Here is a 56665-nt window from a genome sequence, read left to right on the forward strand (position 1 = left end):
ACAGACGAGAATGATAATGATTATTATTGCCATGCGAGCTCGGAAACGTCTCCTGACAACCGGGTAAGCACGACATTGCTCACATTGCTTCCAGGTATTATTTAGCCAGCTCGGGTGCTGGCTTTTTTTTTGCCTTTACAGCGTGTACCAGGTTGCCGCACCGGGCCCGACCGGCAGATTGAAGACAAACACCCAAAGCACAAACAGCAGCGTCCAGCCAATCATAAACACCACCGAATACGGCAACATCATCGCCACCAGCGTACCGATGCCCATATCGCGTCGATAACGCGCCGCCACCGCCATAATCAGGCCAAAGTAACTCATCATGGGTGTAATCACGTTGGTCACCGAATCGCCGATGCGATATGCCGCCTGAATCACTTCGGGCGTAAAGCCGACCAGCATCAGCATCGGGACAAAGATCGGTGCGGTCACCGCCCATTGCGCCGAGGCGGAGCCGATCATCAGGTTGATAAAGCCGCAGATCATGATGAAGCAGACAAACAGCAGCGGCGCGCCCATATCGATTGATGCCAGCAGATTAGCGCCTTTCACTGCCACCACGGTGCCGAAATTGCTCCAGTTAAAAAACGCCACGAACTGCGCAGCAAAGAACACCAGCACGATATACATGCCCATGCTGCTCATACTGGCGGACATGGCGTTAATGACGTCGCGATCGTTGCGCATATTGCCGATCAGGCGGCCATATACCATGCCGGGAATAGCGAAGAAGACAAAGATAAACACCACGATGCCCTTCAGGAACGGTGAACCCGCCAGCGTGCCGGTTTTCGGGTTGAGTAACACGCCGTAGCCCGGAATCACGGTCAGGATCAGCAGCAGCGTAACGCCAAGAACCGCCCAGCCCGCGCCTTTCAACGCCCGACGTTCTTGCGTCGTCAGCGCGCCCATATCGCCTCGCACCGCATCACCTTCGCTGTCGTGATATTTGCCCAGTTTAGGTTCGACGATGCTGTTGGTGATCCAGGTGCCAAGAATGGCAATCACGAAGGTACTGACAAACATAAAGTACCAGTTCACTTCCGGGCCAACATGGTAGTCAGGATCGATAATCTGCGCGGCGCTTTGGGTAATGCCCGAGAGCAGCGGATCGATGGTGCCAAGCAGTAAGTTGGCGCTGTAGCCGCCAGAAACCCCGGCAAACGCCGCGGCCAGGCCCGCCAGGGGATGACGGCCCAATGAGTGGAAAATCATCGCGGCCAGCGGAATCAGCACCACATAGCCCAGCTCAGAAGCGGTGTTGGAGATAATGCCAGCGAAGACGATGGTGAAGGTGATGAGCTTTTTCGGTGCGTTAAACACCAGCGCGCGCATCGCCGCCGAGAGCAGCCCTGAATGTTCGGCAATCCCCACACCGAGCAGCGCAACCAACACGGTGCCGAGCGGCGCAAAGCCGGTAAAGTTGGTGACCAGATGGCTGACGATGCGTTGCAAACCTTCGGCACTCATCAGGCTAACCACGTGAATCACACCGTCTGGTGCGCGTCCTGCCGCGCCAACTGGGCGGGGATCGATCACGTTGACGCCAAACGCTGCGGCAATGGCAGACGCAACAATGATAAACAGTGAAAACAGGGCAAATAAAGTAATCGGATGCGGTAATAAATTACCCAACCATTCAACGGTATTCAAAAAGCGCTCAATCGGGCGCTTAGCGGGTGGAGTGATGTGTTCTGACATAATTTTTCCTTGTTATTCCTGCTTGCAGGGTCCGTGATGCTCATTGTTATGTAGTGGGTTATCTACAAGACCAATCTCGTTCGCACTTCCTCATCAGTAAATCCTGGGTCGTTTTTTCGTTTTCATTCACTTTTTTTGAACAGAGAGATGAAGTTTTTCAGCTATCAATCAATCCTTCGCAGTACCAAACTGTAAAAAACATTGAGGAGAATTGAACATGATTTATGTACGCAAAGCTGAAGAACGCGGTCACGCTAATCACGGTTGGCTGGATAGCTGGCACACCTTTTCTTTCGCCGATTATCACGATGCCAACTTTATGGGCTTCTCGGCACTGCGCGTGATTAACGAAGATGTTATCGATGGTGGTCAGGGCTTCGGCACCCATCCGCATAAAGACATGGAAATCCTGACCTATGTGCTGTCTGGCACCGTTGAACATCAGGACAGCATGGGCAATAAAGAGCAGATTCCGAGCGGTGAGTTCCAAATCATGAGCGCCGGTACCGGCGTGCGACATTCGGAGTACAACGCCAGCGCCACCGATCCGCTGCACCTGTATCAGATCTGGATCATTCCAGAGCGCAAAGGCATTGAGCCGCGTTACGCGCAACGCCGTTTCGATAATGTTAAAGGCCGCCAGTTTGTGCTGACGCCGGATGAACGTGACGGATCGCTCAAGGTGTTTCAGGACATGACGTTGTCGCGCTGGGTCTTTGCTGAGGGCGAAAGCGATGAAGTGACAGTTGAAGCCGGTCGTCGCGTGTGGATTCAGGTGGTGAAAGGGCTGGTGAGCGTGAATGGCGAACAGGTTGGCAGCAGCGATGCGCTGGCGATTTGGGATGAAAGCGCGCTGAGCATCAAAGCTGACAGCGATGCAGAGATTCTGCTGTTTGATTTGCCACCGGTTTAAAGATCGCGCAATAAATTGCGCCGCTACAATATTTGCACGTATTTGTAGCGGCGCGATTGATCGCGCAGGTTTTCCTCAAAAGCAGTACATGACAAAAAAATGATAAACTCGTCGTATCTCTGATTTCAGGCGCATACGATGAAGAAGAAAAGACCGGTATTACAGGACGTTGCCGATCGTGTCGGCATCACAAAAATGACCGTCAGTCGCTACCTGCGCAATCCCGATCAGGTCTCTGCGGCGCTGCGCGATAAGATCGCCGTGGCGCTGGACGAACTCGGTTACATCCCCAATCGCGCCCCCGATATGCTCTCCAACGCCACCAGCCGCGCTATCGGCGTGCTGCTGCCTTCCTTAACCAACCAGGTTTTCGCCGACGTATTGCGCGGCATTGAGGCCGTCACCGACGAAGCGGGTTACCAAACGCTGGTGGCGCATTTTGGCTACAACGCGCAGAAAGAGGAGTTACAGCTGCGATCGCTGCTCGGCTGGAACATCGACGGCGTGATCCTCACCGAGCGTACCCATACACCGGGCACGCTGCGCATGCTGGAAGTCGCGGGCATTCCAGTGATTGAGATGATGGATTCGGTCACGCCGTGCCTCGATATGGCGGTGGGCTTTGATAACGTCGAAGCCGCGCGGCAGATGACGCATGCTATTCTGAAAAAAGGCCATCGCCATACGGTTTACCTCGGCGCGCGCCTTGATGAACGTACCTTGCAGAAGCAACAGGGCTACGAAAAAGCGATGCGCGAAGCGGGGCTCACGCCACACAGCGTGATGATGGAAGATGCCTCCTCTTTCAGCGCCGGCGCGCAACTACTGTGCGAGGCGCAAAAGCGCTATCCGGAAACTGACAGCCTGTTTTGTACCAACGATGACCTCGCGGTAGGCGCGATGTTTGAGTGCCAGCGTCAGGGATTACGCGTGCCGCAGCAGATGGCGATTGCCGGTTTCCACGGCCACGACATTACGCAAGTGGTGAATCCGCGCCTCGCCACGGTGTTAACGCCGCGCGAGCGTATGGGACGGGAATCGGCAGCGATGCTGCTGGCGCGCATTGGCGGCGATCGCACGCTAACGCAACCGCTGGATGTTGGCTTTGAAATCTCCGAAGGTGACAGCATCTGATTTTGGCGATTATTTGAGTCAGTTCACACTTTCGTGCTTTTCCACCTGAGAAGGGTTGCCAGCCTTTCAGTGGGCTCTGACAATGGCAGCTCGATTTGTTATCGGTAACATTGGGCAGAATTCACTGCCGGAGCGCAAAACAATGACAACGCCATCTCCATCGCACCACGTCTTTATCCTGATGGGCGTTTCCGGCAGCGGAAAATCTGCCGTCGCCAATCAGGTCTCTCATCAGTTAAACACTGCGTTCCTCGATGGGGATTTCCTCCACCCGCGCAGCAACATCATGAAAATGGCGGATGGCCATCCGCTGGACGACAACGATCGCCAGCCGTGGCTGCAGGCGCTGAATGATGCGGCATTTGCCATGCAGCGCACGCAGGAGATCTCCATCATCGTCTGTTCGGCGCTGAAAAAGTCCTATCGCGACATCCTGCGTCAGGGCAACGAGAACCTGAAATTTATCTATCTGCAGGGCGACTTCGAAACCATTGAATCCCGCCTGAAAGCGCGTAAAGGTCACTTCTTCAAACCGCAGATGCTGGTGACGCAGTTCGCCACGCTGCAGGAACCCGGCGCGGATGAGCCCGATGTACTGGTGGTTGATATCAATCATTCACTGGATGAGGTAGTTGCGGCCACGGTTGCGACCATTGAGGGTGCAATCAACAAGGGTTAGTCATGAGTACCGCAACGCTAGTGTTAACCGCAGCAGGCTCTGTCCTGCTGCTGCTGTTTTTGGTGATGAAAGCGCGTATGCACGCCTTTGTTGCCCTGATGTTAGTCTCCGTTGGTGCCGGTCTGTTCTCCGGCATGCCGCTTGATAAAATCGCTGAAACCATGGAAAAAGGCATGGGCGGAACGCTCGGCTTTCTCGCCATTGTGGTGGCGTTGGGCGCGATGTTCGGCAAGATCCTGCATGAAACCGGCGCCGTCGATCAGATCGCCATTCGCATGTTGAAAACCTTTGGGGAAAGCCGCGCGCACTATGCGATGGGCGTCGCTGGCTTGATCTGTGCGTTGCCGCTGTTCTTTGAAGTGGCGGTGGTGTTGCTGATCAGCATTGCGTTCGCCGTGGCGCGTCGCACCCAAGGCAATTTAGTTAAGCTGGTGATCCCGCTGTTTGCCGGTGTTGCGGCGTCCGCCGCGTTTCTGCTGCCGGGACCCGCGCCGATGCTGCTGGCGGCGCAGATGCACGCTGATTTTGGCTGGATGATTCTGCTGGGCCTGTGCGCCGCGATTCCGGGCATGCTGATTGCGGGCCCGCTGTTTGGCAGCTTTATTGCCCGACATGTCAGCTTTAGCGCACCGCCGGAAGATCATCAGCCGGAAGTGGAAGAGGGCAAACTGCCGTCGTTTGGCTTTAGTCTGGCGCTGATTCTGTTCCCGCTGCTGCTGGTTGGCCTGAAAACCATCGGCGCACGCTTCACTACGCCGGGTTCCCATCTGTATGAGTGGCTGGAGTTTATCGGCCATCCGTTCACCGCGATTTTGCTGGCCTGTCTGGTGGCGATTTATGGCCTGGCTTATCGTCAGGGCATGGATAAAGAGAAGGTGATGCAGGTGTGCGGCAGCGCGCTGCAACCGGCGGGCATTATTCTGCTGGTGATTGGTGCGGGCGGCGTGTTTAAGCAGGTACTGGTGGATTCGGGCGTTGGCCCGGTTTTAGGGCATGCGTTGACCGGCGCAGGTATGCCGATTGCGCTGGCGTGCTTCATCCTTTCTGGCGCGATTCGCGTGATTCAGGGTTCGGCCACCGTGGCGTGTTTAACCACCGTCGGTTTAGTGATGCCGGTGATTGAACCGCTGCACTACAGCGGCGCGCAGCTGGCCGCGCTGTCGATCTGTATCGGCGGCGGCTCGATCATTATCAGTCATGTGAATGATGCGGGTTTCTGGCTGTTTGGCCGCTTCACCGGCGCCACCGAAGCCGAAACGCTGAAGACATGGACGCTGATGGAAACCATTTTGGGCACCACCGGCGCGATTGTTGGCATTATTGCGTTCAGTTTGCTGTCGTGATGTAAAACCAGCGCAATACATTGCGCCGCTACGGACCATTACGCGGATTTGTAGCGGCGCGATTTATCGCGCGATTCTGACCTTCTTAATCCTCTTCCCGCTCATCATCCGGCTGATCCAAAACCGTGTACGCCACGGCGCAGAACAGCGAATTTAAACGCTTCAAATCGCCCAGCAAGCCAAGGTGCAACGAGCTTGTCTCAATGCTTTGCACATTCTGCAGATGCAAGCGCTCGACGTGCGCGTGGGAGAAACGGCGAATCAGGATGCGGAAGCGATGCTTGGATCGGCGCAGGCGTTTGGCGCTGGTGACATCGTGCGACAAAAACACCGACAAACTCAGACGCAGGTTATACAGCACCTGTTCCTGCAAGGTTTGCAGCTCCTCCAGCCCTTCGGCAGAGAAGGCGCGGCGCGCGGTCAGTGACTTATCCGCTACGTCGGCGCACATGCGTTCGATAATGTCGCCCGCCTGCTCCAGGTTGAGCGCCATCTCAATGATCTCCGCCCAGCGGCGCGAATCATCCTCCGGCAAATCCTCTTTCGGCATACGCGCCAGATAGAGTTTGATCGCGGTGTAAAGCACATCAACATCATCATCCAGCCGCCGCACCGCGCGCTCTTCGCGCAGGTCGCCGTGCACCACCTTATTGAATGACTCAATCATCTGCTCGACCACATCGCCGATGCGCAGTGTTTCGCGTGAGGCGTTAGCCAGCGCTAACGCTGGCGTATCCAGCGCGCTGCTGTCGAGGTGTTTGGGTTTGAGATGGGCTTCGTTTTCGGGATCATCGGCAATCATACGGCGGCAAAGGCGCGCCATTGGATCGGCAAACGGCACCATGACTAAGCAGCGAATCAGGTTGTAGAAGACGTGGAAGAAGATCACCAGCTCTTCATCATTGACCGGCAGCTTATCCAGCACATCGGCGACAACATTGACGAACGGCAAAATGGCGATGCTGCCAATCAACTTAAACAGCAGGCTGCCGAGCGCGACGCGTTTGCCCGCTGCATTGGAGCCGCTGGCGTTGATCATTGCCAGCAAGCCGCTGCCGAGGTTGGCACCAATCACCAGACAGAGTGCGACCTTGAAGGAGATGACACCGGTAGCGGTCAGCGTGGCGGTAATCAGGACCGCCGCGAGGCTGGAGTAACTGATGATGGCGAACACCGCACCAATCAGTGCATCGAGCATCACATCGCCGGTCAGCGTCGAGAACAGCACCTGAACGCCCGCCGCCTGGGTGATCGGTTTGGCGGCCGCGACAATCAGCTGCAGCGCCAGCAGAATCAGGCCAAGTCCAATACTGGCGCGGCCTAACTGCCCAATGCGCGTTTGCTTGCGGCTGAGAAAGAACACCACGCCAAAGAAGATAAACAGCGGCGACAGCCACGACAGATCGAAGGTCAGGATACGCGCCATGATCGCGGTCCCGACATCCGCGCCCAGCACCACCACCAGCGCTGGCGTCAGACTGACCAGATTCTGTGCAACAAAGGAGGTAACCAGCAGCGTGGTGGCGTTACTGCTCTGCACCAGCGCCGTGACGCCAATGCCGGCAAGAAACGCCATCGGTTTTTTTTCAACGCTGCGACTGAGTACGCGACGCAGATCGGCACCGTAAACGCGCATGATGCCGGTGCGCACAATGTGTGTGCCCCACACCAGCAGCGCAACGGCGGAGAGTAGATTAAGCAGAGTTAACACGTATAGAGGCTCCTCATCCGTCAGGCTCAAACCACACCGATTGCCAGCCTGACGGTGAGCACAACCGGTAAAACCTTCGCCGCGTTGTGTCGCCTTTTTTCGTTTAAATTAAGCAACCTGGCGCAACGTCGACATCTCTAACTGTAGCCCAATCTGCATACCAGCGGGATGCAAATCTGCCACGCTGCGGTTGAGTACATCTATCGAGAGTTCCACGTTTTGCGCGCGCACCCGATAGCGAATCACGTTGCCAAGCAAGCTGTGGCTGAGGATGGTGGCGGGAATGCCCGCCTGCGGCGCACACAGCTGGATCGACTCCGGGCGAATCGCTACCTGGCCGCTAAACGCCTGTCCGGTCAGCTGCGTTGCCTGCTTGGCGCTCAGCAGGTTGTAGTTGCCGATAAACCCGGCGGCAAACAGATCGGCCGGTTGGGTATAGAGCATTTCCGCGTTGCCGTTCTGCACGATCTTTCCCCGATTCATCAGCACGATGCGATCGGACATGGTCAACGCCTCTTCCTGATCGTGGGTGACAAACAAGGTAGTGAGTTTCAGCTCGCGCTGAATATTGCGGATCTGTTCACGCAGATGGCGACGAATGCGCGCATCCAGCGCCGACAGCGGTTCATCCAGCAACAGCAAGCGTGGACGCGTCACCAGCGAACGCGCCAGCGCCACGCGCTGACACTGTCCGCCAGAGAGCTGATGCGGATAACGCCGCGCGAAGTCGGTGAGTTCCACCAGCGCCAGTACCTCCATCACGCGTTTCTGAATCTCGCTGCTCGCCAGTTTCTGCATCTTCAGGCCAAACGCCACGTTCTTCTCAACCGTCATGTTGGGGAACAGCGCGTAGCTCTGGAACACCATGCCGATGGTGCGCTTCTGCGGCGGCAGCGGCACGATATCCTGACCTTGCAGCAATACTTTGCCGCTATCCACTTCGGTTAACCCGGCGATACAGCGCAGCAGCGTCGATTTGCCGCAGCCGCTGGGACCGAGCAGCGTAACAAACTCGCCTTCTTCGGCACTGAAATCGATGTTTTCAAAAATGGTGGTCGGACCGTAGCTTTTGTTCAGCTGGGTGACGCTCAGATAACTCATGGTCAGCCTCGTTCAGGATTGAGGGCATTCGCCAGCCAGGTAACCAGCAGGACGACGGCAAAATAGGAGATCACCAGCGCGCTGGTGAAATGGCCGCTGCCGTTGCGCATGTTAAACAGATAAACCTGCAAGGTTTCATAACGGGTGCCGACCAACATATTGGCGAAGACAAACTCACCAATCAGGAAGGAGAAGGAGAGCAGCACCGCGATAAATACCCCTTTGCGCAGGTTCGGCAACACCACAAACAGCGCCGCCTGCCAGGTGCTGGCACCGAGCAGCTGCGCGGCATCAATCAGCTCTTTCAGGTTGATGGCCTGCATATTGTTGGAGATGGCGCGATAGATAAACGGCAAGGCGATGGTGAAGTAGCAGCCGATCAAAATCCACGGCGTGCCGGTCAGCATCAGCGGCGACGACGAATAGAGTTGCAGCAGCCCGACCGACGACACCACCGGCGGCACGGCGAAGGGCATCAGGATCAGCACGTTCATCACCGCATCCAGTTTCGGATAGTAGTAAGCGATTACAAACATGGCAGGCAGTACCAGCACCAGCGAGAACAGCAGCGCACCGCAGCAAACCAGCAGCGAATGGCCGAGTGCGGTCAGAAAACGCGCATCGCTCCACAGCGCGCTGAGCCACTTCAGCGTAAAGCCCTGCGGCAGGATGGTGTCGCTCCAGCTGGTGGAAATGCCGTACAGTAAAGTAGCCAGCAGCGGCGCGGCTAAAATGGCCAGCAGCAGCCAGACAATCAGGCGATGATAAAATTTTTCCGCGCGCGACACGTGTAGCTCCTCAGGAAGGTTTGGCGTTGAGATAGCTGCGGCGCACCAGATACTGCTGCACCACGGTAATCAGCGCCATAATCAGCACCAGCAACATCGCCAGCGCGCCGCCGGTGTTGGGATCAAGCGAGATATCGCCAGAGACCAGCGCGGCAATGCGTACCGGCACCACGTTAAAGTTGCCGGTAGTGAGCGCGTAAATGGTGGCGTAAGCGCCGAGCGCGTTCGCCAGCAAAATCACGAAAGTACCGAGCAGCGCCGGGAACAGAATCGGCAAACCGATGTGCCACCAATAGCGCCAGCGGCCTGCACCCAGCAGCGCGGCGGACTCTTGCCAATCCTGTCGCAAGCCATCAAACGCCGGATAGAGCAGCAAAATGCCGAGCGGGATTTGGAACCAGGTGTACACCAGCACCATGCCGTCACGCGAGAACAGTTTGAAGCCTTCCAGCACGCCGTAATGGCGCAGCAGCAGCGTCAGACAACCGTTCAGACCGAGCAGAATGACAAAGGCAAACGCCAGCGGTACACCGGCGAAGTTGCTGGTCATGTTGGTAAATGACATCAAAAAGCGTTGAAAGCGGCCGCTGCCGAGCTGATGCAGCGAATATCCGGCAACCAGTGAGATCAGCAGGCCGTAAATGCTCGACCAGATGGAGATGTCGAGCGACAGGCGAAACGCCTGCAAATAGAACGGCGAGGTGAGGATATCGCTGTAGTTGTCGAAGCCCCAACGCTCATTGATGTCGCTCCAGAAGCTGTTGATGGCAATCCACAGCAGCGGCGCGAGCTGGAATGCCACCCAGAACAGCGCAAACGGCAGCAGCAATAGCGCGGCGAGCGTTTTGCCTTTCATTACTGCGGCTCCGCCAGTAACGCGCGACATAGCGGTTTGTCATGTTCGACGCCGAGCAAGGTGCACACGATGCCACACAGTTCGGTCTGCTGCGGCTGGAGATCCGGCTGCAGCGAGAAACCTTTGCCAAACACGAACAGCGGCACCTGCGTCTCCTCTGGCAAAATGCCGCCGTGCGAGCGGTCATCGTTCATGCCGTGATCGGCGGTGACAATCACCTGATAACCAGCCGCCAGCCAGTCCGGCATCCACTGCGACAGATAACCATCGGCCATGCGCGCGCGGTTGCGATACTGCGGCGATGACAGGCTGTGCTTGTGTCCGGCATCGTCAATGTTCATCGGGTGGATCAGCAGGAAGTCGGGATCGTGCCGCAAACGCAGGCTTTCTGCGTCTTCAAACAGGTGGGAATCCGGATAACCGTCGTCCCAGTAAAAATGCCCATACTGAATCGGCAGATCGGGCGCGACCGTGTGGCGGTCGCGCGCCGCGTTGAACGGGGATTGATTGTAGAGCTCACTCACCCAGTGGTAGGCGGCCGCTGCAGTGGTGAGACCGGCGGCACGCGCGTAATGGAAGATGCTGCGCTGATTACTTAAGCGGCTGACGCCGTTATGAATAATGCCGCTGCGCACGGGTGGAATGCCGGTGAGAATGCATTCGTACAGCGGGCGCGACAGCGAAGGCAGTTCGCAAGTCAGCGTATAATATTGGCCGTTGCCCTGCGCGCATTCAGCAAACAGATAGCCCATTGCGTGCTGCGCTACCTGATTACTCAGCCCATCCAACACCACCAGGATCGTTTTCATCCCTCGCTCCTTACTGCTTCATATTAATGATGACGTTCTCTTGCCACAGACGCGGCAGCATTTTCGAGGTTTTATCCCACGCGGCCTGGTCTTTGATTGGACGGGCATTCTTATACTCAGACTGCGGCAGCAGCTTGGCCTGCACGTCGGCGGGCAGAGTTAAATGCTCGGCACGAATCGGGCGCGCATAGCCTTTCGCCAGGTTGATCTGGCCTTCATCAGACAAGATGTATTCACGCGCCAGCTTGGCGGCGTTCGGATGTTTGGCGTATTTATTGATGATGGTGCTGTAGCCAGAAGTGACGGAACCGTCGGAAGGGATCACCACTTCGTAGCGGTTTTTGTCGATCTGATCGCGGTAGTTCAGACCGTTAAAGTCCCACACCACCGCCACCTGAATTTCGCCTTTTTCAATGTTGGCAATCACCGGATCGGTCACGCCAAGACGGCCTTCTTTCGCCAGATCGCCGAAGAAGCTCAACGCCGGTTTCACATTCTTCTCGTCACCGCCTAATGCATAGCTGGCCGCCAACACGCCGTTCGCTGCCTGAGCCGCAGTGCCGACGTCACCGATAGTGACCACATACTTACCTTTCTTCAGATCGGCCCAGCTGTGCGGCACATCTTTGACCTGCTGCTTATCCACCAGGAACGCGATGGTGCCGGTATACGCCAGCATCCAGTTGCCATCCTGATCTTTTGCCCAGCTCGGGATTTGCTCCCAATGCGTTGGCTTATACGGTTGCGCCACGCCTTTAGCGACGGCAATCGGACCGAAAGCAGCGCCCACATCACCGATATCGGCGCTGGCGTTCTCTTTCTCTGCAGCAAATTTTGCCAGTTCCTGCGCCGAGGACATGTCGGTGTCGCTGTGCTTCAGGCCATATTTGCTGTTGAGGTCACTCCAGGTATCTTTCCAGTTGGCCCAGCTATCTGGCATGCCGACGCTGTTGACCTGACCTTCGGCGCGCGCGGCTTTTTCTAACGCGGCGAGGTCATTATCTGCGGCTTGCGCGGCGGGCAGCGCAAGCAGTACGGCACTGGCTACTACAGAGGCGATAAACGCTTTCATCTCGATTGCTCCCGGTATATGTTGTGGGACTTCTTGGTCTAGTCCAGCAAGAACCGAGCCAATGTAGCCCGAATAGATGAAGGTTTTATGACCATGGTGGTGAAACGGGGTGTGGCGCGACGATCCACATGCGGTTACAGCGCGCTAAAGCGTGGGTTGTTCTCTGTCACATTGTAGTCATCGAACTGTCATAGTGCAGATTTGCCCCAAAATGAGGCTGAAAAATGATGTCGAAAACGGCGGATGTGATTGCAGCAGGGCTGCGGGAACGCATTGAAAGCGGTGAATTTGCCGGTGGTCGTTTGCCCGCCGAGCGTAGCTTAAGCGAACACTATTCCACCACGCGCATTACGCTGCGTGAGGCGCTGGGCTTGCTGGAAGCGCAAGGCATTATCTATCGTGAACTGCGTCGTGGCTGGTTTCTCGCACCGCCGCGGCTAGTCTACAACCCCTCTCATCATAGCCATTTTCACGCCATGGCCGCTGAGCAAGGCCGTATTGCCAGCACTGAAGTGCTGGAGGCGCGCGAAGTGCCAGCGCAATTAGCCATCGCGCGTCATCTGCAACTGCTGGAGGGCGATCGGGTTTACCGCATTCGCCGTTTGCGCCGTATTGATGGTCGCGCCGTGTTGTATGTCGAGCATTACCTCAATCCCGCCTTCTTTCCGGGATTGCTGGATGAAGACCTGACGCGTTCACTCACCGATCTGTATGACCAGCGCTATGGCATTCGCTACGGCGGCGCGCGTTTTACCATTTTGCCGGGACCGCTGCCGGTGCGCGCTGCGCCTGCGCTCAACGTGGCGAGCGGCACGCCCGGATTGTTGATTACCCGCATCAATCGCGATCAGCACAAGCGCGTGATTGATTGCGACTGCGAGTTCTGGCGCTATGACGCGCTGTGTGTGGATGTCGAAGTATAAATATTGTGATTTTGATCACACTACAGCATGATAGCGCCAGTGAGTAATTGAGAGCGTGAGGCGCAAAAATGACAATAAAAACAGGGGTTGGGCAGTACATCTCTTTAGCATTGCAGTGGGTGCTGAATATTGGTCTGATCATTCTGGCCATTATTCTGGTGGTGTTCCTCGGTAAAGAAACCATTCATCTGGCCAACGTGCTGTTGAGCACCGGCGAGCAGACGTCTTCCTATCTGCTGATTGAAGGCATCGTTATCTATTTCCTCTACTTCGAATTTATCGCCTTGATTGTGAAGTACTTTCAGTCTGGCTATCACTTCCCGCTGCGCTACTTCATCTATATCGGCATCACGGCGATTATCCGCTTGATCATCGTCGACCATAAAAATCCGTTCGATACGCTCTACTACTCGGCGGCGATTTTGATTCTGGTGGTGACGCTGTGGCTAGCGAACAGTAACCGCCTGAAACGCGAGTAATAATATCGCGTGGCACAACGAGCCGTGCCACGCATTCTCCTCTGCGCTAAACTAGGGCAACTTTTTTCCCGGAGATGTCCTGATGTCGCATGACGCGCTGCGCCAGTTACGCGCACTGCACTGGCTGCCAGCCTCTTCACCGCAGCTTTCTGCCCCGCTACTTGACTGGTTAATGGAAGAAGACTCCATGACGCGTCGCTTCGAGCAGCATTGCCAGCAAGTGACCGTAAAACTGATCCGCGAAGCGTTTATTGGCGCTGAAGAGATCTCGGAGGAAGCGGAATTTTTGCCCGCCGATCCGCGCTTCTGGTTACGTGAAATTGTGCTGTGCGGTGATGGCGAACCCTGGCTGATTGGCCGCACCGTGGTGCCAGAAAGCACGCTGAACGGCCCCGAGCAGATGCTGCAACAGCTCGGTACGCGCCCGCTTGGCCGCTATCTGTTCTCTTCATCTACCCTGAGCCGCGATTTTATCGATCCCGGTCAGGTTGGCGATTTATGGGGACGCCGTTCCCGCCTGCGTTTGTCGGGCAAGCCGCTGCTGTTAACTGAACTATTTTTACCGGCGTCGCCGCTCTATCGCGCGCTGGATCAAGGATAAAACCACTGTGCAAAACACCTTACCCATGACCAAATGGCAGGCTTACTGCCGCCTGATGCGTATCGATAAACCCATCGGCACTGTGTTACTGCTGTGGCCAACTCTGTGGGCACTGTGGCTCTCCGGCATGGCGATTCCACCGCTGCCGGTGCTGCTGGTGTTTGTGCTCGGCGTTATCGTGATGCGTGCTGCCGGCTGCGTGATCAACGATTACGCAGACCGCAAAATCGATGGTCACGTCAAGCGCACGGCGTCACGTCCGCTGGCCAGCGGCGCGGTATCCGGGAAAGAGGCGAAGTTGCTGTTTGCCGGTCTCGGTTTGCTGGCGTTTATGCTGGTGTTGACCATGAACACCATGACTATTTTGCTGTCGTTTGGCGGCCTGGCGCTGGCGTGGGTTTATCCGTTTATGAAGCGCTACACGCATCTGCCGCAGGTGGTGCTCGGCGCAGCGTTTGGCTGGGCGATTCCCATGGGATGGGCGGCAGTTAGTGAGTCCTTACCTTTGGTCTGCTGGCTGGTTTTCCTGGCGAATATCTGCTGGACGGTGGCCTATGACACGCAGTACGCGATGGTCGATCGCGATGACGACTTGAAGATCGGCGTAAAATCAACGGCGATTCTGTTTGGTCGTTACGACAAACTGATTATCGGTTTACTGCAGCTGGCAACGCTCGGTTTAATGGCGCTGGTGGGCATGATGCTTCATCTGAATGGGGCGTTTTACTGGTCGCTGCTGCTGGCTGCGGGCTTGTTCGTGCATCAGCAGAAGTTAATTGCCCAGCGCGAGCGCGATCCCTGCTTCCAGGCGTTTCTGAATAACAACTATGTGGGCATGGTGCTGTTTCTCGGCATTCTGCTCAGCACCGTGCCGTTCGCGGATTTGTTATAAACAAAAAAGGCGCACTGAAGTGCGCCTTTTTATTAGCTTGTCGCCGCGTTAATCGTGGGTGACCGCGCTTTCAATCGTCAGACGCACGTCGCTGGTCACCAGTTCCGCCAGCATCTGCCACATCATATGACTGCGTTCGGCATCGGCATCACCTTTGTCACTGATATATCCTTCATCACGCAGCGTGAGTACCAGCGCAGTAAACACTGCTTTATCAAAGAACTCTGGTGCGTTGATACCGTGCAGCACAGACAGGCGCTGAGCCAGCGTGCGGCTCTCTTTCTCCAGCGTGCCACGGTTGATAGCCGGTTTCGCGCTGAGGATAGCGAAGGTAATCGCGAAGCGCTGCAGCGTCTCACGAATACCCGCCGCCAGCAGTTGCAGCGAACGGTGACGTGCCGGCGTCATTCTTAGTTGACCATCCTGCAAGGTGATCAGGCCCTGACGCGCCATCTCTGCACCGAGTGCGTTAAGTAGCGCAGGCAACTCCGCCTTGTCCCAGCGCAAGAACAACTCGCTCTTTAGCATCGGATATACCAGGCTAACCTGACGCAGCAGCTCTGCTTCGCTGATTTCACGATGTTGCTGGACGATGGCGGCAATCAACGATGGCATCACCAACATGTGATGAATGTTGTTGCGATAGTAAGTCATCAGCACCGCCTGCTCGCGCGGCAGGATGATGATGTCGCCAATGCTGTCTTGCTCGGTCTCGAACTTGTTCATGCCCATGGCGTGATCAAGCAGCGCTTCGGCGCTCATGTCAGGCACCGTAGCTTCCGGCGAGTACGGCACATTGCGCAGCAGTTGGGTGTAGCACTCTAACTGCTCAATCAGCTGTTCGCGGGTCAGTGAACGCTGACGTGACGCCAGCAGTGCGGTGACGCACAGGTTCATGGCATTAGCTGCACCGGCTTCGTTGATGCGCACCATCAGCTTCGCCGCAATGTCATTCACGGCGGGCGTCATCCAGGCAGGGCGTTGCGGTTCGATAGGATCAATCGCATCACGCCATTCGGGCACGTTTTTGTTCAGATAGTTCATCAACGGCAGGGGTTCACCGAAGTTAACGTAGCCCTGTCCCAGATTGCGCAGCTTACGTAAACCGCGCACCATCTGCAGGAAGCTCTCTTTCTCTTTGGCCGCACCCCGCAGCTCTTTGGCGTAGGTGCCCACTTCCATCACATGCTCGTAGCCAATGTAAATCGGCACGAAGGTGATTGGACGACTGCCGCCGCGCAGCATCGCCTGCAGCGTCATCGATAGGGTGCCGGTTTTTGGATCCAGCAAACGACCGGTACGCGAACGTCCGCCCTCCACAAAGTATTCAACGGAGTAACCCCGGCTAAACAGCTCGCCAAGATATTCACGGAACACGGTGGAATAGAGTTTGTTGCCCTTAAAGGTACGACGAATAAAGAAGGCGCCCAGACGACGGAAAATCGGGCCGGCTGGCCAGAAGTTCAGGTTAATACCGGCAGCAATATGCGGCGGCACCAGGCCTTGATGATAAAGCACGTAGGAGAGCAGCAGGTAATCCATGTGGCTGCGGTGGCAGGGCACATAGACAATCTCATGACCATCCTGCGCCAGCTGACGCACGCGCTCACCGCCATGCACGTTGATGCCCTGATACAGGCGGCTCCACAGCCAGCCCATCACGCGGTCAGTGACTTTAATCGCTTCATAAGAAAAGTCCGCCGCCACTTCTTCCATCATTTCGATGGCGTTCTGCTGGGCTTTCTCATGCGAAATCTTTTTGCTGCGCGCTTCATCTTCTACTGCTTTTTCGATCGCTTTGGATTGTAACAGCTTGTTGAAGAGATCCTGACGTGCAGGCAGACGCGGGCCGACCGCGGCCAGACGTTGGCGGGCAAAATGAATGCGCGCCACGCGAGCCAGCTTTTGGGCAATCGACTTATCGGTGCCGTGCTCGGTCGCCATCTGGCGCAACGAAACGGTTTGCGAGAAGCGAACAAAGCTGTCGCGGCCGTGCCACAAAATGGCGAAGAACTTCTGCACGCCATTGAGCACGCGCAGATGCGGCGTGGATTCACCGGAGGTTTCACGTCCCGGCGCACGACCAAACATCACCGCGACCGGCAGCATTTGCACATCGAGTTGCGGGTTGCTGCGGTGCAAATCCAGATAATCGTGGAACAGCTTTACCGATTCGGGATTGGCCACGAAATAGGGAATTACGCGTGGGCCATCGTGAATAAACACGTGGCGCGGCAGCAGGGTGCCATCGATCTCCAGCGGAGCCAGCGGATCGGGCAGATCATGTTTCAGGCATTGAGCACGCAGTGTGAGCAGGTCAGCCTTTGAATCATAAGGCAAAACATACATCACCGGACGTGTCGGATCGATCCCATGTTCAGAGATAGGATCGGTCGGAATGACCTTACTTTTTACCAAAATAGAGAGTGGTAAATTCAATAATTTGTAATAGAGTTTACGCCAACCTGACATAGACAACTTTAAGCCTCTTGTTAGCAAAGCGCGGCAAGCATACCAGAAAGCGCAGCGAAGGTCTGTGGCTCTGCCGCCTCATACTGCCCACACATTGACGTCAAAATAGTTCAAGGGTTCCATAGACATGGCAAATAACGTCACCGGTTTAGTAAGAATAGTGAAAGCCGCCGGTTATTCCTGGCAGGGCCTGCGTGCCGCATGGCAGCACGAAGCCGCTTTTCGGCAGGAAGCCATTGCCGCGCTGGTGGCCATTCTCGTGGCTTGCTGGCTGGATGTAGATACCCTTTCCCGCATCCTGATGATTGGCTCGGTAGTGCTGGTTATCATCGTTGAGATCCTTAATAGTGCTATCGAAGCGGTGGTCGACCGCATCGGGCAGGAGCAACATCCGCTCGCGGGCCGCGCCAAAGATATGGGATCGGCTGCCGTATTGCTGACTATCTTACTGGCTCTGTTCGTCTGGAGCGCGCTGCTCTGGACGCATTTGAGATAGGGATTCCAGATTCATCAAACCGCTGATTTTTCCCTCTGTTACGGTTTTCATTTCGCGAATACCTGTATATACTCACAGCGACTGTATAAACAACCAGGGGGCGGGATGAAAGCGTTAACTGCACGGCAGCAACAGGTCTATGACCTGATTCGCGACCATATTAACCAGACGGGCATGCCGCCAACGCGTGCGGAAATTGCTGCGCAACTGGGTTTCCGCTCGCCCAATGCTGCCGAAGAGCATCTGAAAGCGCTGGCGCGTAAAGGCGTAATTGAAATTGTTTCCGGCGCATCGCGCGGAATTCGTTTGCTGATGGAAGAAGAACCGAGCGAAGGGCTGCCGCTGATTGGCCGCGTCGCTGCCGGTGAACCTTTGCTGGCTCAAGAACACATCGAAGCCCACTATCAGGTGGATGCTAACCTCTTTAAACCGAGCGCCGATTTCCTGCTGCGCGTGAGCGGTATGTCGATGAAAGACATCGGCATTATGGATGGCGATCTGTTAGCGGTACACAAAACGCAGGAAGTGCGTAACGGCCAGGTTGTCGTGGCGCGCATTGATGATGAAGTCACAGTGAAACGCTGGAAAAAGCAGGGTGCGATTGTCCATCTGCTACCTGAAAACACCGATTTTCAGCCGATTGTCGTGGATACCCGTGAGCAGTCGCTAACCGTTGAAGGTTTAGCTGTCGGGATTGTGCGCAACGGCGAGTGGCTCTGATCAGTTTCTGATCCACTTTAACTGCGGCGGTGCGTGTTTGCGCTGACCGCAGTCTGCTGTTTTACTTCTCTGTGACTCTTTCTGCGGCTCATTCTGGCGCCATTACGCTGATTACCGCACACAACGGAATGGGCTAATGCAGCTGTTTTCCTCCTCAGATAAAACGCTCTGGCGGCTAGCGCTGCCGATGATCCTGTCAAATATCACCGTCCCATTACTGGGTGTGGTGGATACCGCCGTTATTGGTCATCTCGATAGCCCAATCTACCTCGGTGGCGTCGCCGTGGGCACAACCGCCACCAGCTTCATCTTTATGCTCCTGCTGTTCCTGCGCATGAGCACCACCGGACTCACCGCTCAGGCATTTGGCGCCAATGACAAAACGGCGCTGGCGCGCGCCTTAATACAACCGCTACTGATTGCGCTGGTTTTTGGTGCGCTGTTTATGGTGCTGCGAACGCCGGTCAGCAGCCTGGCGGCAGCTTTAATGGGTGGCAGCCCGGAAGTGCAGCAACAGGCGAAAATATTTATTGAGATTCGCTGGCTAAGTGCGCCCGCAACCTTGACCAATTTGGTGATTCTTGGCTGGCTGCTGGGCGTGCAGTACGCGCGGGCACCGATGGTGCTGCTAATCATCGGCAACCTGGTGAATATCCTGCTGGATCTGCTGTTCGTGCTCAAACTGCATTGGGGTGTCGCCGGAGCGGCGGCGGCTACCGCGCTGGCAGAATATGTCACGCTGGGCGTGGGTTTGTGGATGGTGGCGCGGGTGCTGAAGATGCGCGGTATCCACTTTGCTTTACTCAAAAGCAGCTGGCGCGGCGATGCGGCGCGGCTATTCCGCCTCAATCGCGACATTATGCTGCGTTCTTTGATGCTGCAAATCTGCTTCGCGTCGCTCACCATCCTTGGCGCACGCATTGGGCCGGATGTAGTGGCAGTCAACGCGGTGCTGCTGATGTTCCTCACTTTCACCGCATACGCGCTGGATGGATTTGCCTACGCGGTTGAAGCCTGTTCGGGTGAAGCGGTTGGGGCCAAAGATCGCAGCCGACTATTGCTGATTTGGCATGCGGCTTGTCGCCAGGCATGCTTCGTCGCCGCGATCTTTGCGCTGATTTATGCATTCACCGGTCCGGAGATTGTGGCGATGCTGACGTCACTGGAAGCGCTACGAGAGATGGCCGACCGCTATCTGATTTGGCAAGTGATTCTGCCGCTGGTTGGCGTCTGGTGCTATCTGCTGGACGGCATGTTTATCGGCGCGACGCGCGGGCGTGAGATGCGCAACAGCATGGTGATGGCGGCGATCGGCTACGGCGTATCGCTGCTCACGCTGCCGTGGCTCGGTAATCACGGTTTATGGCTGGCGGTGACGGTATTCCTCGCGTTACGCGGACTGACGCTGTGGCTCATTTGGCGTGGTCACTGGCGGCGCGATAGCTGGTTTAACGCCTGAATAAGCGAAGCGTAACCTACAGATTAATCTGTATTTCTCTGCAAACTGCGAAGCGGCTACTACAATTACCTCATACGGCGCATATGAGTAGCGCGTTGTCTGGGTATATCGCCAGCTAAGCAGGCAATATATCTATCTCACTCAGGATGTAGTGGAGGAATATTATGAACAAAGACGAAGCGAGCGGAAACTGGAAGCAGTTCAAAGGCAAGTTTAAAGAGAAGTGGGGCAAGCTGACCGATGACGACTTCACTGTGATCGAAGGTAAACGCGATCAGCTGGTTGGTAAAATCCAGGAACGCTACGGTTATGGTAAAGACCAGGCCGAGAAAGAAGTTAAAGACTGGGAAACAACCAACAAAGATTACCGCTGGTAATCTCACTTCACGGATGATGCTCCTACCCGCCAATCATTTAGCGTAGTGATTGGCCCGGCACAAGGATGTGCCTCCCTATTTTCTTATCCGCTTTTTACCCTCGGCCTGATGGTCATGCTCGCAGCTTTCGTGGTGCGTACAAGCCGCCACTTCTGCGCAATTTTCGCACAGGCCATGTGCCTCAATTACGGTATGTCGCAGAGAAAATCCCGCCTGATCCGCTAATGCAGCGATGGTTTTTTCCACGCCATGAGCATGTTTTTCGCTTACTGCCGCACAACCGTCACACACCAACATCACCGAAGTATGTGCTGGCTCATCAAAATGATGGCAAACCACGTAACTATTATTTGACTCTACGCGATGAATAAATCCCTGTTCCAGCAGGAAATCCAGCGCGCGATAGATGGTGGGCGGTTTTGCTTGCGGTTCACTGACACGCAGTTGATCCAGCAAATCGTAAGCGCTTATCGAACCATTCTGCTCTGCCATTAAGCGCAACACTTCGGCGCGTTGAGTGGTCAGGCGCACGCCGCGATCAAGGCAAAGTGATTCAGCCTGGGTAAGAAGTTGTTCTGGCGTGAGGTTTGACATAAGCATTCTCCGGGTTGCAGGTGATGTTATTTTATCACACAAAATTTAACGCTGCTGTGATTGCTTATTGTCCTTAAAATCCCTAAGAAAATTCTCCTCAATCAATAGATTACCATCGCCATTTTCCCGTCAATATTGCTGCAACCCTTATGTCTGTAAAATGCGTCCGACCAGGCAGCGCAACGCCTGCACGGATTTTGCTTTGCAACTCACCGGGTTAGCGGCTATGGTTCAAAAGGTCTTAAGTAATTTCTGGTATCAATTAACCCACTGTTAATTTTTCTGCATAAAAACACAGCGGAATGGCGTGGAAGCGTCCAATTCTGCGAATAGCAGTGCTATTTCCTTTTAATTCACAGCAATGAAGCGTTAGCCAGGGTTCAGAATAGCGGCTAACTAAACTTTCAGTCGGTGAGTGATTCAGCGACATTTCAAAGGTGATGGCAGGCTCATGGCGAAGACATTATTCAGGCACAAAAAAGTAGCTTATCTTGTTGGTTTGAATGCAGTATTTCTCTCTTCCTCAGTTCTGGCAGCAGGTACATGGTACGACGCGCGTAACGACGCAATGGGCGGTACCGGCGTAGCCTCTTCCACCTGGAGTTCAGCGGTGCTGGCTAACCCAGCATTGATGACCAAGGCGCAGCCTGAAGATAACGTCAGCATCATTCTGCCATCAGCCGGCGCACAGGTTACCGACAAAGACAAATTGATCGATCGCGTTGACGACATTACCGATACCGTTGATCGTTATCAGGACGTGATCGATGACCTAACCTTTCAGGATTACCTCAATGGTTACCCGCAGCTGAAGGCTGCCGCGGGCGATATGGCTAACCAACTCAGCGATCTGCGTGGCAATAAAGCTCACGCAACAGCCGGCGTGGCCGTGGCCGTCACCGTTCCGAATGAAACCTTACCTTTTGCCTTTATCACCAAGGCTTACGGCACTGCGATTGTGCGCGCCAACGTGGCAGATAGCGATATTGCCTACCTGCGCGCGGTTGCCAATGGCACGAGAGTGCCTGTGCCGGGTGATGAAAATAACTTACGCTCCAGCGCCAATGGCCTGGCGGCATTAGTCACCGATTATGGTGTGTCAGTCGCGCATGAGTTCTCGATTGCCGGCCATCCGGTTTCTGTCGGCGTGACGCCAAAGCTGCAGAAAACCTGGCTGTATAACTACACCGCGAGTATCTACAACTACGACAAGAGCGACATCAACAGCAGCCGCTACCGCAGCAGCGATACCGGTTTCAACATGGATGCGGGTGTCGCAACAGATTTCGGTGAGAACTGGACCTTTGGCGTGACCGGACAAAACCTGATCTCGCGCGATCTCGATACTAAAGAGGTGAACGGTTACCGCGATACTTATCAAATTCGTCCGTTGGTCACTACAGGGCTTTCCTGGAATAACGGGCCGTTTACGCTGGCGGGGGATGTTGATCTGACTGAAACCAAGCGCTTCAAGTCGGAAGACACCAGCCAATATGCTGGCGTAGGTGCGGAATATCGTGTGCTGGATTGGCTGGCGCTGCGTGCCGGCTATCGCGCCGATCTGAAGTCGACCGATACTGACGTGTTCACCGCCGGTTTGGGTGTGTCACCGTTCAACAATGCTGTCCATCTGGACCTGGCCGGTTCTGTAGGTAAAGACAACACCGTAGGTGCCATGCTGCAGCTCGGATTCAACTTCTGATTACCCGTCTGATAACGGGCGGCTGTGCCGCCCGTTTTGCTGTGATATGATTGCGCAGTTTCTCATCACTTACTTACTGCGGATTTACTGCGTTTCATGACCGATACTTTCTCCTCGCAACGTTTTTCCATCGCCCCAATGCTCGACTGGACCGATCGTCACTGTCGTTATTTTCACCGTAAGCTGAGCGGTGACACGCTGCTGTATACCGAAATGGTGACGACCGGCGCGATCATTCACGGTAAAGGTGACTATCTGGCCTACAGCGAGGAAGAGCATCCACTTGCGCTGCAGCTGGGTGGCAGCGATCCCGCCGCCCTGGCGCAGTGCGCTAAGCTGGCAGAAGAGCGTGGCTACGATGAGATCAACCTCAACGTGGGTTGTCCATCCGATCGCGTCCAGAACGGACGTTTTGGCGCCTGCCTGATGGGCGATGCGGCGCTGGTTGCCGACTGCATTAAAGCGATGCGTGATGTGGTGAGCATTCCGGTGACGGTTAAAACCCGCATCGGTATTGATGAGCAGGACAGCTACGAATTCCTGTGTGATTTTATTGGCACCGTGGCGCAACAGGGCGGCTGCGATACCTTTATTATCCACGCGCGCAAAGCGTGGCTGTCGGGTTTAAGCCCGAAAGAGAATCGCGAGATTCCGCCGCTCGATTATCCCCGCGTTTACCAGCTGAAGCGCGATTTTCCGGCGCTGACCATGGCGATTAATGGCGGCATCAAAACGCTGGAAGAGGCCAAACTGCATCTGCAGCATATGGATGGCGTGATGATGGGGCGCGAAGCCTATCAGAATCCGGGCATTCTGGCGCAGGTTGACCGCGAGCTGTTTGGTCGCGATATGCCGCGCGTCGATCCGGTAGCGGTGGTGCGCTCGATGTATCCTTACATTGAAGCTGAACTATCCAAAGGTATATACCTCGGCCATGTGACGCGCCATATGCTTGGCCTGTTCCAGGGCATTCCGGGTGCGCGCCAGTGGCGTCGCTATTTAAGTGAAAACGCCCACAAACCCGGCGCCGATGTGCGCGTGCTGGAAGCGGCGTTAGCGCTGGTAGCGGATAAGATCCCACAAGAAGTGATGTAATCACTGTTTAGCATGCCGGAACCTTCCGGTTTGATACGGTGCGCCTTCATGCGCACCGTAAAGCCAGTACCATAATTTTATAGATGGTTATTTCTACGCCGAGAATTAGTTTTTTTCATCACCTCATTATTTCTTCATTCAACTCTTGTCCATTGCTTTCAAGCAGTTAGCTATTTTTATAACCTGGCACGTATCTTGTAATGTTCCTGATGTTACTTACACAGGAGAGCCTTCGTGGAAATTCTATTTGTTATCGGCTTTTTTCTGATGCTGCTGTTCACCGGCGTTTCGTTGCTGGGCGTTATTGCAGCATTAGTGGTGGCGACCGCTTTGATGTTCTTTGGCGGATTGCTGGCAATTGTTATTAAAGTGTTGCCATGGCTGGTATTGGCGGTTGTCGCTGTCTGGCTTTATCAGGCATTTACCACGCCTGCAGGTGAGGCAAAGATGCGCAGGCTGAAAAGAAAAATCAGCGACTTAGATAGAAGGGACTGGCGCTAATTGCGGTGACGATCACAGACTCGGATATTGCTTAGCATTATTCCGCATTTAAACATATTTTTTACTTATGTTTTCTGTCAGGATGATTGGCGTTGTTTCAAACGAATTCATCGCCGCTGTCCCTACACCAGCGCGAACTATAAAAAGAAAGAAAAAAAGGGGCTTCCTACGGGAAGCCCCGTTTGCATTTAGCGATCAGGGAATCAGCAGGCTGGAACCCTGAGTCGCGCGACTCTCCAGCACCTGATGCGCGCGCACCGCGTCACTCAAGGCAAATTTCTGCTGCTCGGGCACGTTAAGCTGAATCGCGCGGCTGGCGATCAGTGAGAACAACTCATTGCTGGCGGCATCCAGTTCTTCACGGTTGGTGATGTAACCGAACAGCGAAGGTCGGGTGACGAACAGCGAGCCTTTCTTGTTGAGAATGCCGAGATCAACGCCGGTAACCGGACCCGACGCATTACCAAAGCTGACCATTAACCCGTGGCGACGCAGGCTATCCAGCGATGGTTCCCAGGTATCTTTCCCCACTGAGTCATACACCACGGCCACTTTCTCGCCATGGGTCAACTCGCTGACGCGCTTCGCGATATTCTCTTCACGATAGTTAATTGTCGCCCAGGCACCGGCATCTTTAGCTATCTTCGCTTTCTCTGCGGAACCCACCGTGCCAATCAGATGTGCGCCGAGCGCTTTGGCCCATTGGCAGGCGATCAATCCCACGCCACCCGCAGCGGCGTGGAACAGGAAGATTTCATCAGCTTTCACTTTATAGGTTTGGCGCAGCAGATACTGCACGGTTAAACCTTTGAGGAAAGAGGCCGCGCCTTGCTCAAAGGAGATGCTGTCCGGCAGGATCACCAGACGATCTTCCGCCACATTGTGCACTTCGCTGTAGGCGCCCAGCGCGGCCTGGCAATAGACCACGCGATCGCCCGCCTTAAACCGCGTCACCGCCGATCCGACGCGCTTCACCACGCCGGCTGCTTCGGTACCCAGGCCGGAAGGGAAGCTGCTTTGCGGATACAAGCCGCTACGCACGTAGGTATCAATGTAGTTAATGCCAATTGCCTTGTTTTCCACCTGCACTTCATGTTCGGCGGGATCGGCCAGTTCGAAATCGACCCATTGCAGTACATCTGGGCCGCCGTGTTGGTTGAACTGAATACGCTTTGCCATTCTGACTCCTGTGATTGTTCATCCTGGGACGGTATACTTGCGCGTCCCTTTCACGATCGGTAATGCATTCACTATGGCAGGAAATAAACCCACCAACAAATCGAACGAACCCCGCGATCGGCAGCTGGAAGGCGTGAAAATGCCGCCGCATTCCATAGAAGCGGAGCAGTCGGTGCTCGGTGGGTTGATGCTGGATAACCAGCGCTGGGACAACGTTTCTGAACGCGTCGTCGCCAGTGATTTCTTCAACCGCTCGCACCGTCTGATTTTCACGGAAATGCAGCGTTTGCTGGAAGCTGGCCAGCCGATCGACCTGATTACGCTCTCTGAATCGCTGGAAACACTAGGCGAATTAGAGATGGCCGGCGGCTTCGCCTATCTGGCCGAGCTGGCAAAAAATACGCCAAGTGCCGCGAACATTGGTGCTTATGCCGATATCGTGCGTGAACGTGCGGTAGTGCGCGAAATGATTTCTGTGGCGAACCAAATCGCCGATGCCGGTTACGATCCGCAAGGACGGAGCAGTGAAGATCTGCTCGACTTTGCTGAATCGAACGTTTTCAAAATTGCTGAACAGCGCGCTAATAAAGATCAGGGCCCGCAGAATATCGAGCAGATTCTGGAAGCCACGGTATCGCGCATTGAGTCGCTGGTCTCAACGCCACACGACGGCGTCACCGGCGTCGACACCGGCTATCAGGATTTGAACAAAAAAACCGCCGGTTTACAGGGCTCGGATCTGATCATTGTCGCGGCGCGTCCTTCGATGGGTAAAACCACCTTCGCCATGAATTTGTGCGAAAACGCCGCGATGCTGCAGGACAAGCCGGTGTTGATTTTCAGCCTGGAGATGCCCAGCGAGCAGCTGATGATGCGTATGCTGGCGTCGCTGTCGCGCGTGGATCAGACGCGCATTCGTACCGGTCAGCTGGAAGATGAAGATTGGGCGCGCATTTCCGCCACTATGGGGATTTTGCTTGAGAAGAAGAACATGTTTATCGATGACTCTTCTGGCCTGACGCCCACCGAAGTGCGCTCACGCGCGCGCCGCATCTTCCGTGAAAACGGCGGGTTGAGCCTGATCATGATCGACTACCTGCAGCTGATGCGCGTGCCTGCGCTGTCGGACAACCGTACGCTGGAGATCGCTGAAATCTCGCGCTCGCTCAAAGCGCTGGCGAAAGAGCTGAATGTGCCGGTGGTGGCGCTGTCGCAGCTGAACCGCTCACTGGAACAACGTGCGGATAAGCGCCCAGTGAACTCGGATCTGCGTGAATCAGGTTCGATCGAGCAGGATGCCGACTTGATCATGTTCATCTACCGTGACGAGGTGTATCACGAAAACAGCGATCTCAAAGGCATCGCCGAGATCATCCTGGGTAAGCAGCGTAACGGCCCGATCGGTACGGTACGCTTGACCTTTAATGGCCAATGGTCGCGCTTTGATAACTACGCTGGCCCGCAATACGACGACGAATAACCCTTTCATTCCGGATGCATGCACGTTTTGTGCATGCATTTCACGTCATCAGAAAATAGTGTTGGACAACCCCGGCTTTAATCAGGTTATCTGTAGCAAAGCGCCCCTTATTACGCTGTGGAAACAGAATGACTCAGGTAGACGATCACGACCTTAAGATATTGACATTATTACAATCTAACGGACGCCTCACCAACCAGGAACTCAGTGATTTAGTCGGACTTTCGGCGTCGCAATGTTCACGCCGCCGCATCAATCTTGAGCAGGCCAATCTCATTCTCGGCTATCACGCACGCCTCTCGCCCGACGCGGTGGGCCTTGGCATGGTGGGATTGATTGAAGTGCGATTGAAAAACCATACGCCGGATTATGAAGAGAGTTTCCATCGCATGGTGGAAGAAGAAGCCGCGATTGTTGATGCGTTCAAAACCACCGGCGATGCCGATTATCTGCTGAAAGTGGCGGTAGCCGATCTGGCTTCACTGAGCGCGCTGATCAGCCAGTTAGTGGCTGGCCATCAAAGCGTGGCGCACGTGAAAACCTCCGTGGTATTGAGCCGTTTGAAAGAGAACGGTTTGATGATCATCCCACAGCACAAAACGCGCCAAAAAAGTGCGTGACGTGCTAATCTGGTGCAATTATTGCCTTAATAATGCAAAAAACGCGCACCAGAAAACAGATTTGTGCATGGGTTGATGGTTTAAGTCTCAACTGATGCACAAAAACCTGCAATAAAGCGCCTTAGTTATCAATTGGATAATCACTGGCACCCATCGGCGGCGAGCATACGCCGCCGATGTGGTGCGTTTTTTGCATTTGAACCGCATCATTTGCAATGAGATTAACCCATGGATAACGTTGTTCAACCCACTAAAGTTCCGCATTCGCTGATTGAAGATGCGCTGGCGATAGTCCTCGGCACGCTAATGGTCTCTTTCGGCGTCATTATGCTGAAACAGGCGGGCGCACTCACCGGCAGTTCTGCCGGTATTGCCTTCTTAATCAGCTATTTGTCACCGCTCTCCTTCGGTAGCGCCTTCTTCCTGATCAACCTGCCCTTTTACTGGCTCGCCGTGCGGCGCATGGGCTGGGAATTTACCCTGAAAACCTTCTGCGCGGTTGGTCTGGTGTCGCTGTTCACCCATCTGCATCCACTGTTTGTGCATTTTTCTGCGCTAAATCCGTTTTATGCGACACTGTTCGGTAACGTGGTGATGGGCATTGGGTTTATAGTGTTGTTCCGTCACAAAGCCAGCCTCGGCGGTATTAATATTTTGGCGCTCTGGCTGCAGGACCGCATCGGTCTGCGTGCCGGAAAACTGCAAATGGCGGTTGATACCTGCGTGGTATTAGCGTCGCTGTTTGTGGTGTCGTTACCGATGCTGTTTGCTTCAATCGCGGGCGCGGTGATCCTCAATCTCATCATCGCAATGAATCATCGTCCCGGCCGTTACATGGTTTGATGACGCATCTTTACCTCATATTTATGACCAATCATGGAGATCTGCACCGTGTTTCAAAACGTTGATGCCTATGCCGGCGATCCGATTCTGTCGTTGATGGAAACCTTCAAACAAGATCCGCGCGATAACAAAGTAAACCTAAGCATTGGTCTCTATTACAACGAAGCGGGCATCATTCCTCAGCTGCAGGCGGTCGCCGCAGCAGAAGAGCGCCTGCAGGCGCAGCCGCATCAGGCGTCGCTGTATCTGCCGATGGAAGGTCTGAACGCTTACCGTAACGCCATTGCGCCGCTGCTGTTCGGTAAACAACATCCGATGCTGCAAGCGGGCCGCATTGCGTCCATCCAGACGTTGGGCGGCTCAGGCGCGCTGAAAGTCGGTGCTGATTTCCTCAAGCGTTACTTCCCGGCGTCCAACGTGTGGGTGAGCGATCCGACGTGGGAAAACCACGTCGCAATCTTCAACGGTGCCGGTTTCGAGGTGAATACCTATCCGTGGTATGACGCGGAAACCAACGGCGTGAAGTTTGATGCGTTCATCGCCAAACTGAAAACCTTGCCGAAGCAATCCATCGTGCTGCTGCACCCGTGCTGCCATAACCCAACCGGCGCCGATCTCACCAACGCACAGTGGGATGAAACCACCGAAGTACTGAAAGCGCAGGAGCTGATTCCGTTCCTCGATATCGCTTATCAGGGCTTTGGCGCGGGCATGGAAGCGGATGCTTATGCGATTCGCGCGATTGCGGCAGCGGGTCTGCCTGCGCTGGTCAGCAACTCGTTCTCCAAGATTTTCTCGCTATACGGCGAGCGCGTTGGCGGCCTGTCTATTGTCTGCGATAGCGCGGAAGAGTCCGCTCGTGTGCTGGGCCAGCTGAAAGCCACCGTGCGCCGCAATTACTCCAGCCCGCCAAACTTCGGTGCGCAGGTGGTTTCCTGCGTGCTGAACGACGAAGCGCTGCTCAACAACTGGCTGGCAGAAGTCGAAGCGATGCGTCTGCGCATCATCGACATGCGTCAGGCATTGGTTGAAGTATTGAGTACCAAACTGCCGGGACAAAACTTTGATTACCTGCTGAAACAGCGTGGCATGTTCAGCTATACCGGCTTGAGCGCGCAGCAGGTTGACCGTCTGCGTGATGAGTTTGGCGTGTATCTGATCGCCAGCGGCCGCATGTGCGTTGCCGGCCTGAACAGCCGTAACGTCAACCAGGTTGCTGAGGCGTTTGCTGCGGTGATGTAACTTCACTGCGACGGCGCGCCACAAAAAACCGCCAACATGGTTTGGCGGTTTTTTATTTATAACTTTTTTTAACTATAAACCGGACTGGTCTCGTTAGCGCTTCTCCCCATGAGTGTAAATATCCTCCAGCCTGAAACGGCGCGAGAGCGGCAATGTAGTCGCATATTTAAACTCACAAGGAAGCACGCTTATGACCCGGACCGCTTACTCTTTTGCAGTCAAACCCCTCGCTTGTGTATTAGCCTTAGCCTTTTCCCTTCCGGTTTACAGCACCGCTTTAACGCGTGATAACGGCGCACCCGTCGGCGATAACCAGAACTCACAAACCGCAGGCGAAAATGGCGCAGTGTTACTGCAAGATGTGCAGCTGATCCAAAAGCTGCAACGCTTTGACCGAGAACGCATCCCAGAGCGCGTGGTACATGCACGCGGTACCGGCGCGCACGGCGAGTTCCGCGCCAGCAAAGATATTAGCGACTTAACCATTGCCGAAGTCTTTAAACCAGGCAGCGTGACGCCAGTATTTGTGCGCTTCTCATCCGTGGTGCACAGCAAACATTCACCGGAAACGCTGCGCGATCCACGCGGTTTTGCCACCAAGTTTTACACCAGCCAGGGCAACTGGGATTTAGTGGGTAACAACCTGCCGGTATTCTTCATCCGCGACGCGATTAAATTCCCGGACATGGTGCATGCCTTTAAGCCTGATCCACGCACCAATCTTGGCAACGACGCGCGCACCTTTGATTTCTTCTCTCACGTACCGGAAGCCACGCACGGCCTGACCATGCTGTTCTCCAACATGGGGACGCCAGCAAACTATCGCCAGATGGATGGCAACAGCGTGCACGCCTATAAGTTCGTCAACGCCAAAGGTGAAGTGCACTACGTGAAATTCCACTGGAAAACCCTGCAGGGCGAGAAAAATCTCGATCCAGGCGAAGTGGCGGCTATTCAGAGCAGCACTTTCAGCCACATGACAGAAGATTTAGTGGCATCGATCAACAACAAAGACTTCCCGAAATGGGATCTCTATATTCAAACCATCAAAGCCAGCGATCTGGATAAGTTCGACTTCAACCCGCTGGACGCTACCAAAATCTGGCCGGGTATCGCAGAAGTGAAAGTCGGCCAGATGGAATTGAACCGCAACGTGGATAATTTCTTCCAGGAAACCGAGCAGGTGGCGATGGCGCCATCGAATCTGGTTCCGGGCATTGAGCCATCGGAAGATCGCTTGCTGCAAGGTCGTTTGTTCTCTTACGCCGATACCCAGATGCACCGTTTGGGCGCCAATGGCCTGACGTTGCCGATCAACGCGCCGCGCGTGCCGGTGAGCAACGGTAATCAGGACGGCGCAATGAACAGCGGCAAGGCTGACGATCATGGCGTCAACTATCAGCCAAGCCGTGTCTATCCACGCGAAGAGCCGCAGAGCGCCCGATACAGCCACAGCCCGCTGAGCGGCACCACGCAGCAGGCGATGATTGCTAAAACGCAGAACTTTAAGCAGGCGGGCGATCTGTATCGTTCCTTCAATGACAAAGAGAAAACCGATCTGATCAATTCTCTGGGTGGCGCGCTGAAAGGTGTGGATGTGCAGAGCCGCGCCATTATGTTGTCGTACTTCTACAAGGCTGATAAAGAGTATGGCGAACGTCTGGCTGCGATCACTAAAGATGATGTGGGCAGCATCAAAACCATGGCCGCTAAGCTGAGCGACTAACCTTCAGTCGGCAGAGTTCACGCTCTGCCGTTTTTTCCTCTCTTCAGGGTTTACCTTTCGCCGACATGCTGCACACTTAAACGGTGTAATTACTTTTAGGATTCTGGCATGTGGCATCAACAAACGCTTACGCTTGGCGCCAAAGCGCGCGGCTTTCATCTGATCACCGACGAGATTGTCGGCCAGCTTCATGGCTTATCCGATGTGCGCGTCGGCCAACTGCATCTGCTGCTGCAACACACCTCGGCGTCGTTAACGCTTAATGAGAATTGCGATCCCACCGTGCGCAGCGATATGGAGCAGCATTTCTTACGCCATGTTCCGGAAAGTGCGCCTTATCAGCACGATTACGAAGGGGCTGACGACATGCCGGCACACATCAAATCGTCACTGCTCGGCGTTTCGCTGCTGATTCCGGTTAACCGCGGTCGTCTGATGTTAGGTACGTGGCAGGGAATCTGGTTGGGTGAACATCGGGTGCAGGGCGGTGCGCGGCGTATCGTGGCAACCTTACAAGGGGAATAAAAGATGAATACTTCGGATTTACTGACGTACTGCATGAGCAAGCCGGGCGCGGAGCAAAGCTTTAAAGAGTGCTGGCAGGCGACGCAGATTAAAAGTGAAGGTGTGCTGTTTGCCATGCTTTATGAGGTAAAAGGGCGTCCGGCCTTGTCGCTGAAAGCCACGCCTGCGCTAGCGGAATTGTTACGTGAGGAGCACAACGATGTGTTTCCCAGCGAACATTTAAATAAGTCGCACTGGAGCACGCTGTGGCTGGATGGTTCGCTAAAAGATTCGCAGATTTACTATCTGGTGGATGCTTCCTGGCAACAGGCTGACGCCACGCGCGCGGCGGGCGTCAACCATGATGAACACTGAGGCGAATTAAGCCGCAGATTCCTCACGCAGGGTATTAATATCAATCACGAAGCGGTATTTCACGTCGCTTTTCAGCATACGTTCGTAGGCTTCGTTGATTTGATTCATCGCGATCAGTTCGATATCTGAAGTGATACCGTGCTTGCCGCAGAAATCCAGCATTTCCTGGGTTTCCGCGATGCCGCCAATCAGTGAACCGGCGATGCTGCGACGTTTGAAGATCAGGTTGAAGACCTGCGGTGCCGGGTGATCGTGCTCCGGCGCGCCGACCAGCGTCATGTTGCCATCACGCTTCAGCAGGGCGATGAACGGGTTGAGATCGTGCTGCGCTGCAACGGTGTTCAGGATGAAGTCGAAGCTGTTGGTGTGTGCGGCCATTTGGTCGGCATCTTTCGAGATCACCACTTCATCAGCGCCCAGACGTTTACCATCTTCAATTTTTGACGGTGACGTGGTGAACAGCACCACATGTGCGCCCATCGCATGAGCTAGCTTCACGCCCATGTGACCAAGGCCGCCCAAACCGACGATACCGACTTTTTTACCCGGACCGACATTCCAGTGGCGCAGCGGTGAGTAAGTGGTGATACCGGCACACAGCAGTGGCGCAACGCCCGCCAGATCGAGATTTTCTGGTACGCGCAGCACGAAGCTTTCATCTACTACCATGCTGGTGGAGTAACCGCCGTAAGTGATTGCGCCGGTTTCACGGTCTTCGCCGTTATAGGTGCCAACGAAGCCATTTTCGCAATACTGCTCCAGCCCTTCCTGACAGCTTGGACAGCTGCGGCAGGAATCAACCATACAACCAACACCGACCAAATCGCCCACTTTGTAGTTGTGGGTGTGAGCGCCAACGGCCGTCACGCGACCGACAATCTCATGGCCAGGCACCACAGGAAAAATGGTGTTGCGCCATTCGTTGCGCGCGGTATGCAGGTCCGAGTGGCAGACGCCGCAGTACAACACTTCAATCTGCACATCATGAGCGCGCAGTTCGCGTGGCTTAAAATCGAACGGGGCGAGTTTTGCTTTCGCGTCCTGTGCGGCATAGGCATGCGTAATATTCATGGTGTCTCCAGTAGGATGTGTCGTGATTTCTATGCGGGATCCCGTTCAGCGTACTGAAGGGATAAAGGGCGTAAGGGACGCCAAAAGGAACGTTGTAAGGATAGTCAGCAGGGGGGAATGCGTATATGCCTGAAGTTGTCTGATTCTTGCCTGTTCCTGCATTTCGTTGCGGAATCCGACAGAAAAAACAGGCCCGCAATGGCGGGCCTGAGAGAAATTTACTTCTTCAACATTGGCTTAAGGAAACGCGCCGTGTGTGATTTTTCACACTCCGCCACCGTTTCTGGCGTGCCGGACACCAGGATTTCACCGCCGCCGCTGCCGCCTTCCGGGCCGAGATCGACAATCCAGTCTGCGGTTTTCACCACGTCGAGGTTGTGCTCAATCACCACGATGGTGTTGCCCTGATCGCGCAGCTGATGCAGCACTTCCAGTAACTGCTGAATATCCGCAAAGTGCAGGCCGGTGGTCGGCTCATCGAGGATATAGAGCGTCTGGCCGGTGCCGCGTTTTGACAGCTCACGCGCCAGCTTGACGCGCTGCGCTTCACCACCAGAAAGCGTGGTAGCTGACTGGCCCAGACGGATATACGACAGGCCGACATCGACCAGCGTTTGCAGCTTACGCGCCAGCGCTGGCACCGCATCAAAAAATTCGCGGGCTTCTTCGATGGTCATATCCAGCACTTCGTGGATGCTCTTGCCTTTGTATTTAATCTCCAGCGTTTCACGGTTATAGCGTTTGCCTTTGCACTGGTCGCACGGCACGTAGATGTCGGGCAGAAAGTGCATCTCTACCTTGATCACGCCGTCACCCTGACAGGCTTCGCAGCGTCCGCCGCGCACGTTGAAGCTGAAGCGCCCCGGATTGTAGCCGCGTGAACGCGCTTCCGGCACGCCGGCGAACAGTTCACGCACCGGAGTGAAAATGCCGGTGTAGGTCGCGGGATTCGAACGCGGTGTGCGACCGATCGGGCTCTGATCGATATCGATCACTTTATCGAAATGCTCCAGACCGGCGATCTCACGATAAGGCGCGGCTTCGATGGTGGTCGCGCCGTTGAGCTGGCGCTGCGCAATCGGGAACAGCGTATCGTTGATCAGCGTCGATTTACCCGATCCGGACACGCCGGTGATGCAGGTAAATAAGCCGACCGGAATCGTCAGCGTGACATCTTTGAGGTTGTTACCGCGCGCACCGGTGAGTTTCAGCACTTTGGCTGGATCGCCTTTGACGCGCTCTTGGGGAATCGCAATCTCGCGTTTGCCGCTAAGGAACTGGCCGGTCAGGGAATTTTCATTCGCCATGATCGCGTGCACATCACCTTCGGCAACCACCTGACCACCGTGCACGCCCGCGCCTGGGCCGATATCGATCACATGGTCAGCGGCACGAATCGCATCTTCATCGTGCTCCACCACAATCACCGTGTTACCGAGATCGCGCAGGTGAATCAGCGTGCCAAGCAGGCGTTCGTTGTCGCGCTGGTGAAGGCCGATTGAGGGTTCATCCAGCACGTACATCACGCCGACCAAACCGGCACCAATCTGGCTGGCCAGACGAATACGCTGCGCTTCACCGCCGGAGAGCGTTTCCGCCGAGCGTGACATCGACAGGTAATTCAGGCCGACATTCACCAGGAAGCTCAGGCGATCGCCAATCTCCTTCAGGATTTTTTCCGCAATCTGCGCACGCTGGCCGCTCAGCTTCATGTTGGCGAAGAAATCCATCGCATGACCGATGCTCATTTCTGAGATGGTCGGCAGGTTGGTGTCTTCAACAAAAACATGACGCGCTTCACGACGCAGACGCGTACCTTCACAGCTGGCGCAGGCACGGTTGCTGATAAATTTCGCCAGCTCTTCGCGCACCGCGTTGGATTCCGTCTCTTTATAACGGCGCTCCATGTTGTGCAGCACGCCTTCAAACGGATGGCGGCGCACTGAGGTGTCACCGCGATCGTTGATGTATTTGAATTCGATATTCTCTTTGCCGGAACCGTACAGAATCACTTCGCGCGCTTTGTCGCTCAGGCTGTTAAACGGAGCTTCAACATCGAATTGCAGATGCTCTGCCAGCGAGCGCAGCATCTGGAAGTAGTAGAAGTTACGGCGATCCCAGCCGCGGATGGCGCCTCCGGCCAGCGACAGCTCGGGGTTCTGCACCACTCGATCGGGATCAAAATATTGCTGCACGCCCAGGCCATCGCAGGTCGGGCAGGCGCCGGCCGGGTTGTTGAACGAGAACAGGCGCGGTTCGAGTTCACGCATGCTGTAGCCACAGATTGGGCAGGCAAAGTTGGCCGAGAACAGCATCTCTTCGGCGCTGGTATCGTCCATATCGGCGACGATCGCGGTGCCACCGCTCAGTTCCAGCGTGGTCTCAAAGGATTCGGCCAGACGCGTTGCCAGATCCTCGCGCACGCGGAAGCGGTCAATCACCACTTCGATGGTGTGCTTCTTCTGTAACTCCAGCTTCGGTGGATCCGACAGATCGCACACTTCACCATCGATACGCGCACGGATATAGCCCTGCGCGGCGAGGTTTTCCAGCGTTTTGGTGTGTTCGCCTTTGCGATCTTTCACCACCGGTGCCAGCAGCATCAGACGACGGCCTTCTTCCTGCGACAGCACCTGATCGACCATCTGACTCACGGTTTGCGCTGCCAGAGGAACGTCATGATCCGGACAGCGCGGTTCACCCACGCGCGCGAACAGCAGGCGCAGGTAGTCGTGAATTTCGGTAATGGTGCCGACAGTGGAACGCGGGTTATGCGAAGTCGATTTCTGCTCAATGGAGATGGCGGGCGAAAGACCTTCAATATGGTCAACGTCCGGTTTCTCCATTAATGAAAGAAACTGGCGCGCATAGGCCGAAAGCGACTCGACATAGCGACGCTGGCCTTCCGCATACAGCGTATCAAACGCCAGCGAAGACTTACCGGAACCTGACAGACCGGTGACCACAATGAGCTTATCGCGAGGGATGATCAGGTTGATGTTCTTCAAATTATGGGTGCGAGCACCGCGGACTTCGATCTTATCCATTCACCTTTCCCGGATTGAACAACACTCGCCATGCCTTGCCAGCACGACCAGCAGAAACGGTCCATTATGGCACAAAAAATAAACTGAATAAATATCCAGTGTTTTTGCTATTCTGTCCGCCGATAAATTTTGGAATCCCGCTCTAAAGTGGGCACACGCCAATGTGACGTGATACAATTTTTCACTTAGACTTTTAGCATCAACTCATCGGGAGACAGCAACATGGCCAGTCGTGGCGTAAACAAAGTGATTCTAGTCGGGAATCTGGGTCAGGATCCGGAAGTGCGCTACATGCCAAATGGTGGCGCGGTAGCCAACATTACGCTGGCCACGTCAGAAAGCTGGCGCGATAAGACAACCGGTGAAAACAAAGAGATCACGGAATGGCACCGCGTTGTGCTGTTCGGCAAGCTGGCGGAAGTGGCTGGCGAATACCTGCGTAAAGGTTCTCAGGTTTACATCGAAGGTCAGCTGCGTACCCGCAAATGGACCGATCAAGCCGGCCAGGAAAAATACACCACTGAAGTGGTGGTTAACGTTGGCGGCACCATGCAGATGCTGGGCGGACGTCAGCAGGGCGCGAACGCAGGTGGCGCACCGGCGGGCGGCCAGGGCGGCGGCAATAATAACGGTTGGGGCCAGCCACAGCAGCCACAACAGCAGCCGCAGGGCGGTGGCAACCAGTTCAGCGGCGGTGCGCAGCAGCGTCCACAGCAGCAGAGCGCGCCAGCCAATAACGAACCACCAATGGATTTTGACGACGATATTCCGTTCTGATATTCCGCCTGAGCTATCTCAGGCCGGACGTTATCGAATCCAGAAATGCCATTCCGCGAGGAGTGGCATTTTTTTGTCCTTTGTGCGGGACGCGCAGCTTCTGCTGTTGCTGGGCAGTCCTCGCGCCGCTTACGCGGTGCCTTCAGTTCCAGCATTGTGCCGACGGACCGTTCGGGATCGGGCTTCCTGCCCGGCCCGAACTGACAGCCGCATCCTGCGGCTGTCTCCTGGCCCAACGCTTTCACTTCAGCGCTGCGGATAGCCCTTACGCACCCGCAGAAGCTGCGCGTCCGTCACTATTGTGCAAGTATGGTCAAAGCATGGAGGTGACTACTGAAAATTTTTTAGTTGAAAATACATGTTTAATATATTGATAAATATACCTTTATGTAAATACGCCGTGTTCTAAACGCCCAATCAAGTCCTCAATATCCATTATTCCGTTTTCATTCGTAAATAAAGATAGTGGAGAGATAGATCCCAGAGCTTTCACTGGGCTGTACATCCATTGGTAAGCAGCTTCTTTATTACCACCAAAGAATTGCACTACCGTATTCACTTTCCGGGAAAAACATCTTTGATCCGCAATAATACTGAATCCTGGGCTTCGTTTTTTGAAGTTATCAGGCACTCGAATACATATGACCTTCATGCTCTAGCCTCAGTAGAGAAATAGCTATTTGTATAGCTGACAGCAGCCAAGCACTTCAATAGCAGAACCCTTAATGCGGTCGCCATTCCCGCAATAACGCTTCCGTCTCACGTACCAGCACCGGGTTGCCCGGCATAATCAAATCGGCCCACACTTCGTTGTGCTGATTGATTTGCTGCTGCGCGGAAACATAGGTGCGGTCGGCGGTGGTATGCGCATCGGCGGCGACGGTGATGTGATAGCCGAGGCTGGCGCCGACTTTGATGGTGGTATCGACACAGTAATCAGTCGCGCAGCCGCAAATAACGAAGCTTTTAATACCGCGTTGGTCGAGTTGAGCGGCGAGATCGGTTTGCCAGAAACTGTCGCAGGCGGTTTTATTGACAAAGATGGCGTTGGCCGGCTGCTGCAACTCGGGGACGATGGCCCAGCCTGCTGAATTGACCTCTAAACCTGGGCCAACGTGCTGGATGAAGATCACCTGATCGGCCGCAGCGGTTAACTGATTGATCCGCTCGCAGCGTCCGGCACGATCAAAACGCGGCGATGCCAGCACGCCGTTTTGCATATCCACTACCACAACCACACGATTAGCCATTTTTATCTCCTGTTAAGTCTTGTCAGTGTCCGGTGAACTTGCAACGAGGTAAAGCAAATCCGCTTTGCATTTATCGCCACTGCCGCGCATGCTTATAAGCGATTTATTCCGGAGGTGTGTCGTGAAGGTGGTTCCTGAAATCTTTCCTTGTGAGCAAGATCGTGCGCAGTTTCAGCATTTCGCTGAGCTGCCGGGCATCGAGCTGTATCAGGCGCACATCTCCCGCTACGCTTTTGAACCGCATACCCATGAAGCCTTTGGCATCGGCACTATCGAATCGGGCGCCCAGCGCTTTCGCTATCGCGGCGCCAGTTACACCGCGCCGCAGCATTCGCTGGTGATGATGAATCCTGACGAGCTGCACACCGGTGAATCTGCCTGCGACGAAGGCTGGCGTTATCGCATGATCTATATCGATCCGCAGGAGATGGATCGTCTGACCGGCGATCGTCATTGGTGGTTCACCGATGCTCTGCGCACCGATGCGCGTCTGGCGCAGCCGTTTTCTCAATTGCTGGCGCAGATGTGGCAGGCGGAAACCCCGCTGGAGCGTGAAAGCATTTTGCTCGAACTGCTGGAGTTAATGCGTCCGCTGGCGCGTCAGGGACAGCAGCGACCTGTCGAAGGTGCACATCGCTTTGATGCGGTAAGAGGCTATTTGCGTGAAAATCTCGCCGAACCGGTGCGCCTCGAAGAACTTGCTGCGCTGGCATCACTGTCGCCGTGGCATTTCCTGCGCAGTTTTAAACAACACTTCCACGTCACGCCGCATCAAATGCTGATGGCTTTTCGTCTGTTCGCAGCAAAACAGCAGCTGGCACGCGGCGACAGTGCGGCAACCGTCGCGGCATCGGTTGGTCTTACCGATCAGGCTCATCTCACCCGCGCCTTCGCGCATCGCTACGGCATCACGCCGGGCCGCTATCAAAAACAAGTGTTCCCTTCACGCTAACCGCAATCTGCTACAAGCCTTTAGCCTCCACCTGCGTCACACTGCAGCGGAATGCATATAAAGGAAGAGTTTATGTTTGCTGGAATACTGTTTGCGCTGGCGGCGGGACTGATGTGGGGATTGATCTTTGTGGGCCCGCTGTTAATACCGGATTATCCCGGCACCTTGCAATCGGCCGGCCGCTACGTCGCCTTTGGTTTGGTGGTGTTGCCGCTTGCCTGGCTGGATCGCCGTCGTTTGCGTCAGCTGGCGCGCAAAGACTGGATTGAAGCGCTGAAGCTGTCGCTGATTGGCAATTTGCTCTATTACGCGTTTCTCGCCAGCGCGATTCAACGCACCGGCGCGCCCATTTCTACCATGATTATCGGCACCTTGCCGGTGGTGATTACCGTGACGGCCAATCTCTGTTATGGCCATCTTGAAGGGCGCTTGCCGTGGCGTAAATTGACGCCAGCGTTGCTGATTATTGCTGTGGGCCTGGCTTGCGTGAATGCCGCCGAACTCCAGACGCAAGGCCCCGATTTTGATTGGTCGCGCTATCTCACCGGTTTAGGGTTAGCGGTTCTGGCGGTGGCATGCTGGACATGGTATCCGCTGCGTAATGGTTTATGGTTACGCGCGCATCCCCAGCACAAGCCATCCAGCTGGGCGACGGCACAAGGTTTGGTGACGCTGCCGCTGGCAATAGTGTTCTATCTATTAGTCTGCGTGCAGCTTCACTGGCAGCAACCTGCATTTGCGCTGCCATTCGGGCCGCAGCCGCAACGCTTTCTATTATTAATGTTAGGTATCGGGCTGATTTGCTCATGGTTGGGCACGCTCTGCTGGAATGCGGCCAGCCAACGCGTGCCGACGGTGATCATGGGGCCGCTGATTGTGTTCGAAACCTTAGCCGGTTTGCTGTGGACATTCCTGTGGCGACAAAGCTGGCCGCCGCTGCTAACCGCGCTTGGCATTGGTTGTTTGATTATTGGCGTGATCTACGCGATGCGTATTAAACCCCAGCCGCACATCACTGCGGTATAGGTCATCAAAATCAGCGCTGCTGAAAAATCATTTCGGCAGCGTACTACGCTGTATTTTAAGAATTTGACTAACCCTTTTCACGCGCCTCTTCGCCCATTCAGGCGCTCACTTGGCCATCGATATAACATTTTGGCTAATTGCAGCCCTCTTTTTAGCGCTGATTTGTCATAAAAAGTCATACCGTTTCATCCGGCGTATGAGTGTTTAACCGTATTAAGGCTTACTGAACCTTCACGAATCTCCAATCTTCCTGGCTATCGCAGGCCCTAAAGCGGAAAAAACCGACGCATTAACGCGCAAAAACATGCATCTAACCTACCGTTTATTGCCATTTGGCACTGAAGATTGGCACTTGAAAACCACTTTTTGCTTAAGGGAATCGAGAGATGTTAAGAAAGATTCCATTAACCTTTGGCAAAAAACCATTAAGCGTAGCGATGAATAGGGTGCAGGAATTTAACTTATTTCCCGCTTTTTGGCCGTTATTGTTTAGGGCGGGTAACCTTTGTTATCAGGATTATTCCTGGCAACAGAAGAGGGAATTATGGTCTACGCGCGTCAAACGATTGACGAATCGATCTCAGAACAGATCCAGATGAAAACAGAGGTTGTGTGTGAGCGGTTACACGCGGTTGTTCATTAATGCTTAACAGAACTATCCGCATTCAGGACTGATGATTAATGTTGGTAAAGTAATAATCGAAGCGCCAATCTCACCGAAATGAGATTGGACTTCGTTAGAATGGCTTGAATAGAGAGACTTTTGCTGATGTGAATCTATTTTACCGCAAAAAAGGAAGCAATTCCGCGATGGTATTCATCAGGAAAAATTGGTGCGAATTGTTATGTTGTGAACGCCGTATTAAATGATCTTCATATCTTCTGGTAAGAACAAATCTCAGCATTAGGTCAAATAACATCGGCCTTAATGGTATTAGCGATTATCTGTACCTGCAGGATAATGATAAACGCTACGGCTAATATCCAGTAAACGGCAGCTACGACGGGTACCTATGTCGAATGTCGTTTGCAGAAAGTTAACCGCCTGACGCTTTTCATTGGTGGTGAAGAAGTTTTTCAATACGCTTTGCAGCATCTCTTTATCGGAACTCAGTGATTGCAGCTCACGCGTGAGGTTAAGTAGCTGATCTTCCAGCTCCTTGATTTTTCTACCTTCTTCGGAAGAGAGCCCAGAAAACTTCTTCTTCCAGCTATAGAAAGTGGCCTCGGAAATGCCAAGCTCCTCACAAATCTCCCTGACTTTCACTCCCGTTTCAGAAGCTTTAATGGCATTTGTGATTTGCTCTTCGCTATATCGTGACTTTCTCATAAATGCTATTACCTTTCTTATCAATTAGTGGATGAGAATTACTGTATTAATATCTGGCACTGCAAAAACACTATTAATGCAGTATTAAAGTGCGCGATTTGAATTGCGAGGGTTAAATTAAGATATTTAGAAGAAATATCATCATGGGATAAATCTTATTTTATTCCGAATGGCATTGAACGCCTTCCTGGCTTTAGGTTTTTGATATAAATTCTCTCCATCCCAAATGCAGAAAAATACTACATTCATTGGAAAATCGGCATAAACCACTTGCAGAAATGTCAGGGTATGCCAGTAAACTTTTGCTTAGAATTTAGGCTGAAATCGTTTACATCCACCGAGTTTCGCACCGGATATAATCGGAATTTTCCTGAATATAATTCCTAATTGCTGACGCGAGTCTCATTTTTCGGACCAGTTTGGTTTGAAGTTAATAAATTAAGTCAGGCCCACTGAGCGCTTGTTAATTCATTTCAAGGACGTTGTACCGAAAGTTGTTGTAGTTCGTAATACTAAGGATCAGTCAATGAAATTGAGCGTAATGTCGAATGCCGCCTGGATGATGTCTGAAAAGATCGTCTCCGTGTTCGGCGTCATATTTGTGACCTCCTACGTGGCAAAATCCTTTGGTCCAACCATCTTTGGCCAAATGGCGTTTTCGACCTCACTGTTTTCCATGGTGCAGACCGTGGCGATTTTCGGTACGGAAACCATTCTGTTTAAACGTATCAGTAAGAGTGCACCGAAAGGGCTGCGCCTGATGACCGTAGCGCGCAACATGCGCATGGTTTTACTGTTGCTTACATCGCTGCCCGTCTTGATTTGGGTCTGGTACAACATGCAGGAAAACTTCCTCGCTTTTGCACTGGCCTCGTTTATCTCTTCGGTTTTCGTGACGCAGGACACCTTCAGTGTCTACAACAATGCGCGCTTAGCGTCGCGGCTGAATACCATCGCCAACTCTGTCGGATTGCTGCTGGGCTTCAGCTTAAGTTTCGCCATTGCCTGGCTGCACCTCAATCCGCTATGGCTGACCGTTTCGATTGTCGCCGTCACGTTGGTGCCGTACGTCATTAAGCGTTTTAACTTTTATCGCGAAAATCAGGATGTGGCGCCGCCGCAGGATAAGCGCAACACCTATCTGCGCTATTTGCTGTACGCCGGATTGCCGCTGGCCATCTCCAGCATCTTTATCTCGGTGCAGGTGAAAGCGGCACAGATGTTCCTGGCAGGCATCGCCTCAGCGCGCGATCTTGGTTTGTTCGCCGCCGCCAATACCATTTCGGCCTCCTGGATTTTTATCCCGGTCGCCATCATCACTTCCTGCTTTTCGGAAATCTTCCGTGAGCGTGGAGAAACCGCCATCAAGCTGACAGCACGGCTTAATGGTTATGTCATGGGTGTTTCATTGTTGTTGTTAGCGGTGATCGCGATGTACGGCGAAAAAATCATCATCGCTTTATATGGTCACGAGTACACACAGTCAGGAAGTCTCATTACGTTGTTGTCGTTAGCAACCTGCTTTTCGGCGATGGGGACCGTAGCGTATCGCTACATGGTCAAAGAAGGCGGGTTTAATTATCTGTTGAAGAAAATCGTTTGCCTGATGGTCATCAGCTTGCCGCTGTCGTGGTGGCTGATCCAGAGCTACGGCATCATGGGTGCCGCATGGAGCGTTTTCATCTCAGAATTGCTGTCTCTTACCGTAATGAATTACTTCTTCAAAAACGGCGTCATCCAAAAAATCCAGGTTTCCTCACTCAACTACAAAACCTACAAATGAGGTCAGATATGCTCAAGTTGAAAGATGAACTCAGAAGAAGCGTTCAGTACTTCATCAAGAAGATGCCCTGGGCATACCAGGATCGTATCTACTATTTTCACAAGTTCCGCAAATTGCCTAATCTGCGCGAGCCGAAAGTGTTTAACGAGAAGGTGCTGTATCGCAAATTCATCCATGGCGATTATCAGATTTATGGTCGTCTGTCGGACAAATATTCGGTGCGTGAATATATCGCCGAGAAAGTGGGCAGCGAATACCTGATCCCGCTGGTTTACGAGACCAGCGATCCCAGCTCATTGCACACGCTGCCGAGCTGGAAAAATACCGTTATCAAGCCGAATCACGCCTCCAACATGGTGGAGATCCTGCTGGAAGAGCCGGATGCGTTGAAGAAGCAGCAGATTATCAACGATTGCCATCGCTGGTTGAAGACCGATTTCGCCAACGAAGCGCGCGAGATTCACTATCGCTACATCAAGCCACGCATTCTGGTGGAGCAGTACATTGGCGATGGTAAATCGGCACCAATTGACTACAAGTTCCACATGTTCAACAAGCGCGACGGCAGCTTTGAGTATGTGCTGCAGGTGATCTACAACCGCTGCAATCCGCTGTTGTCGATGAACTTCTACGTCAACAACCTCAACGAGGCGTATCACAAAATTCGTGATACCGGCCTGGATGTGACGCCGCAAATGGCCTCGTTGCAGCACGCGTTGGCGTTGAGTAAAAAGCTGGCGAGCGATTTCGATTATGTGCGCGTGGATTGGTACATCGATAACGAGCAGATCTACTTCGGCGAATTAACCTTCACGCCGGGCGCGGGTTTGGTGACCGGTCTGGATCGCGGGCTAAATCAAATGATGGGTGATATGTGGATTCAGGATCGCCGCGGTACGAAGATACCGGGCATCACGGTGGCGGAAGTGACCATTCCGGCCGTATTGAAGAAAATTTAGAATCACACAGCAAAATAAAAAACCCCGCTTCGGCGGGGTTTTTTATTGGCGGCGATTAAGGCATTGGCCAATCGGTTGGCGTCTGGCTCATCACTTCGATAAAGGCGTTTTTGGAGATTTCCATAAAGTTATGCAGATTCTCCATGCTCAGCGTGATACCGAGTAGGCCAGTAACAAACCAGCATGACATGCCAACGCCGATGCCACCGCACAGCAGCGCCATCACGTGGTGACTGTTCTGACGCAGTCGAATTTTCATGGTGCTGGCGAAAAACATCATTACCGCACTCAGGAGTTCCCAGCGCATTACAATCAAACTGGTGGTTAGGGTGGCCATCTGCAAAAACCTCTTAGAATCAGTGATATCCCCGACATTCAATCGACATCACTGGCGGCTGAGAAGGAAGGTCAGGGAAGTCCTTCTGGCCGTCTTACTGAAGACAGGAAAGTGTGACTTGGCTCACATTATATCACTCGATTTTAAATTTTGAACAAAATTTATACCGGGTCAGGTAGAAAGATTTTTATCGAACTGAGGAAAAAACAGGCAGGAAAAGCGAGGTGCGCCCGCAAGGGGCGCGCAGAAAGGGTTAGCTAACCGGGCAGCACTCGCCGGTGGTTCGCTGGGCAAAACTGGTCATGTTGTTGTCTGCACAGTCAAAACTGAGCAAACGCGGACGCTGAATCATCGCCTGACGACGCATGGTGTGACGATAAGCGGTGGGCGTTTGCGAGAACTGACGGCGGAACACGCGCGAGAACGTCTGCTGCGAGTCATAACCGTATTGCATCGCGATATCGAACACCGGACGCTGGGTTTGACGCAGCGCCTCAGCGGCCAGCGTCAGACGACGTTCGCGAATATAGCCACCCAGCGTTTGTTTCGTGACGGCACGGAACATACGCTGCAGATGCCATTTTGAGTAACCTGATTTTGCCGCGACTTCATCAATTGACAGCGCTTTATCCAGATTCTGATCGATCCAGTTGGACAGCGAATGAATGATTTCCTGTTGCATCATAGCCTCATCCTTCTGATGTTTTTTGCCTGGTAAGAAATTCGAAGTTTTGCTGGGGTGCGAGTATAATTCCTCAAGTTAACTTGAGGTAAAGGCCCTAAATGAAAAAAGAACGCAATTACCCGAAGCCGGTTTTGACGCCGGGCGAAGTGGCGAAGCGCAGCGGCGTGGCGGTGTCGGCACTGCACTTCTATGAGACCAAAGGATTGATCTGTAGCTCGCGCAACGGCGGCAACCAACGTCGCTACAGCCGTGACGTGCTGCGTCGCGTTGCCATCATCAAAATTGCACAACGCATTGGCATTCCGCTGGCGACGGTGAGCGACAGCCTGACGCATGTGCCGGCTAATAAACGGATGTCGACACAAGAGTGGGACGCGCTGACGCAGCACTGGCGCGAGGAGCTGGATAAACGCATCGAAACCCTCACGCGCTTGCGTAACGATCTTGATGGTTGCATTGGCTGCGGCTGTTTATCGATGCGCGATTGCCCGCTGCGCAATCCCGGTGACCGGTTGGGCGAGCAAGGTTCGGGCGCGGTGTTACTCGATCCGGAACAGGACGAGCAAAAACGCTGATCGACTATACTTGGCGGAACACTTTTACCGGCAAGGAAACCGTATGATCACCGTTCACCATCTGGAAAACTCCCGTTCGCATCGCGTGTTATGGCTACTGGAAGAGCTCGCGGTGCCTTACCAAATCAAACGCTATCAGCGTGAAAACAGCCTGCTGGCACCCGATTCCCTAAAGAAAGTGCATCCGCTGGGCAAATCCCCGGTGATCACCGACGGTAATCGCGTGATTGCCGAATCAGGCGCAATTCTCGAATACCTGCAACTGAAGTACGACAGTGAGCATCAGCTGACGTTGAGTCATGAAGATGAGCAGATTCAGGCTCGTTACTGGCTGCATTACGCTGAAGGTTCGCTGATGCCATTACTGGTAATGAAACTGGTGTTTGCGCAGTTTGGCAAAAAGCCGGTGCCGTGGCTGCTGCGCCCGGCCGGCATCGCCCTGAGCAAAGGGATTCAGAAAGCCTGGCTGAATAAACAGCTGGCTCTACATGGTCGGGTAATTGAAGAGCATCTCACGCAGCATGCGTTTTTTGCCGGTTCACGTTTTAGCATCGCCGATGTGCAGATGAGCTTCCCGCTGCTGGCGCTGCAACTGCGTGGTTCCCTACGCGATACGCCCGCCACCGCCCGCTGGCTGGAAACCATGCAGCAGCGCGCGGCCTGGCAACGGGCGATCCAGCAGGGCGGCGCGATTGAGTTAAGCCGCTGAGTTCAGCCAGGCCGCCATAATTGGCGGCCTGGCGGGGTGAGTTGCCTGGATTTATCCTGCAATACCCGTGATTAAGAGTTGAAAACCCCAGGGCAAACGCCAGATAATCGTTTGCCTTTTTTCCGCGTCCCCCTTTACGGCCTGGAATACGCGGCGACGTAAACGTTTGCCTGGATTTTCATCATGAAAAACCGCCATCAGGGAACGGCAAACGTGCGCCGCGCGGCGACTCACATCACAAAAAAATTGAGGAAGAATTATGTCTGGCGAATCGCGCCCGGCCAGTGGAAAACTGGACGCCTGGTTCAATATCTCTGCACGCGGCAGCAGCGTGCGTCAGGAAGTATTGGCGGGTCTGACAACGTTTCTGGCGATGGTGTACTCCGTCATCGTGGTGCCCGGCATGCTGGGCAAAGCGGGCTTCTCGCCAACGGCGGTGTTCGTCGCTACCTGTCTGGTCGCCAGTTTTGGATCGATCATCATGGGTTTGTGGGCCAATCTGCCGATGGCGATTGGTTGCGCCATCTCGCTGACCGCCTTCACCGCGTTCAGCCTGGTGCTCGGCCAGCACATTAGCGTGCCGGTGGCGCTTGGTGCGGTGTTCCTGATGGGCTTGCTGTTCACGCTGATTTCGGTCACCGGCATCCGCGCATGGATACTGCGCAACTTACCAATGGGCGTGGCGCATGGCACCGGCGTAGGTATCGGCTTGTTCCTGCTGCTGATCGCCGCTGACGGCATTGGTTTGGTGGTGAAAAATCCGGCTCCGGGCTTGCCGGTGGCGTTGGGTCAATTCGCTTCGTTCCCGGTGATCATGTCGCTGGTGGGACTGGCGGCGATTTTTGGTCTGGAAAAACGCCGCGTGCCGGGCGGCATTCTGCTGACCATCATCGCCATCTCGATTCTCGGCCTGATTTTCGATCCGGCGGTGACCTATCAAGGTCTGTTTGCCATGCCGAGCCTGAAGGATGCTAACGGGCAATCAGCGATGTTTAGCCTCGATATCATGGGTGCGCTGCAACCGGTGGTGTTGCCAAGCGTGCTGGCGCTGGTGATGACCGCCGTCTTTGATGCCACCGGTACCATCCGCGCGGTCGCGGGGCAGGCGAATCTGCTGGATAAAGAGGGGCAGATCATCAACGGCGGTCGTGCGTTAACCACCGATTCCGTCAGCAGCCTGTTCGCCGGCTTGGTCGGCGCTTCGCCAGCTGCGGTCTATATCGAATCGGCGGCGGGCACGGCGGCGGGTGGTAAAACCGGTCTGACGGCGATTGTGGTGGGTTTGCTGTTTCTGGTGATCCTGTTTATGTCGCCGCTGGCCTATCTGGTTCCGGCTTACGCGACCGCGCCGGCGCTGATGTACGTTGGCTTGCTGATGCTGAGTAACGTGGCAAAAATCGACTTCAACGATTTTGTTGATGCGATGTCCGGCTTGCTGACCGCCGTGTTCATCGTGCTGACCTGCAACATCGTCACCGGCATCATGCTCGGCTTCGCTTCACTGGTGATTGGACGCCTGTTTGCCGGTGAGTGGCGCAAGCTGAACGTGGGCACCGTGGTGATTGCTGTCGCGCTGGTCGCGTTCTATGCCGGTGGCTGGGCCATCTGACCTGAAAGTTGAATAATTCCAGGATTATTCGCTTTCTGCATCACGCCGCACATCGGGTTGCTCCGCTGTGCGGCGTTTTGTTTTACACTTTCCCACGCAACAACATCGCTTTAATGAAATTGATTCGCCTAAGGAAAGCATGGAAATCTTCTTTACTATTCTCATCATGACGCTGGTGGTTTCACTCTCCAGCGTGGCGGCACGTATTCTGCCGTTTCAAATTCCCCTGCCGCTGGTGCAAATTGCCGCCGGTGCACTGCTCGCATTTCCCGTCTTCGGCCTGCATGTCGATTTTGATCCGGAACTGTTCCTCGTGCTGTTCATTCCGCCGCTGCTGTTTGCGGATGGCTGGAAAACGCCGATAAACGAGTTCCTGCATCACGGTCGCGAAATCATGGGGCTGGCGCTGGTTCTGGTGCTGATCACGGTGGTCGGGATTGGCTACCTGATTTACTGGCTGGTGCCAGGGATTCCGCTGATTCCCGCCTTCGCGCTGGCGGCGGTGCTTTCGCCAACCGATGCCGTGGCGCTGTCCGGCATTGTCGGTGAAGGACGCATCCCGAAAAAAATTATGTCGATTGTGCAGGGCGAAGCCCTGATGAACGACGCGTCGGGCCTGGTATCGCTGAAGTTTGCCGTCGCGGTGGCGATGGGCACCATGGTGTTTACGTGGGGCGGCGCCAGCGTTGAGTTTCTCAAAGTGGCGGTCGGCGGTTTGGTCGCTGGTGTGGCGATATGCTGGCTGTATGGCCGCTCGCTGCGTCTGCTGAGCCGCTGGAGCGGGGATGACCCGGCAACACAGACCGTGCTGCTGCTGCTGTTACCGTTCGCCTCGTACCTGATTGCGGAACACCTTGGCGTATCGGGCATTCTCGCCGCCGTCGCCGCCGGTATGACCATTACGCGTTCCGGCATTATCCGCCAGGCACCGCTGGCGATGCGTCTGCGCGCGAACAGCGTTTGGCAGATGCTGGAGTTCGTGTTCAACGGCATGGTGTTCCTGATGCTCGGCCTGCAGCTGCCCGACATCCTTTCCACCTCGATTGCGCAGGCGCAAGCCGATCCTAACGTGGAACTGTGGATGCTGTTTACCGACGTTCTGTTGGTGTACGCCGCGCTGATGGTGGTGCGTTTCGGTTGGTTGTGGATCATGAAGCGCACCAGCATGCGTCTGCTGAAGAAGAAGCCGCTGGAGTTTACCAACTACTCACTGCGTGAATTGCTGATTGCTTCTTTTGCCGGCGTGCGCGGTGCCATTACCTTGGCCGGTGTGCTGTCGATTCCGCTGTTCCTGAGCAACGGCGATCCGTTCCCGGCGCGCTATGAGTTGGTTTTCATCGCTACCGGCGTGATTCTGGTGTCGCTGCTGGTTGGCGTGGTGCTGCTGCCGATTCTGCTGCGCGATGTAGAAAGCATCGATAAGGTCGGCCATCGTCGTGAGATTCAGTTTGCGCGTGCCGCGATGGCGGGTGTGGCGATTGAGAGCCTGCATAAAATGGAGCAGCGTCTTGAGAGCGACACCGAAGAGAACATCGATCCTGAGCTGCTGAAAGAGGTCAGCCTGCGCGTGATTGGTAACCTGCGTCGTCGTGCGGAGGGGAAAAACGATATTGAGCAGGCGCTATTTGCCGAAAATCTCGAGCGTCGTTTCCGCCTCAATGCGCTGCGCGCCGAGCGCGCCGAGGTCTATCATCTGCGCGCCACGCAGGAGATCTCCAACGAGACAATGCAGAAACTGCTGCACGATCTTGATCTGCTGGAAGCGTTGCTGATTGAGAAAGAGGAATAGCAGTAAGCCATATTGTTCATCGGTAGCGGCGCAAAACATTGCGCCGCTACGCTAATGTGCTGCGGTTGTTTTTACACCGACAGCCGCGGCGCACTATCCGGCCAGTGTTCACGGCAACATTCAATCCACGCCTCGGCGCTGCGCGACAGATAACTGCCTTCCCGCCAAATCAACCCCAAACTCCACTGCAGCTCCGATTCCAGTGGCAGCCACAGCAGCGACTGCTTATCCAGCCGCTGACAAATGGGCTCCGGCAGAATCGCCAGTCCCATGCCCGCCTGCACCATCGCGGCGAGAAAATCCCACTGCGCGCTGCGCAGCGCAATAGTTGGCGTCAGGTTCTGGCGTTGAAACGCTTTACGAATCTGGCGATTCAAGGCGAACTCTTCATTGAGGATCAGCAGCGGATGTTCGGCTAAATCTGCCAAACCGACTTTACGGTGATCGCGCCATTGTTCACTGCGCGGCAGCAGCACGCACAGCGGATGGTGCATCAGCTCCAGCGTATTGAGCGGCAGTTCGGATTCGATCGGCAGTGCGGTAAGGGCGATATCCAGCGCGCCACTCAGCACCGCTTGCTGCGCCGTCAGTCCGCCGAACTCGGATATTTTCAGCTGTACGCCGGGATAACGGCGGCGAAAGGCGGAGATCGATCCGGCCATCTGCATGCCGACCATCGGCGGAATACCCAGCCGCAGCTCGCCGGTTTTCAGCTGGTTGATATCGCCCAACTGCGCTTCAAGCTGGTGGAACTCTTGCAGAATCACCAGTCCGCGCTGGTAAACCGCCTGACCGCTATCCGTTAAATGCAGTTTGCGGCCCTCGCGCAGCAGTAAGGTGCAGCCGAGCTCCTCTTCCAGCTGGCGCAGCATTTTGCTGATGGTCGGCTGCGTCACGAACAGCTTCTCAGCGGCGCGGGTGAAGCTCTGCTGGCGCACCACCTCAGTGAAGTAGCGCAGGGCGCGCACATCCATAAACATTCCTTTTTGGCATAGTTTGAATAATTTTAATTCATTTCTTTCACAGTTTGCGGCGGATTTATACTGGGCACCTCAATTTTTCATCCAGGTAACAAGCAATGATGGCATTAAGTCCGCGCAGAACGGATCTCCTGCAACGTACCTTTGTTCCGCTGCAGCTGGTGCTGTATGTCGGTTTGTTTATTTTCAGCGACAGGCTGGTGAGCTGGCTGCATCTGCCGCTGCCCGCCAACGTAGTGGGCATGGTGCTGCTGCTGGTGTTGATCATGACGCGCATCGTGCCGCTGCGCTGGGTGAAAGCTGGCGCCAACTGGCTGCTGGCAGAAATGCTGCTGTTCTTTATTCCAGCGGTGGTGGCGGTAGTGAACTACAGCGATTTGCTGCGCAGTGAAGGCTGGCGCATCTGCGTGGTGATCGGCGTCAGTACCTTGCTGGTGCTGGCTTCGACGTCACTGGTGGTTGATCGTTTATATCGCTTCGAACTGGCACGCGCCGCACGCAAGCAGGCGCATCATGAATGATCTGCTGATTAGTCTGCTGTGTCTGGCGTTCACGCTGCTGGTCTACTACCTCAACAAAATTCTTTATCGCCGCTGGCGCACGCTGCTGTTGATGCCGCTGGTATTGACGCCGCTGGTGCTGGTGGCGCTGTTGCTGCTCACTCACGTCAGCTGGAAAAATTACATCGCTGAAAGCCACTGGCTGATTTGGCTGCTTGGCCCGGCGACGCTGGCATTTGCCGTGCCGGTGTATGAGAACCTTGAGATCATCAAGCGTCACTGGCTGTCGCTGAGCGTGGGCGTGCTGACGGCCACGCTGGTGGCAGTATGCAGTTCGGTGTGGCTGGCGCGCTTGCTAACGTTACCGGAAACCATTCAGCGCAGCCTGGCGGTACGCTCAATTACCACGCCGTTTGCGCTGGCAGCCGCGCAGCCGATTGGCGGCCAGCCGGATCTGGTGGCGCTGTTTGTGGTGATCACCGGTGTGTTTGGTATGGCGGTGGGCGACGTGCTGTTTCTGCGTCTTGCCATCAAGCAGGGCGTGGCTAAAGGCGCCGGTTTTGGTGCTGCATCACATGGCGCAGGCACCGCGCGCGCGTATCAACTCGGCCAGCAGGAAGGCGTGGTGTCGAGCCTGGTGATGATGCTGTCTGGCGTCGTCACCGTCATTCTCGCGCCGCTGTTAAGCCACTTACTGTGGGTATCGTAATCCGCTGGTTTTGAGTCATTGCTCATACAGCAGCCCGATCGCTTTGCTTATTGTTTGCCCGCTTAAACGATAAGGAAGCGATAAATGAAAAGTCAGTATTTTGCAATGGGGCTCCTGTTGGCCTCCGCTGGGGTAACTGCTCAGGAAATCGGCGTAAAGGGGGGCAGTGATTTCTTTGCGGCCGCCATCAACAGCCAAAAAACCGCGCCAGGCCTGCAATATGGCGTGGAATACGTGAATGCCAAACATCAGTCAGAATTGCTGGACGCCAATCTGGGTTATGGCGTGGCTGTAGGCGCAATGCGCATTGTGCCGCGCGTCGGTTTGTTCTGGGCTGAATTGAACCATGATAAAACCTCCAGCTACGGCGTGAATGCGGGTATACGCGCGATGGCTCCACTGCCACAAGCGCGCCATACCTGGCTCTATCTCGATTTCAGCATGGCGCCTAACTTCAGCACCTATAAGCTGGATCATCTGCATCAGTTTGAGGCCGGAGTTTACTACCAACCGGCCCACTGGTTAACGCTGAGTTCCGGTTACCGCTATCTCGGCAGTGGCTTGCACGAATATAAAACCCATCGTGCGATTGATGGTCTTTTTATCGGCGCAGCCTGGCGCTTCTAATCTGAAAAGTGGCCTTTAAGGGCCACTTTTTTCCCCGCCGTAATCCATTTTTACGTAAAGCTTTCCAAATAATGTTGTCTCTCGTCGCCAGGCTGGTACCCTTGCCGCCGAATTAATTGTCCTTCATGGAGTGGAATCACATGTTAAAGCAACTTGTTACTGGAAGCGTTTTGGGTCTGGCACTGCTGAGCAGCGGCGCACAGGCAATTGAGGGCAGTGTTGACGTGGGTGAGCATAGCACCAACCTGAACCTTGGCCTCGGCACCACTTCACCGGGCCTGTTCCTGAAAGGCAACTGGCTGCGCAGCGATCACGATGGCAGCACCTACGGTGCGGGCCTCGGCTATAACATCGACGTGGGTGATTTCCGCATTGCGCCTACCGCGAAAGCGCTGTTCACGCATCCGGAAGATGGTCGTGATGGCTTCACCGTGGCAGTCGGTGGCGCAGCGCAATACAGCTTCAACAGCATGTGGGGCCTGTACGGCGAATATTACTATGCGCCAGAAGCGTTCTCCGATCGCCTCGATAGCTATCAGGAAGCCTCTGGCGGCCTGAGCTTCACGCCGATTTCGCTGCTGAACCTGCGTGTGGGTTATCAGTACATTGAGCTGAACAACAAAGGTAGCCGCAAAGATAACGTACTGGTCGATGGCCCGTATGTTGGCGCATCACTGCGTTTCTAATTGTTTAAATTAGAATGAAAAATGGCGGCCCAATGGGTCGCCATTTTTGTTTGGGTGCGGTCTGTCCCTCATCCCGGCCTTCTCCCGCAAGCGGGAGAAGGAGAAAACGCGCCGATCGGTTCCCTCTCCCATTTATGGGAGAGGGTTAGGGTGAGGGAAAGCCAGCACGGACTTAATGCGATTTCCCCTGCGAAATCCCAATCCCCGTCTGTGAGCGAATAAACTGCCCACGGAAGCGGGCACGTTCCTGGGCACCGCGTGCAGAATGGTCGGTAATTGAGAACAGCCAGATACCGATAAATGCCGCCAGCATTGAGAACAGCGCCGGATACTCATACGGATAGATCGGTTTCTCATGCCCGAGCACCTGCACCCAAATCGTCGGGCCAAGGATCATCAGCAGTACCGCAGTAACGAGTCCCAGCCAACCGCCCACCATCGCGCCGCGCGTGGTCAGTTTTGACCAGTACATCGACAGCAGAATAATCGGGAAGTTACAGCTGGCAGCAATCGAGAACGCCAAACCGACCATAAAGGCAATGTTCTGTTTCTCAAACAGAATCCCCAGCGCAATCGCCACCACACCTAACACCAGCACGGTGATCTTCGAGATGCGCAGTTCATCGCGTTCCGTCGCTTTACCTTCACGGATCACGCTGGCATAGAGATCGTGTGAAACTGCAGAAGCCCCCGCCAGCGTCAGACCTGCCACCACCGCCAGAATGGTGGCGAAGGCCACGGCCGAGATAAAGCCGAGGAACAGGCTGCCGCCGACCGCGTTCGCCAGATGCACCGCTGCCATGTTGGTGCCGCCGAGCAGCGCGCCGCTGGCGTCTTTAAAGGCTGGATTCGATCCCACCAGCAAAATCGCGCCGAAGCCAATAATAAAGGTCAGGAAGTAGAAATAGCCCATAAAGCCGGTGGCCCAGAACACGCTTTTACGTGCTTCACGCGCATCGGCCACGGTGAAGAAGCGCATCAGAATATGCGGCAAACCGGCGGTACCGAACATCAAGCCGAGACCCAATGACAACGCCGAGATGGGATCTTTCACCAGCCCGCCCGGCTGCATAATCGCCGCGCCTTTCGGGTGCACCGCCATCGCTTCGGTGAACAGCGTATTGAAGCTGAAGCCGGTGGCTTTCATCACCATAATCGCCATAAAGCTGGCACCAAATAGCAGCAGCACCGCTTTGATGATCTGCACCCAAGTGGTCGCCAGCATGCCGCCGAACAGCACGTACAGCACCATCAGAATCCCGACCATCACTACCGCAATATGGTAATCAAGGCCGAACAGCAGCTGGATCAGCTTACCGGCACCCACCATCTGCGCGATCAGATACAGCGCCACCACCACCAGCGAGCCGCAGGCTGACAGCGTGCGAATCGGTTTCTGCGCGAGGCGATAGGAGGCGACATCGGCGAAGGTGTAGCGCCCAAGGTTACGCAGACGTTCGGCAATCAAAAACAGGATCATCGGCCAGCCGACGAGGAAGCCGAGCGAGTAGATCAGCCCGTCGTAACCTGAGGTGTAAACCAGCGCAGAAATACCGAGGAAAGAGGCGGCGGACATAAAGTCACCGGCGATGGCGAGGCCATTCTGGAAACCGGTGATATTGCCGCCTGCAGTGTAGTAATCGCTGCGCGAGCGGGTGCGTTTCGAGGCCCAATAGGTGATGCCGAGCGTCGCCGCGACAAACACCACGAACATGATGATGGCTTCATAGTTGGTGGCTTGTCGTTGCACCGCGCCGGTAATGGCATCGGCGGCAAACACGCTGGCGGGCACTACCGCGAGAAATATCGAAAGCAGGCGCTTCATGATTTTACCTCGCTCAGGATCTGTTTGGTCAGACGATCAAACTCGCCGTTGGCGCGCCACACGTAGACGCCGGTCAGCACGAATGACATCACGATCAAACCGACACCAATCGGAATGCCGCGCGTAACGTTAGTGCCCGCGTGCAGCGGCGTACCGAGCCAGGCGGGCGCAAAAGCGATCAGCAGAATAAAGCCGATATAGAGCACCAGCATGATCACGCTGAGCAGCAGCGCAAACGCCTGGCGCTTGTGCACCAGCTCATGAAAGCGCGGATTATTCTCGACTTGTTGCCAGACTGCTTCCTGTTCAGGGGTTTCGTTCATCACATTTTCTCCAGAGGCAAGGCAGACAGATATCTCACGATAAAGTGATTTAACTGGCTGAATATTCTAGTTTTATAAGTTGTGCGAACTCAGAAATACGTGGCATATAAGGGCGGCCAAATGGTCGCCCCTACAACAGAAGCCGGTTACGGCATGGTGATGGACTGTTTCTCCTCCAGCAATTTCTCTACCACGCCCGGATCGGCCAGCGTAGAGGTATCGCCGAGATTGCTGGTATCGCCCGTAGCGATTTTGCGCAGAATGCGACGCATAATCTTGCCGGAGCGGGTTTTTGGCAGCGAGTCGGTCCAGTGCAGCACATCCGGCGTGGCAATCGGGCCAATCTCTTTACGCACCCAGTTACGCACTTCGGTATACAGCTCTGGCGACGGCTCTTCGCCGTGGTTAAGCGTGATATACGCATAGATTGCCTGGCCTTTGATGCTGTGCGGAATGCCCACCACCGCCGCTTCGGCAATCTTCGGATGCGACACCAGCGCCGATTCAATCTCGGCGGTGCCGAGACGGTGGCCGGAGACGTTCAGCACGTCATCGACGCGGCCGGTGATCCAGTAATAACCCTCTTCATCACGGCGCGCGCCGTCACCGCTGAAGTAGCGATTTTTGAAGGTGGAGAAGTAGGTCTGTTCGAAACGATCGTGATCGCCATACAGCGTACGCGCCTGGCCTGGCCAGGAATCGACAATCACCAGGTTTCCTTCG

56 protein-coding genes (1 of these 56 running past the window's edge) are annotated in these 56665 nt (G+C 54.7%); 35 read left to right on the forward strand and 21 right to left on the reverse strand.

What is annotated here, in order from left to right; all coding sequences use genetic code 11:
- Nucleotides 1-135: 135 nt before the first annotated feature.
- Nucleotides 136-1707 carry an AbgT family transporter gene (locus tag ACVLVH_RS21320; protein ID WP_498950023.1) on the reverse strand — a complete coding sequence of 524 codons (1572 nt, stop codon included), beginning with the start codon at nucleotides 1705-1707 and terminating at the stop codon, nucleotides 136-138.
- Between the two features lie 217 nt (nucleotides 1708-1924).
- On the opposite strand from ACVLVH_RS21320, the gene ACVLVH_RS21325 reads away from it, so the two are divergent.
- The 4 genes from ACVLVH_RS21325 to gntU all read left to right on the forward strand — a co-directional run bounded on the left by ACVLVH_RS21325 (nucleotide 1925) and on the right by gntU (nucleotide 5776).
- Nucleotides 1925-2620 carry a pirin family protein gene (locus ACVLVH_RS21325; protein WP_101763083.1) on the forward strand — a complete coding sequence of 232 codons (696 nt, stop codon included), beginning with the start codon at nucleotides 1925-1927 and terminating at the stop codon, nucleotides 2618-2620.
- A 138-nt stretch (nucleotides 2621-2758) separates the two neighbouring features.
- A complete protein-coding gene (gene gntR, locus ACVLVH_RS21330; RefSeq protein WP_101763082.1) occupies nucleotides 2759-3754 on the forward strand; it encodes a gluconate operon transcriptional repressor GntR in 996 nt (331 codons plus the stop codon).
- 142 nt (nucleotides 3755-3896) lie between these two features.
- Entirely contained in the window at nucleotides 3897-4433 is a 537-nt protein-coding gene (gntK, locus tag ACVLVH_RS21335) for a gluconokinase (RefSeq protein WP_036621490.1), read from the forward strand.
- 2 nt (nucleotides 4434-4435) lie between these two features.
- Nucleotides 4436-5776, forward strand: coding sequence for a gluconate transporter (gntU, locus tag ACVLVH_RS21340; protein ID WP_312462830.1), 1341 nt, complete (start codon nucleotides 4436-4438; stop codon nucleotides 5774-5776).
- A gap of 85 nt (nucleotides 5777-5861) precedes the next feature.
- Here the strand turns inward: gntU and ACVLVH_RS21345 are convergent, their stop codons facing one another.
- The 6 genes from ACVLVH_RS21345 to ACVLVH_RS21370 all read right to left on the reverse strand — a co-directional run bounded on the left by ACVLVH_RS21345 (nucleotide 5862) and on the right by ACVLVH_RS21370 (nucleotide 12113).
- Nucleotides 5862-7487: a Na/Pi cotransporter family protein gene (locus ACVLVH_RS21345; protein ID WP_222211738.1), complete on the reverse strand. Its 1626-nt coding sequence runs from the start codon at nucleotides 7485-7487 to the stop codon at nucleotides 5862-5864.
- A 108-nt stretch (nucleotides 7488-7595) separates the two neighbouring features.
- Nucleotides 7596-8588, reverse strand: a complete 993-nt coding sequence (locus tag ACVLVH_RS21350) for an ABC transporter ATP-binding protein (protein WP_498950024.1) — start codon at nucleotides 8586-8588, stop codon at nucleotides 7596-7598.
- Nucleotides 8589-8590: 2 nt separating this feature from the next.
- Complete coding sequence (locus tag ACVLVH_RS21355; protein ID WP_101763078.1) at nucleotides 8591-9376, reverse strand: ABC transporter permease; 786 nt, start codon at nucleotides 9374-9376, stop codon at nucleotides 8591-8593.
- Between the two features lie 10 nt (nucleotides 9377-9386).
- Nucleotides 9387-10232 carry an ABC transporter permease gene (locus ACVLVH_RS21360; protein ID WP_101763077.1) on the reverse strand — a complete coding sequence of 282 codons (846 nt, stop codon included), beginning with the start codon at nucleotides 10230-10232 and terminating at the stop codon, nucleotides 9387-9389.
- Complete coding sequence (locus tag ACVLVH_RS21365; RefSeq protein ID WP_192412697.1) at nucleotides 10232-11041, reverse strand: alkaline phosphatase family protein; 810 nt, start codon at nucleotides 11039-11041, stop codon at nucleotides 10232-10234. The genes ACVLVH_RS21360 and ACVLVH_RS21365 overlap by 1 nt, the downstream gene beginning before the upstream one ends.
- A 10-nt stretch (nucleotides 11042-11051) precedes the next feature.
- A complete protein-coding gene (locus ACVLVH_RS21370; protein ID WP_101763075.1) occupies nucleotides 11052-12113 on the reverse strand; it encodes an ABC transporter substrate-binding protein in 1062 nt (353 codons plus the stop codon).
- Between the two features lie 224 nt (nucleotides 12114-12337).
- Between ACVLVH_RS21370 and ACVLVH_RS21375 the strand changes: the two genes are divergently transcribed.
- The 4 genes from ACVLVH_RS21375 to ubiA all read left to right on the forward strand — a co-directional run bounded on the left by ACVLVH_RS21375 (nucleotide 12338) and on the right by ubiA (nucleotide 15008).
- Complete coding sequence (locus ACVLVH_RS21375; protein WP_101763074.1) at nucleotides 12338-13036, forward strand: UTRA domain-containing protein; 699 nt, start codon at nucleotides 12338-12340, stop codon at nucleotides 13034-13036.
- A gap of 68 nt (nucleotides 13037-13104) precedes the next feature.
- Complete coding sequence (gene psiE / locus ACVLVH_RS21380; RefSeq protein ID WP_061718383.1) at nucleotides 13105-13515, forward strand: phosphate-starvation-inducible protein PsiE; 411 nt, start codon at nucleotides 13105-13107, stop codon at nucleotides 13513-13515.
- Nucleotides 13516-13597: 82 nt separating this feature from the next.
- Complete coding sequence (gene ubiC / locus ACVLVH_RS21385) at nucleotides 13598-14116, forward strand: chorismate lyase (protein WP_137384959.1); 519 nt, start codon at nucleotides 13598-13600, stop codon at nucleotides 14114-14116.
- A gap of 7 nt (nucleotides 14117-14123) precedes the next feature.
- Nucleotides 14124-15008: a 4-hydroxybenzoate octaprenyltransferase gene (ubiA, locus tag ACVLVH_RS21390; RefSeq protein ID WP_110868146.1), complete on the forward strand. Its 885-nt coding sequence runs from the start codon at nucleotides 14124-14126 to the stop codon at nucleotides 15006-15008.
- A gap of 48 nt (nucleotides 15009-15056) precedes the next feature.
- Here ubiA and plsB read toward each other — a convergent pair whose 3' ends face one another.
- Nucleotides 15057-17480 carry a glycerol-3-phosphate 1-O-acyltransferase PlsB gene (plsB, locus tag ACVLVH_RS21395; RefSeq protein WP_192412693.1) on the reverse strand — a complete coding sequence of 808 codons (2424 nt, stop codon included), beginning with the start codon at nucleotides 17478-17480 and terminating at the stop codon, nucleotides 15057-15059.
- 127 nt (nucleotides 17481-17607) lie between these two features.
- On the opposite strand from plsB, the gene ACVLVH_RS21400 reads away from it, so the two are divergent.
- From ACVLVH_RS21400 to ACVLVH_RS21415, 4 genes are all read left to right on the forward strand, one after another.
- A complete protein-coding gene (locus ACVLVH_RS21400; protein ID WP_192236009.1) occupies nucleotides 17608-17976 on the forward strand; it encodes a diacylglycerol kinase in 369 nt (122 codons plus the stop codon).
- A 105-nt stretch (nucleotides 17977-18081) separates the two neighbouring features.
- A complete protein-coding gene (gene lexA / locus ACVLVH_RS21405; protein WP_008109941.1) occupies nucleotides 18082-18696 on the forward strand; it encodes a transcriptional repressor LexA in 615 nt (204 codons plus the stop codon).
- A gap of 136 nt (nucleotides 18697-18832) precedes the next feature.
- Nucleotides 18833-20155, forward strand: a complete 1323-nt coding sequence (gene dinF, locus ACVLVH_RS21410) for an MATE family efflux transporter DinF (protein ID WP_192412685.1) — start codon at nucleotides 18833-18835, stop codon at nucleotides 20153-20155.
- 164 nt (nucleotides 20156-20319) lie between these two features.
- Entirely contained in the window at nucleotides 20320-20532 is a 213-nt protein-coding gene (locus ACVLVH_RS21415) for a CsbD family protein (protein WP_110868149.1), read from the forward strand.
- 75 nt (nucleotides 20533-20607) lie between these two features.
- Here the strand turns inward: ACVLVH_RS21415 and zur are convergent, their stop codons facing one another.
- Nucleotides 20608-21126 carry a zinc uptake transcriptional repressor Zur gene (gene zur / locus ACVLVH_RS21420; protein ID WP_498950025.1) on the reverse strand — a complete coding sequence of 173 codons (519 nt, stop codon included), beginning with the start codon at nucleotides 21124-21126 and terminating at the stop codon, nucleotides 20608-20610.
- 451 nt (nucleotides 21127-21577) lie between these two features.
- Here zur and ACVLVH_RS21425 point away from each other — a divergent pair, with 451 nt between their 5' ends.
- The 3 genes from ACVLVH_RS21425 (at nucleotide 21578) to pspG (ending at nucleotide 24424) form a co-directional block, all read left to right on the forward strand.
- A complete protein-coding gene (locus ACVLVH_RS21425; protein WP_309836278.1) occupies nucleotides 21578-22828 on the forward strand; it encodes a conjugal transfer protein TraF in 1251 nt (416 codons plus the stop codon).
- A 96-nt stretch (nucleotides 22829-22924) separates the two neighbouring features.
- Nucleotides 22925-23923 carry a tRNA dihydrouridine(20/20a) synthase DusA gene (gene dusA, locus ACVLVH_RS21430; protein WP_312462866.1) on the forward strand — a complete coding sequence of 333 codons (999 nt, stop codon included), beginning with the start codon at nucleotides 22925-22927 and terminating at the stop codon, nucleotides 23921-23923.
- 234 nt (nucleotides 23924-24157) lie between these two features.
- Nucleotides 24158-24424: an envelope stress response protein PspG gene (pspG, locus tag ACVLVH_RS21435; RefSeq protein WP_312462869.1), complete on the forward strand. Its 267-nt coding sequence runs from the start codon at nucleotides 24158-24160 to the stop codon at nucleotides 24422-24424.
- A gap of 195 nt (nucleotides 24425-24619) precedes the next feature.
- On the opposite strand, the gene ACVLVH_RS21440 is transcribed toward pspG, so the two are convergent.
- Nucleotides 24620-25603, reverse strand: a complete 984-nt coding sequence (locus ACVLVH_RS21440; RefSeq protein WP_217550064.1) for a quinone oxidoreductase — start codon at nucleotides 25601-25603, stop codon at nucleotides 24620-24622.
- Nucleotides 25604-25676: 73 nt separating this feature from the next.
- Here ACVLVH_RS21440 and dnaB point away from each other — a divergent pair, with 73 nt between their 5' ends.
- The 7 genes from dnaB (at nucleotide 25677) to ACVLVH_RS21475 (ending at nucleotide 32393) form a co-directional block, all read left to right on the forward strand.
- A complete protein-coding gene (dnaB, locus tag ACVLVH_RS21445; RefSeq protein ID WP_101763062.1) occupies nucleotides 25677-27083 on the forward strand; it encodes a replicative DNA helicase in 1407 nt (468 codons plus the stop codon).
- A 128-nt stretch (nucleotides 27084-27211) separates the two neighbouring features.
- Nucleotides 27212-27703: an Lrp/AsnC family transcriptional regulator gene (locus ACVLVH_RS21450; protein ID WP_097095220.1), complete on the forward strand. Its 492-nt coding sequence runs from the start codon at nucleotides 27212-27214 to the stop codon at nucleotides 27701-27703.
- Between the two features lie 228 nt (nucleotides 27704-27931).
- Nucleotides 27932-28546 (forward strand): YitT family protein, encoded by a 615-nt coding sequence (locus tag ACVLVH_RS21455; protein WP_008109953.1) that lies wholly within the window; start codon nucleotides 27932-27934, stop codon nucleotides 28544-28546.
- A 48-nt stretch (nucleotides 28547-28594) separates the two neighbouring features.
- Nucleotides 28595-29788, forward strand: a complete 1194-nt coding sequence (locus tag ACVLVH_RS21460; RefSeq protein WP_101763128.1) for an amino acid aminotransferase — start codon at nucleotides 28595-28597, stop codon at nucleotides 29786-29788.
- A 190-nt stretch (nucleotides 29789-29978) separates the two neighbouring features.
- Nucleotides 29979-31514: a catalase gene (locus tag ACVLVH_RS21465; protein WP_498950026.1), complete on the forward strand. Its 1536-nt coding sequence runs from the start codon at nucleotides 29979-29981 to the stop codon at nucleotides 31512-31514.
- A 108-nt stretch (nucleotides 31515-31622) separates the two neighbouring features.
- Nucleotides 31623-32039 carry a secondary thiamine-phosphate synthase enzyme YjbQ gene (locus ACVLVH_RS21470; RefSeq protein WP_061718371.1) on the forward strand — a complete coding sequence of 139 codons (417 nt, stop codon included), beginning with the start codon at nucleotides 31623-31625 and terminating at the stop codon, nucleotides 32037-32039.
- Between the two features lie 3 nt (nucleotides 32040-32042).
- Complete coding sequence (locus ACVLVH_RS21475; protein ID WP_101763060.1) at nucleotides 32043-32393, forward strand: MmcQ/YjbR family DNA-binding protein; 351 nt, start codon at nucleotides 32043-32045, stop codon at nucleotides 32391-32393.
- Nucleotides 32394-32399: 6 nt separating this feature from the next.
- On the opposite strand, the gene ACVLVH_RS21480 is transcribed toward ACVLVH_RS21475, so the two are convergent.
- Together ACVLVH_RS21480 and uvrA are read right to left on the reverse strand one after the other, a co-directional pair.
- The gene (locus ACVLVH_RS21480; RefSeq protein WP_137384967.1) at nucleotides 32400-33464 is read right to left on the reverse strand and encodes an NAD(P)-dependent alcohol dehydrogenase; all 1065 of its coding nucleotides are present in this window, start codon (nucleotides 33462-33464) and stop codon (nucleotides 32400-32402) included.
- Nucleotides 33465-33682: 218 nt separating this feature from the next.
- Nucleotides 33683-36511, reverse strand: a complete 2829-nt coding sequence (uvrA, locus tag ACVLVH_RS21485; RefSeq protein WP_101763058.1) for an excinuclease ABC subunit UvrA — start codon at nucleotides 36509-36511, stop codon at nucleotides 33683-33685.
- Nucleotides 36512-36733: 222 nt separating this feature from the next.
- On the opposite strand from uvrA, the gene ssb1 reads away from it, so the two are divergent.
- Nucleotides 36734-37288, forward strand: a complete 555-nt coding sequence (gene ssb1, locus ACVLVH_RS21490; protein WP_061718369.1) for a single-stranded DNA-binding protein SSB1 — start codon at nucleotides 36734-36736, stop codon at nucleotides 37286-37288.
- Between the two features lie 385 nt (nucleotides 37289-37673).
- Here ssb1 and ACVLVH_RS21495 read toward each other — a convergent pair whose 3' ends face one another.
- The gene (locus ACVLVH_RS21495) at nucleotides 37674-37940 is read right to left on the reverse strand and encodes an antitoxin Xre/MbcA/ParS toxin-binding domain-containing protein (protein ID WP_137384968.1); all 267 of its coding nucleotides are present in this window, start codon (nucleotides 37938-37940) and stop codon (nucleotides 37674-37676) included.
- A 70-nt stretch (nucleotides 37941-38010) separates the two neighbouring features.
- Nucleotides 38011-38538: an isochorismatase family protein gene (locus tag ACVLVH_RS21500; RefSeq protein ID WP_192235999.1), complete on the reverse strand. Its 528-nt coding sequence runs from the start codon at nucleotides 38536-38538 to the stop codon at nucleotides 38011-38013.
- A gap of 121 nt (nucleotides 38539-38659) precedes the next feature.
- On the opposite strand from ACVLVH_RS21500, the gene ACVLVH_RS21505 reads away from it, so the two are divergent.
- Both ACVLVH_RS21505 and ACVLVH_RS21510 read left to right on the forward strand, forming a co-directional pair.
- A complete protein-coding gene (locus ACVLVH_RS21505) occupies nucleotides 38660-39490 on the forward strand; it encodes an AraC family transcriptional regulator (protein WP_192412671.1) in 831 nt (276 codons plus the stop codon).
- Nucleotides 39491-39562: 72 nt separating this feature from the next.
- Entirely contained in the window at nucleotides 39563-40516 is a 954-nt protein-coding gene (locus tag ACVLVH_RS21510) for a DMT family transporter (protein WP_137384971.1), read from the forward strand.
- Nucleotides 40517-41450: 934 nt separating this feature from the next.
- On the opposite strand, the gene ACVLVH_RS21515 is transcribed toward ACVLVH_RS21510, so the two are convergent.
- Nucleotides 41451-41846, reverse strand: a complete 396-nt coding sequence (locus tag ACVLVH_RS21515; protein ID WP_008109970.1) for an IS3 family transposase — start codon at nucleotides 41844-41846, stop codon at nucleotides 41451-41453.
- Nucleotides 41847-42372: 526 nt separating this feature from the next.
- Between ACVLVH_RS21515 and ACVLVH_RS21520 the strand changes: the two genes are divergently transcribed.
- Nucleotides 42373-43629, forward strand: coding sequence for an oligosaccharide flippase family protein (locus tag ACVLVH_RS21520; protein WP_101763052.1), 1257 nt, complete (start codon nucleotides 42373-42375; stop codon nucleotides 43627-43629).
- A gap of 8 nt (nucleotides 43630-43637) precedes the next feature.
- A complete protein-coding gene (locus ACVLVH_RS21525) occupies nucleotides 43638-44588 on the forward strand; it encodes an ATP-grasp fold amidoligase family protein (protein ID WP_101763051.1) in 951 nt (316 codons plus the stop codon).
- A 55-nt stretch (nucleotides 44589-44643) separates the two neighbouring features.
- Here ACVLVH_RS21525 and ACVLVH_RS21530 read toward each other — a convergent pair whose 3' ends face one another.
- Both ACVLVH_RS21530 and soxS read right to left on the reverse strand, forming a co-directional pair.
- A complete protein-coding gene (locus ACVLVH_RS21530; protein ID WP_008109973.1) occupies nucleotides 44644-44925 on the reverse strand; it encodes a YjcB family protein in 282 nt (93 codons plus the stop codon).
- Between the two features lie 253 nt (nucleotides 44926-45178).
- Complete coding sequence (soxS, locus tag ACVLVH_RS21535) at nucleotides 45179-45610, reverse strand: superoxide response transcriptional regulator SoxS (RefSeq protein ID WP_036649992.1); 432 nt, start codon at nucleotides 45608-45610, stop codon at nucleotides 45179-45181.
- 98 nt (nucleotides 45611-45708) lie between these two features.
- Between soxS and soxR the strand changes: the two genes are divergently transcribed.
- The 4 genes from soxR (at nucleotide 45709) to ACVLVH_RS21555 (ending at nucleotide 50292) form a co-directional block, all read left to right on the forward strand.
- Entirely contained in the window at nucleotides 45709-46185 is a 477-nt protein-coding gene (gene soxR / locus ACVLVH_RS21540) for a redox-sensitive transcriptional activator SoxR (RefSeq protein WP_101763050.1), read from the forward strand.
- A gap of 43 nt (nucleotides 46186-46228) precedes the next feature.
- Nucleotides 46229-46894, forward strand: a complete 666-nt coding sequence (locus ACVLVH_RS21545; RefSeq protein WP_137384974.1) for a glutathione S-transferase family protein — start codon at nucleotides 46229-46231, stop codon at nucleotides 46892-46894.
- Between the two features lie 259 nt (nucleotides 46895-47153).
- The gene (locus tag ACVLVH_RS21550) at nucleotides 47154-48503 is read left to right on the forward strand and encodes an NCS2 family permease (RefSeq protein ID WP_101763048.1); all 1350 of its coding nucleotides are present in this window, start codon (nucleotides 47154-47156) and stop codon (nucleotides 48501-48503) included.
- A 139-nt stretch (nucleotides 48504-48642) separates the two neighbouring features.
- Nucleotides 48643-50292 (forward strand): Na+/H+ antiporter, encoded by a 1650-nt coding sequence (locus tag ACVLVH_RS21555; protein WP_498950027.1) that lies wholly within the window; start codon nucleotides 48643-48645, stop codon nucleotides 50290-50292.
- A 71-nt stretch (nucleotides 50293-50363) separates the two neighbouring features.
- On the opposite strand, the gene ACVLVH_RS21560 is transcribed toward ACVLVH_RS21555, so the two are convergent.
- Nucleotides 50364-51266, reverse strand: coding sequence for a LysR family transcriptional regulator (locus ACVLVH_RS21560; protein ID WP_498950028.1), 903 nt, complete (start codon nucleotides 51264-51266; stop codon nucleotides 50364-50366).
- A gap of 104 nt (nucleotides 51267-51370) precedes the next feature.
- Here ACVLVH_RS21560 and ACVLVH_RS21565 point away from each other — a divergent pair, with 104 nt between their 5' ends.
- The 4 genes from ACVLVH_RS21565 (at nucleotide 51371) to ACVLVH_RS21580 (ending at nucleotide 53794) form a co-directional block, all read left to right on the forward strand.
- The gene (locus ACVLVH_RS21565) at nucleotides 51371-51793 is read left to right on the forward strand and encodes a CidA/LrgA family protein (protein ID WP_008109984.1); all 423 of its coding nucleotides are present in this window, start codon (nucleotides 51371-51373) and stop codon (nucleotides 51791-51793) included.
- Nucleotides 51786-52481 (forward strand): LrgB family protein, encoded by a 696-nt coding sequence (locus ACVLVH_RS21570; RefSeq protein WP_210081820.1) that lies wholly within the window; start codon nucleotides 51786-51788, stop codon nucleotides 52479-52481. The genes ACVLVH_RS21565 and ACVLVH_RS21570 overlap by 8 nt, the downstream gene beginning before the upstream one ends.
- Nucleotides 52482-52565: 84 nt before the next feature.
- On the forward strand, nucleotides 52566-53108 hold the full coding sequence (locus tag ACVLVH_RS21575; protein WP_192412665.1) for a YfaZ family outer membrane protein: 543 nt from the start codon (nucleotides 52566-52568) through the stop codon (nucleotides 53106-53108).
- 140 nt (nucleotides 53109-53248) lie between these two features.
- Complete coding sequence (locus tag ACVLVH_RS21580; RefSeq protein WP_008109987.1) at nucleotides 53249-53794, forward strand: YfaZ family outer membrane protein; 546 nt, start codon at nucleotides 53249-53251, stop codon at nucleotides 53792-53794.
- A 172-nt stretch (nucleotides 53795-53966) separates the two neighbouring features.
- Here the strand turns inward: ACVLVH_RS21580 and actP are convergent, their stop codons facing one another.
- The 3 genes from actP to acs form a co-directional block, all read right to left on the reverse strand.
- Nucleotides 53967-55619: a cation/acetate symporter ActP gene (gene actP, locus ACVLVH_RS21585; RefSeq protein ID WP_101763042.1), complete on the reverse strand. Its 1653-nt coding sequence runs from the start codon at nucleotides 55617-55619 to the stop codon at nucleotides 53967-53969.
- On the reverse strand, nucleotides 55616-55942 hold the full coding sequence (locus ACVLVH_RS21590) for a DUF485 domain-containing protein (RefSeq protein ID WP_008109989.1): 327 nt from the start codon (nucleotides 55940-55942) through the stop codon (nucleotides 55616-55618). The genes actP and ACVLVH_RS21590 overlap by 4 nt, the downstream gene beginning before the upstream one ends.
- 146 nt (nucleotides 55943-56088) lie before the next feature.
- Nucleotides 56089-56665, reverse strand: partial view of an acetate--CoA ligase gene (gene acs / locus ACVLVH_RS21595; protein WP_110868166.1) — the final stretch only. It continues 1379 nt past the right edge of the window; the window shows 577 of its 1956 coding nt (coding positions 1380-1956); its start codon lies beyond the right edge, outside the window; it ends in the stop codon at nucleotides 56089-56091.

It is taken from the genome of Kluyvera sp. 1366 (genome assembly GCF_054823405.1).

Excerpts from the sequence above, each read along its gene's own strand:
- ACVLVH_RS21320 (WP_498950023.1), bottom strand. The coding sequence starts at position 1,707 with ATGTCAGAACACATCACTCCACCCGCTAAGCGCCCGATTGAGCGCTTT.
- ACVLVH_RS21325 (WP_101763083.1), top strand. The coding sequence starts at position 1,925 with ATGATTTATGTACGCAAAGCTGAAGAACGCGGTCACGCTAATCACGGT.
- gntR (WP_101763082.1), top strand. The coding sequence starts at position 2,759 with ATGAAGAAGAAAAGACCGGTATTACAGGACGTTGCCGATCGTGTCGGC.
- gntK (WP_036621490.1), top strand. The coding sequence starts at position 3,897 with ATGACAACGCCATCTCCATCGCACCACGTCTTTATCCTGATGGGCGTT.
- gntU (WP_312462830.1), top strand. The coding sequence starts at position 4,436 with ATGAGTACCGCAACGCTAGTGTTAACCGCAGCAGGCTCTGTCCTGCTG.
- ACVLVH_RS21350 (WP_498950024.1), bottom strand. The coding sequence starts at position 8,588 with ATGAGTTATCTGAGCGTCACCCAGCTGAACAAAAGCTACGGTCCGACC.
- ACVLVH_RS21360 (WP_101763077.1), bottom strand. The coding sequence starts at position 10,232 with ATGAAAGGCAAAACGCTCGCCGCGCTATTGCTGCTGCCGTTTGCGCTG.
- ACVLVH_RS21365 (WP_192412697.1), bottom strand. The coding sequence starts at position 11,041 with ATGAAAACGATCCTGGTGGTGTTGGATGGGCTGAGTAATCAGGTAGCG.
- ACVLVH_RS21370 (WP_101763075.1), bottom strand. The coding sequence starts at position 12,113 with ATGAAAGCGTTTATCGCCTCTGTAGTAGCCAGTGCCGTACTGCTTGCG.
- ACVLVH_RS21375 (WP_101763074.1), top strand. The coding sequence starts at position 12,338 with ATGATGTCGAAAACGGCGGATGTGATTGCAGCAGGGCTGCGGGAACGC.
- psiE (WP_061718383.1), top strand. The coding sequence starts at position 13,105 with ATGACAATAAAAACAGGGGTTGGGCAGTACATCTCTTTAGCATTGCAG.
- ubiC (WP_137384959.1), top strand. The coding sequence starts at position 13,598 with ATGTCGCATGACGCGCTGCGCCAGTTACGCGCACTGCACTGGCTGCCA.
- plsB (WP_192412693.1), bottom strand. The coding sequence starts at position 17,480 with ATGTCAGGTTGGCGTAAACTCTATTACAAATTATTGAATTTACCACTC.
- ACVLVH_RS21400 (WP_192236009.1), top strand. The coding sequence starts at position 17,608 with ATGGCAAATAACGTCACCGGTTTAGTAAGAATAGTGAAAGCCGCCGGT.
- lexA (WP_008109941.1), top strand. The coding sequence starts at position 18,082 with ATGAAAGCGTTAACTGCACGGCAGCAACAGGTCTATGACCTGATTCGC.
- dinF (WP_192412685.1), top strand. The coding sequence starts at position 18,833 with ATGCAGCTGTTTTCCTCCTCAGATAAAACGCTCTGGCGGCTAGCGCTG.
- ACVLVH_RS21415 (WP_110868149.1), top strand. The coding sequence starts at position 20,320 with ATGAACAAAGACGAAGCGAGCGGAAACTGGAAGCAGTTCAAAGGCAAG.
- zur (WP_498950025.1), bottom strand. The coding sequence starts at position 21,126 with ATGTCAAACCTCACGCCAGAACAACTTCTTACCCAGGCTGAATCACTT.
- ACVLVH_RS21425 (WP_309836278.1), top strand. The coding sequence starts at position 21,578 with ATGGCGAAGACATTATTCAGGCACAAAAAAGTAGCTTATCTTGTTGGT.
- dusA (WP_312462866.1), top strand. The coding sequence starts at position 22,925 with ATGACCGATACTTTCTCCTCGCAACGTTTTTCCATCGCCCCAATGCTC.
- ACVLVH_RS21440 (WP_217550064.1), bottom strand. The coding sequence starts at position 25,603 with ATGGCAAAGCGTATTCAGTTCAACCAACACGGCGGCCCAGATGTACTG.
- dnaB (WP_101763062.1), top strand. The coding sequence starts at position 25,677 with ATGGCAGGAAATAAACCCACCAACAAATCGAACGAACCCCGCGATCGG.
- ACVLVH_RS21450 (WP_097095220.1), top strand. The coding sequence starts at position 27,212 with ATGACTCAGGTAGACGATCACGACCTTAAGATATTGACATTATTACAA.
- ACVLVH_RS21455 (WP_008109953.1), top strand. The coding sequence starts at position 27,932 with ATGGATAACGTTGTTCAACCCACTAAAGTTCCGCATTCGCTGATTGAA.
- ACVLVH_RS21465 (WP_498950026.1), top strand. The coding sequence starts at position 29,979 with ATGACCCGGACCGCTTACTCTTTTGCAGTCAAACCCCTCGCTTGTGTA.
- ACVLVH_RS21470 (WP_061718371.1), top strand. The coding sequence starts at position 31,623 with ATGTGGCATCAACAAACGCTTACGCTTGGCGCCAAAGCGCGCGGCTTT.
- ACVLVH_RS21475 (WP_101763060.1), top strand. The coding sequence starts at position 32,043 with ATGAATACTTCGGATTTACTGACGTACTGCATGAGCAAGCCGGGCGCG.
- ACVLVH_RS21480 (WP_137384967.1), bottom strand. The coding sequence starts at position 33,464 with ATGAATATTACGCATGCCTATGCCGCACAGGACGCGAAAGCAAAACTC.
- uvrA (WP_101763058.1), bottom strand. The coding sequence starts at position 36,511 with ATGGATAAGATCGAAGTCCGCGGTGCTCGCACCCATAATTTGAAGAAC.
- ssb1 (WP_061718369.1), top strand. The coding sequence starts at position 36,734 with ATGGCCAGTCGTGGCGTAAACAAAGTGATTCTAGTCGGGAATCTGGGT.
- ACVLVH_RS21495 (WP_137384968.1), bottom strand. The coding sequence starts at position 37,940 with ATGAAGGTCATATGTATTCGAGTGCCTGATAACTTCAAAAAACGAAGC.
- ACVLVH_RS21500 (WP_192235999.1), bottom strand. The coding sequence starts at position 38,538 with ATGGCTAATCGTGTGGTTGTGGTAGTGGATATGCAAAACGGCGTGCTG.
- ACVLVH_RS21510 (WP_137384971.1), top strand. The coding sequence starts at position 39,563 with ATGTTTGCTGGAATACTGTTTGCGCTGGCGGCGGGACTGATGTGGGGA.
- ACVLVH_RS21515 (WP_008109970.1), bottom strand. The coding sequence starts at position 41,846 with ATGAGAAAGTCACGATATAGCGAAGAGCAAATCACAAATGCCATTAAA.
- ACVLVH_RS21520 (WP_101763052.1), top strand. The coding sequence starts at position 42,373 with ATGAAATTGAGCGTAATGTCGAATGCCGCCTGGATGATGTCTGAAAAG.
- ACVLVH_RS21525 (WP_101763051.1), top strand. The coding sequence starts at position 43,638 with ATGCTCAAGTTGAAAGATGAACTCAGAAGAAGCGTTCAGTACTTCATC.
- ACVLVH_RS21530 (WP_008109973.1), bottom strand. The coding sequence starts at position 44,925 with ATGGCCACCCTAACCACCAGTTTGATTGTAATGCGCTGGGAACTCCTG.
- soxS (WP_036649992.1), bottom strand. The coding sequence starts at position 45,610 with ATGATGCAACAGGAAATCATTCATTCGCTGTCCAACTGGATCGATCAG.
- soxR (WP_101763050.1), top strand. The coding sequence starts at position 45,709 with ATGAAAAAAGAACGCAATTACCCGAAGCCGGTTTTGACGCCGGGCGAA.
- ACVLVH_RS21545 (WP_137384974.1), top strand. The coding sequence starts at position 46,229 with ATGATCACCGTTCACCATCTGGAAAACTCCCGTTCGCATCGCGTGTTA.
- ACVLVH_RS21550 (WP_101763048.1), top strand. The coding sequence starts at position 47,154 with ATGTCTGGCGAATCGCGCCCGGCCAGTGGAAAACTGGACGCCTGGTTC.
- ACVLVH_RS21555 (WP_498950027.1), top strand. The coding sequence starts at position 48,643 with ATGGAAATCTTCTTTACTATTCTCATCATGACGCTGGTGGTTTCACTC.
- ACVLVH_RS21560 (WP_498950028.1), bottom strand. The coding sequence starts at position 51,266 with ATGGATGTGCGCGCCCTGCGCTACTTCACTGAGGTGGTGCGCCAGCAG.
- ACVLVH_RS21565 (WP_008109984.1), top strand. The coding sequence starts at position 51,371 with ATGATGGCATTAAGTCCGCGCAGAACGGATCTCCTGCAACGTACCTTT.
- ACVLVH_RS21570 (WP_210081820.1), top strand. The coding sequence starts at position 51,786 with ATGAATGATCTGCTGATTAGTCTGCTGTGTCTGGCGTTCACGCTGCTG.
- ACVLVH_RS21575 (WP_192412665.1), top strand. The coding sequence starts at position 52,566 with ATGAAAAGTCAGTATTTTGCAATGGGGCTCCTGTTGGCCTCCGCTGGG.
- ACVLVH_RS21580 (WP_008109987.1), top strand. The coding sequence starts at position 53,249 with ATGTTAAAGCAACTTGTTACTGGAAGCGTTTTGGGTCTGGCACTGCTG.
- actP (WP_101763042.1), bottom strand. The coding sequence starts at position 55,619 with ATGAAGCGCCTGCTTTCGATATTTCTCGCGGTAGTGCCCGCCAGCGTG.
- ACVLVH_RS21590 (WP_008109989.1), bottom strand. The coding sequence starts at position 55,942 with ATGAACGAAACCCCTGAACAGGAAGCAGTCTGGCAACAAGTCGAGAAT.